We start from the raw sequence: 47,411 nt of genomic DNA, 5'->3' as shown, positions 1-47,411 counted from the left end.
CAACTCTTCTCATGCTCCTGATTGCCGTGGCGTTGGCAACATACGAGGGGCAGGGTGAGGGGAAAGGCATGCCCCCCCTCATCCTGGCCTTCTCCCCTCAGGGGAGAAGGGATCAAAAAATCGCCGTCTAAAGGCAGGGTTTCACTGCTCCCCTATTCGTGCCTTTAACGAGCAACAACAGCGAAAAAAGACATAGAGATTCAGGGACGGCAAGCTTCAAAGCTTTTAAGTCCTTTCATCTCTGTGCCTCTGTGTCTCTGTGGTTAAAACGCGCTTCTCTCCGTGTCCTCTGTGCCTCTGTGGTTAATCTACCAATCACTCGTCGTCCCGCTCCGGCGGCGGCTCCCCGCGGTCGATGCGCTCGCGCACTTCCTCGCGGTGCACCGGCACCTCGGCGGGCGCCTCGATGCCGAGCTTGACGCGGCGGGTGTCGCGCCAGCGGCCGTTGACCTTGAGCAATGACAGGCGGATGTCGTCCCCGATGAGGATGGTCTCGCCCAGTTGCCTCGCGATGATCAGCATGATCAGCCTCCTGCTCGAACGGTTTCGTTACCCGGACACAAAGCACCCGCGGGGGCACGAGGCCGAGCCGCGGGCGAGCTTCCCGCTTCCTTGCGGGCGCATCACTAAGGAGGTTTTCTTCTTATGGGTACGCCGGTGTCCTCTCACGCCGAGTGGCGGCCCTTGCGGGGCCGGCCCGCGCCGGGGCGGCGGCCGCCGCGCGGCTTGGGCGTCGCCCGCCGGCGGGCCACCACCTCGATCTCCTTCTTGAAACACTCCCGGCCCACGGCCCAGCCGTGGTTGGTGCCGTGCCGGATCTCGTCCACGATCGCCGTATCCAGCGGCGCCTCGAACAGCGCCCGGTAGGCGCCGCGCCGCTGCTCCGGGTTGGCGCCCAGCGCGCGGTAGACCGGGTGCGGCGTGAGGAGGGCGTCCGGTTCGCCCACCACGTAATGCCGGAAGCTGGAATACGGATAGCTGCCCGCCAGCCGGACGAGACCCGCGCGCACCGGGTTCATCTCGATGTAGCGCTGGCAGGTCAGCAGGTAGGCGCCGCCGTCGATCACGGTGGAGCGGAAGCGGCCTTCCCAGAGGGTGCCCGAGCGTTCGCGGCGACGGTTCACGTAGCCCACGTAGCGCCGGCCCAGTGCCTGCATCATCCGTGACAGGGCCCCCTTGCGCCGGGGCGTGACCAGCAGGTGGACATGGTTCGGCATCAGCACGTAGGCGTGCACCGCGACCCCGTGGAGGCCGGCGGACTCGCGCAACGCGGCCAGGTAGGCCTCGTAGTACTCGTGACCGAAAAAGACCTGTTTCTGGTCGTTCCCGCGCTGGATGACGTGTTGTGCGTATCCGGGAACGTCGAAACGCGGCAGACGCGGCATCGATGCCCCTCCCCTTGGCAGAGACAGGCCCCGGCGCATGTGCCGGGACGAGGCGGGACGATTCATGACGCCCCCCGGCCGACCCAGGGAGACACATGCCGGCGGACGCCGGGTGGCGGCGAGGCCAGCGGCACGGCGGGCGCCCGACGGCACCGCTGCCGGATCACTGCTACCGCTGACGGTTGTCTGGCGCCTTCCATGGCTCATGCTCCTGGGTTGGCAGCCCGCCGGCCCCGACCTGTCCGGACAACCTCGGCGGGCGGTTATCACTACCTCTAGACACTGGATACCCATGCGACAAGCCCGAATCCGTCACACCCAAACGGGATGCGACACAATTCACTGTTATCGCTTGCTTTTTTATTAGAATAAAAATCGTCACCGTCACCCGAAAATGCTTCGAATATCCGCTCATGGCGATAAATTTTTCAATTTTCTTCGAGTGGATTGATTTTCGTTAACCGAATCGCCCCAATATGAAAAAATCAAAAGTTTCCGACACTTTGTTTTTAACCATTTCCGATACTTGCACGACCGACATATCTCCGGCCCGACCACTCTCCCGTCACGCGCCGGCGCGCCAGTCATGGTGATGCTATTGCCTGACTTGTACAAGCATACAGTATATGCGATAGCATATACAATCGTCGGCCCGAGCCCAGACGGAAGGACCCCATGACGGACCAGGGAAACGACCGCGAATCGATCGGCGCCCGTTTGAAGCGGGCGCGCAAGGCACGCTCCCAGAGTCAGCGCGCCTTCGCCGAAGCCATGGACATGCCCCTGCCCTCCTACCGGGACTACGAGGGCGGCAAGCGGGTCCCGGGCGGCGAAGCGCTGCGGCGACTGGCCGGCGCCGGCATCGACACGCACTGGCTGCTCACCGGCGAAGACCTGGCGCCCCCGGCCGCCGCACCGGCCATGGCCCACGACACGCGCGGCACCTATCGAACGCGCGGTCCGGACGGGAACACGGCCGGGCCACCCGACACGCGGCGCCTGACCGAGGTGCTGACGGCCGTCGAAACCGCCCTGGAAGACATGGACCGGCAACTGCCGCCGGCACGCAAGGCCGAGTTGGCGGCGGCGCTCTACGGCCTGTACGAGGAGACCGGCAAGGCCCCGAGCCGCCGGACCCTGGAGCGGTTCATCCGCAGCGCGTCGTAGCCGGGACGGGACGGCCGGCTACCGCTGCGAGGCAATCCGCGGATGCACGCCGATTAACGCAGATTAGGCCCTACGGGCTAAGCGCAATCCATCGATGGATCGATGTGGGACTCAGCGTCAAGGACTCGACGTCATGCCAACCGCTCTGAGATCAGGCCCCTATCGCCTTTTCTTCTATTCGAACGAAAATGCGGAGCCTCCGCACATCCACATACAGCGCGACGAGGCCGTGGCCAAGTTCTGGCTCCGTCCGGTTTCACTGGCGGGAAATGTCGGTTTTGCGTCTCATGAATTGACGCGGATCAGACGCATCGTGACAAAATACGAATCGCATCTCATGAGGGCGTGGCATGAGTTCTTTGGCATCTGAAAAAGCCGTGATCGCAGTGGCGGCACACTGCACCGAAGACGAACTCGTCGTCGTCCTGGCCGACGGCCGCACGATCAGCACGCCCCTGTCCTGGTTCCCCCGCCTCCGGGAGGCCGATCCCGAGAGTCGGGGCAACTGCCAACTCATGGCGGGCGGGCGCGGCATCCACTGGCCCGACCTGGACGAGGACATCGCCGTGCTCGGGTTACTCGAGGGCATCAAGGCACATTGATTGCTGCCGCGGCTGCCGGGACGACAGTCATGTCCCTCTGCGCGCCTCCGTGCGCCTCTGTGGTTTCCTGCTCCGCCAACCAAACCTGTGAGCGAAACGTGCCGGCCTGCCCCGCTTGAAGGCGGGCCCGGCAAGGGAATCCCAGTTCGTCAGTCCCGCCAGATCAGACTCGCCATGCGCCCGCACTCGCCGCCCTGACGGCGGTAGGAATAGAAGGTGTCCGCCTCGGTGACGGTGCAGCGTCCCCCGCCGTAGACCCGCGCCACGCCGGCCCGGGCCAGTTCGCGCCGGGCCAGGGCATAGATGTCCGCCTGGTGCTTGCCGGGCGCCGCGCCGGGGGCGAAGGCGGCGGCATGGTCCGGATCGCGCGCGACGAAGGCGGCCCGCACCTCGTCGCCCACCTCGAAGGCGGCCGGGCCGATGGCCGGGCCCAGCCAGGCCATGACGGTCGCCGGCGGCACCGTCATCGCGGCCACCGTCTCGGCGAGGATGCCGCCGGCCAGGCCGCGCCAGCCGCCGTGGGCCGCGGCCACTCGCGTGCCGCCGTCGTCGCAGAGCAGGACCGGCAGGCAATCGGCGGTGAGCACGGCGCAGACCTCGCCGGGGGCGGCGGCCACGGCGGCGTCCGCCTCGGGCAGCTCTGGACCGGGCGTGGCCGGTACGACGCGGGTCCCATGCACCTGGTACAGCCAGCGCGGTTCATGGACCAGGTTGAGGCCGACCCGCAGACGCCGGCGGTTCTCGGCGACCGCCGCCGGGTCGTCGCCGGCGCGGTCACCCAGGTTGAAGCTCGCGTACTCGCCCGCGCTCACGCCTCCGGCACGCGTGCTGGTGCCGGCGTGCACGCCGGGCGGCGCGGACCATTCGGCGGGCAGGAACCCGATCGGCTCGATCCCGGACACGACGGTTCAGTCCCCCCCGTGCCGCCGCGCGTCGTCCGTCAACGCCGCCAGCAGGGCCGCCAGGTCGTCCGGCGCCGGTGCCCGCCACTCCAGCCATTCGCCGGAGACTGGGTGGGCCAGGGCCAGCCGCCGGGCGTGCAGGGCCTGGCGGCGAAAGTCCCGCAGGCTGTTCGCCAGGGAGTCATCGGCCCCGACGGGGATGGCGAGGCGTCGGCCGTAGACGGGATCGCCCACCAGCGGATGCCGGATGTGGCGCATGTGCACCCGGATCTGGTGGGTGCGCCCGGACTCCAGCTTGAGCTTGACATGGGTGTGCGCCCGGAACCGGCGCAGCACGCGGTAGTGGGTCACGGCCTCGCGCGCGCCCTCGCGCACGTCCATGCGCTTGCGGTCCACCGGATGGCGGCCGATGGGCGCGTCCACCGTGCCGCCGGCCGTGAGCACACCATAGACCACGGCCTCGTACTCGCGTTCGATCTCGCGCTCGGCCAGGGCCGCGACCAGGCGTTTGTGCGCCCGCAGGGTGCGCGCGATCACCAACAGGCCGCTGGTGTCCTTGTCCAGGCGGTGCACGATGCCCGCGCGCGGCACCGCGGCGAGGCCGGGGTCACGGTGCAGGAGCGCGTTCTGCAGGGTGCCGCCGGCGTTGCCGGCGCCGGGATGCACCACCAGCCCGGCCGGCTTGTCGATCACGAACAGGTCCGGGTCCTCGTGCACGATGTCCAGCGCGATGGGCTCCGGCGCCACGTCCGGCTCGGCCGGCTCGGGCGCCAGCCGGGCGGAGACCCGCTCACCGCCGCGCACGGTGGTGCGGGGCGCGGGCACCGCGTCGTCCACCCGGATGAGCCCGTCTCGCAGCCAGGCCTGGAGGCGGCTGCGCGAATAATCAGGCAACAAATCGGCCAGCGCCTTGTCCAAGCGTTGTCCGCGGTAGCTCTCCGGTATCGAGAAGGTCTCGACCCGGGCACCATCACCCGCATTACGTGACGCGGAAACCATCCGGTATACTCGTGAGTTGGTTCAATGCCCGAAAGACGTCAATTTAGCATGCGATTGTTCGCCATCCGCGCCGTCGCGCTCGTCGCCGGCACCCTGGTCCTCACCGCCTGCGGCGGCGGCCAGGGCAAAAACCGCCAGGAACTGCGCATCGCCCAGGACCAGCTCCTCGGCCGCGACAGCCAGGCCCTGGAGCGGGCCGAGGCCGAGACGGTCTACAACACCGCGCGGGGGTTCCTGATCTCCGGCGACCCGACGCGGGCGCTGGAGCTGTACCGCGAGGCGCAGTCACGCTTCCCGTTCACCAAGTACGCCACGCAGGCGGAGCTGGAGAGCATCACCGCGCACTTTCGGGCGTTCGAGTACGACGCCGCCATCGCCGCGGCGGACCGCTTCGTCAAGCAGCACCCGCGGCACCAGCATATCGACTACGTGTACTACCTGCGCGGGCTGAGCAACTACGAGCGCCTGCGCGGCAACAGTCTGGTCGGCGGCGACCAGCGCCAGCGCGATCCGACCCACCTGCGCCAGGCCTTCACCGATTTCAACCTGCTGATCCAGAACTTCCCGGACAGCCCGTACAACAAGGACGCGCAGCTACGGATGGTGGAGATCAAGCACCGCCTGGCGGCGCACGACCTGATCATCGCCGAATACTACCTGCGCCGCCGCGCCTGGGTGGCGGCCAGCCGCCGGGCGGAGGCCATCATCCAGCGCTACCAGGGCTCGGACTCGGTGCCGCGGGCGCTGGAGATCATGGAGCACGCCTACCGCAAGCTCGGCCTGGAAGAGCTGGCGCAGGACACCCGCAACATCCTGCAGGTCTCCTACCCCAACTACCTGCTGCACCGCGAGGAGTTCTACCGGCAGCGCGCCGGCCTGGAGCCCCGCTACGAGCTGCCGCCGATGGACGCCACGCCCGCCGACAACGCGGAGAGCGGACCGGCCGACGGCGAGCGGTCGGAGAACGAAAAAGAAGAAGAACAGGTCTCGCTGCGCGAGTCGCGCTGACGGGCGAAAAGCGGATAAGGGGACGGTATACTTAATTCACTAGCAATTAAGTATACCGTCCCCTTATCTTGCATACTGGCTACGGACCTGAATCGAAGTTGGACCGTATTCATGCCCCGTCTCGCCCGCGTCGTCCTGCCCGGCGTTCCCCATCACGTGACCCAGCGCGGCAACCGGCGCGAGCCGGTCTTCTTCCGCGACGAGGACTACACCAGGTACCTGCACTGGGTCGGTCAGTACGCGCGCAAGGCCGGCACCGAGGTGCTCGCCTACTGCCTGATGCCGAACCACGTGCATCTGATCCTGGTGCCACAGGACGAGGACGGGCTTCGAGCCTGCGTGAGCGAGGCGCACCGACGCTATACCCAACACGTGAACCAGCGAGAAGACTGGACCGGTCACCTGTGGCAGGGCCGCTTCCATTCCTTCCCGATGGAGGAATCTCACCTGCTGCAGGCAATGCGCTACGTCGAACTCAACCCGGTCCAGGGTGGACTGGTCTCCGACCCGGCGGACTGGCCCTGGTCCAGCGCGCGGGCACACCTGACCGGCCGCGACGACCCCCTGGTCGACCCGGCGTCAGCGCGGGAACTGGTCGACGACTGGGCCGGCTACCTGGCCGAACGCCTCCCCGAACGCATTGCCCTGGATCTGGAGCGGCACATGCGCACCGGCCGCCCGCTGGGCACGGAGGACTTCATCAAGGACGCCGAACGCCGCCTCGGCCGTAAGCTCCAGAGACGCAAGCCCGGCCCCAAACCAAAAGCAAGGGAGAAATAAGGGGACGGTATACTTAATTTCTAAAGAATTAAGTATACCGTCCCCTTATTTAGTCCGGCGGCTACAGGTCCCCGTACACCGCCGTGATCGGATAGCGCCGGTCGCGCCCGAAGGCGCGGCGCGTGACCTTGGGTCCGGGCGCGGCCTGGCGGCGCTTGTACTCGGCGCGGCGGATCAGGCCGGCGACCTTGCGCACCGTCTCCTCGCCGTAGCCCAGCTCGCAGATCTCGTCGATGGAACGGCCGTCCTCGACGTAGGCCTCGATGATCGGGTCCAGTTCGTCGTAGGGCGGCAGGGTATCGGTGTCGGCCTGGTCGGCGCGCAGCTCGGCCGAGGGCGGACGCTCGATCACCCGGCGCGGGATCGCCGGCGACACGGTGTTGCGGTACTCGGACAGCCGGTAGACCCAGCTCTTGTAGACGTCCTTGAGCGGCGCGAAACCACCGCACATGTCGCCGTAGAGCGTGGCGTAGCCCACCGCCATCTCGCTCTTGTTGCCGGTGGCCAGCACCAGGTGGTGGAACTTGTTGGACAGTGCCATGAGCAGCGCGCCGCGGATGCGCGACTGCAGGTTCTCCTCCGTGGCGTCGGGCTCCCGGCCGGCGAACAGGTCGCCGAGCGTGTCCAGGTAGCGTTCGAACATGGGCTCGATCGGCAGCTCGTCGTAGCGCACGCCGAGCAACTCCGCCTGGGCCGCGGCTTCCTCGTTGCTGATGGCCGCGGTATAGCGCGAGGGCATGCCCACGCCCCAGACACGGTCGGCGCCCAGGGCGTCCACCGCGACCGCCAGGGTGAGCGCGGAGTCGATGCCGCCGGAGAGCCCGACCAGGGCGCCGGCGAAACCGTTGCGGTCGACATAGTCGCGGGTGGCCTGGACCACGGCCTCGTAGGTCAGTGCCTCGTCGGCCGTGGTGTCGGCGATCTCGCCGCCGACGGGACGGCCGTTTTCGAAGCGCACCGGGAACACGCCCTCGCGGAAGGCCGGGGCACAGGCGGCCAGCCCGCCGGCGGCGTCGTGGACCATGGAACGACCGTCGAACACCAGCTCGTCCTGGCCGCCGACGCAGTTGACGTAGACGATGGGCAGTTGGTTGTCGCGGGCGCGGGCGCCGAGCACCTTTTCACGCTCGGCACGCTTGCCGAGGTGATAGGGCGAGGCATTCAGGTTGACCAGCACCCGCGCGCCGGCGTCGGCGGCCTGCCGGGCGGGGCCCGGCTCCCAGATGTCCTCGCAAATAGTCACGCCGACGCGGGTGCCAGCCACCTCGATCACGCAGGGTCGATCACCGGGCCGGTAGTGACGGCGTTCGTCGAACACGCCGTAGTTGGGCAGGCATTGCTTGCGGTAGCCGCCGATGCGCTCGCCGTCGCGGAACACGGCGGCGGCGTTGTAGATGTCCGGGCCCACGTACTCGGGGTAGCCGACCACCACGGCGATACCGTCCACGGTCTCGCGGATGCGCTCCAGGCCGATGCCCACCGCCGCCGGCAGACCGCGGCGTAGCAGGAGATCGTCGGGGGGATAGCCGAGGATCGCCATCTCGGGGAAGACGACCAGGTCGGCGCCGTGGTGGTCGCGGGCGATGCCCGCGGCCTCGATGATCTTGTCGACGTTGCCGTCGATGTCCCCGACCCAGAGGTTGAGCTGGGCCATGGCGACGGTGAGGGGCGCGTTCACGACGGACACTCGCCCTGGTGTCGCACTAGCCGAGCAATTCCTGCATGCGCGTGCCGATGTCGGCCGGGGAGCGCACGGTGGCGACGCCGGCCGACTCCAGGGCCGCGAACTTGTCGTCCGCCGTGCCCTTGCCGCCGCTGATGATGGCGCCGGCGTGGCCCATGCGCTTGCCGGGCGGCGCGGTGACGCCGGCGATATAGGCGACCACCGGCTTGTTCATCTCGGCCTTGATGTACTCGGCGGCCTCTTCCTCGGCGCTGCCGCCGATCTCGCCGACCATCACCACGCCGTCGGTGGCGTCGTCGGCCTGGAAGCGCTGCAGGCAGTCGATGAAGCCCAGTCCCTGGATGGGATCGCCGCCGATGCCCACGCAGGTGGATTGGCCGAGGCCGTTCTGGGTGGTCTGGTAGACCGCCTCGTAGGTCAGCGTGCCGGAGCGCGAGACGATGCCGATGCGGCCCGGCTGATGGATCTGGCCCGGCATGATGCCGATCTTGCACTCGCCCGGCGTGATCACGCCCGGGCAGTTGGGACCGATGAGCACGGTGTCGGTGCCGGCGAGCGCGGCCTTGACCCGGAGCATGTCCAGCACCGGGATGTGCTCGGTGATGCAGACGATGACCTTGATGCCGGCGTCCGCCGCCTCCAGCACCGCGTCCGCGGCAAAGGGGGCGGGCACATAGATCATGCTGGCGTCGGCGCCGGTCTCGGCGACCGCGTCGTGGCAGGTGTTGAACACCGGCTTGCCCAGGTGGCTCTCACCGCCCCGACCCGGCGTCACGCCGCCGACGATCTGGGTGCCGTACTCCAGGCACTGCTCGGAGTGGAAACTGCCCTGCTTGCCGGTGAAGCCCTGGACGATGACCTTGGTGTTCTTGTCGACGAGAATGCTCATCCGGATGTTCCTAAAAGATTAACCACAGAGACACAGAGGGCACAGAGTTCATGCCGGGTCCGGAAACCCGTGAACCACGCGCTTTACACCTCGCGTCAAGAGATGTTCGTTGAAGTTGATCAGCAAACCTAACCACAGTCCCGACAACCTCAGATAAGTCAGTAGCTGAGCTTCATGTATGGACTCCAGCCGACTGACCGATTTCAACTCCAAGACGACTCGTCTTTCCACGACGAAATCGACTCGATATTCGGCGCCCAGCCGATGCCCTTTATAGGTCACCGGGAACGACTTCTGTCGTTCAAAGCGCAAGTTGCTTATCGCCAGCTCTTGCGCCAGGGCTTCCTCATAAAGCGACTCCAGAAGACCCGGGCCTAAAAGCCGATGAACCTCAACAGCCGCCTTGATTGCCTGCGCCGAAATTCGATTGCAAATTGTCTCGGAATCCATCCGTAATCACGACCCCCATCCCTGGAATCGCCCCGGACGCACGGCATGTCTGCCATGCGGTCCGACTTTAAACCTTAATCACTCTGTGTCCTCTGTGCCTCTGTGGTTGGCACGAATTCACGCCCCCTTCGCCGCGGCGACGACCTTCTCGGCCGCGTCGGTCAGGTTCTCGGCGGGGATCAACTCGAAGTCCGAGTCCTGCAACATCTTGCGGCCCTGCTCGGCGTTGGTGCCTTCCAGCCGCACGACCACCGGCACGCTGACGCCGACCTCGTTCACCGCCTTGATGATGCCCTCGGCGATCAGGTCACAGCGCACGATGCCGCCGAAGATGTTCACCAGCACGGCCTTCACGTGGCCGCCGGCGAGGATCAGCTTGAAGGCTTCGGTCACGCGCTCGGCGGTCGCCGCGCCGCCCACGTCCAGGAAGTTGGCGGGATTGCCGCCGTGCAGCTTGACCAGGTCCATGGTGCCCATGGCCAGGCCGGCGCCGTTGACCATGCAGCCGATGTCGCCGTCCAGGGTGATGTAGGACAGGTCGTGCTCGGCGGCCTCGGCCTCGCGTTCGTCCTCCTGCGTGCGGTCGCGCAGGGCGGCGAGGTCCTCGTGGCGGTAGAGGGCGTTGTCGTCGAGGTTGAACTTGGCGTCCAAGGCGACCAGGTCGCCGTCCTCGGTGACGATCAGCGGATTGATCTCGACCAGGCTGGTGTCGAGTTCGGTGAAGATGCGGTAGAGACCGCCCAGCAGCTTCACGAACTGGCCGACCTGCTTCTTGTCCAGGCCCAGGAAGAAGCCGAGCCGCCGGCCCTGGTAGGGCTGCAGGCCCGCGGCCGGGTGCACGGCCACGTGCAGGATGCGCTCCGGCGTCTCCTCGGCCACCGCCTCGATATCCATGCCGCCGTCCGGCGAGGCCATGAACACGACGCGCTGCGAGGCACGGTCGATCAGCACGCTGAGGTAAAGCTCGCGGGCGATGGCCGCGGGCTTCTCGACGTAGACGCTGTTGATCGGCAGTCCGGTGTCGCCGGTCTGGTGCGTCTTGAGCGTGCCGCCCAGCAGGTCGCCGGCGGCGCTCTTGAGCTCGTCCAGGCCGTTGACCAGCTTCACGCCGCCGGCCTTGCCGCGGCCGCCGGCGTGCACCTGGGCCTTGACCACCCAGCGGTCGCCGCCGAGCGCCTCGGCCGCCGCCACGGCCTCGTCGACACTGGCCGCCACGCGGCCCTCGCCGGCGGGTACGCCGTAGCGCCCGAAAATCTCTTTCGCCTGGTATTCGTGGATATTCATGACAGTCGTTTCCGCACGTTCCTGGATGGCCGCATGCTCGGCGCGGCGCACGCATTTTGTCGAATCGCCCGGGTGGGGACAAGCGGCGGGACCGACAGGACAATCGAACGTACGGTCAGTAGAACGCTCGGTACTGCGGTCTGAGAATCGCGCCTGGAAGCCCCGGGTGCGTTACAGTTAATACCATGAATCGAAACCGCTTGCAGGCGTAACGCCATGGCGAGACTGCTGATACTCGCGGCGATCGCGTTCCTGGGATGGCTGGCCTGGAAGAAGTGGCTGGCCCCGCAAACGCGCTCGCCGCGCCAATCCGAGGACTACCGGCGCATGGTCCGTTGCCGCGAGTGCGGGGTGCACCTGCCCGCCGACGAATCGGTGCGACGCGGCGACGCGGATTACTGCTGCGAGGCGCATGCGCGCAACCAAGGCTGAACGCGCGTCGCGCGAGGCGGGCCTGCCGCGCGGCGAGGACGACTGGCGCGCCGCGCGCGCCCTGAACCTCTACCGCTGGATGGTGGCGGTGGGCCTGTGCGCGCTACTGGCGAGCGGCTTCACCGACGAGCTGTTCGATCTGCGCCTGCCCGCGCTGTTCACCCTGGCCTGCGTGGCCTATCTGGTCACCTGCCTGCCATCCGCGCTGGCGGTCTATGTGCGCCGGCCCGCCCTCTCGACCCAGGTCTACCTGCTGGCCGGCACCGATATCGGCTTCGTCACCCTGCTGGTGCTGGCCAGCGGCGGCATCGCCGACGGCCTGGGCATGCTGCTGATCGCCCCCATCGCGGGCGCCAGCCTGCTGGTGCCGCGCCGCATGGCCGCCCTGTTCGCGGCCGTGGGCAGCCTCTGCCTGCTGGGGCAGGAATTCTACGGCTCCCTGCGCTTCGCGAACGGCGACAGCGAATTCGTCCAGGCCGGCATCCTGGGCGTGCTGCTGTTCATCTCCGCCCTGGTGGCCAACGCGCTGGCCATGCGTGCCCGCCGCAGCCAGGCGCTGGCCGAGGAACGCAAGAGCGCTCTAGATGATCTGGCCGAGCTCAACGACCGCATCATCCAGCAGATGGCCATCGGCCTGGTGCTGGTCGACGAGGACCGTCGCGTGCGCCTGTGCAACCGCGCGGCGCGCAAGATGCTGGGCCTCGCGCAGGACCCCACCGGCCAGCGCCTGGCGGCCACCGCGCCGGCCCTGGCCTGGACCCTCGACGCCTGGCAGGTCTCGCCCAGCCTCTCCTCGGAACCGTTCAGCATCGGCCAGCGGGCGCTGCTGCCGCGCTTCAACCGCCTGGGGCACGGCATGGACGCCCCGGTGCTGATCTTCCTGGAGGACGCCCGGCGCATCAGCGAGCAGGCCCAGCAGATGAAGCTGGCGGCCCTGGGCCGGCTCACCGCGAGCATCGCCCACGAGATCCGCAATCCGCTGTCGGCGATCAGCCACGCGGGCCAGCTCCTGGACGAATCCGATCGCCTGGGCGAGCAGGAACGCAAGCTGCTGGGCATCCAGCACCGGCACGCCCGCCGCATCGACGACGTGGTCCAGAGCGTGCTCGGCCTGTCGCGCCGCGGCCAGGCCCTGCCCACCCTGCTGTGCCTGGCGGAGTGGCTGCCGCAGGCGGTGGCCGACTACCGGCACGGCCATCCGCAAGCGCCGCGTTTCGACCTATCGGGCGTGCCCGACGATGTCCTGGTTCAGGTCGACGCCAGCCACCTGCGCCAGGTCCTGCACAACCTCTGGGAAAACGCCGAACGCCATGCCCGGCTGCCGGACCGCGAGCTGACGGTCCGATTGACCGCCGGCCACGGCAACGACGGCGAGCCCTACCTGGATATCAGCGACAACGGGCCGGGCGTGGACGACAAGACCGCCGCGCACCTGATGGAGCCCTTCTTCACCACCGCCAGCGACGGTACCGGGCTGGGCCTCTACATCGCCGGCGAGCTATGCGAATGCAACCTTGCGCGCATCGCCCTACTGCCAAGGAACAAGACGGGGGCAGACGAGGGCGCCCGTTTCCGGATAACCTTCGCACGGCCCGAGGAATGGCACCGGGGCGCCGACGACGCCGACCGGCCCAGCCCCCACTTCGCCGCATCCGGATGAGCGATAACACGCCCGACAATCACACCCACCGCGCGCTGATCGTCGACGACGAGGCCGACATCCGCGAGCTGGTGGAGATCACCCTGACCCGCATGGGCCTGACGACCGAGGCCGTCGGCACCCTGGCCGAGGCCCGTGCCTGCCTCGACCGGCAGACCTACGATCTCTGCCTGACCGACATGCGCCTACCCGACGGCAACGGCATCGACCTGGTCCGCCACATCGACGCCGAACACCCGGGGTGTCCGGTCGCGGTGATCACCGCCTACGGCAACACCGAGGCGGCCGTGGAGAGCCTCAAGGCCGGTGCCTTCGACTTCGTCTCGAAACCGCTGGACGTCAATGTCCTGCGCCGCCTGGTCGACCAGGCCCTCAAGCTCGACCGCGACGGCCCGCGCAAGGACCCCGACCGCGCCGCGCCCAAGGCCACGCGCCTGCTCGGCGACACCGACGCCATGCGCGCCCTGCGCGCCACCATCGCCAAGCTCGCCCGCAGCCAGGCCCCCATCTACGTCAGCGGCGAATCCGGCACCGGCAAGGAGCTGGTCGCCCGCACCATCCACACCCAGGGGCCACGCGCGAACATGTCCTTCGTGCCGGTCAACTGCGGCGCCATCCCCGAGGAACTGATGGAAAGCGAGTTCTTCGGCCACGTGAAGGGCGCCTTCACCGGCGCCAGCCGCGACAAGAGCGGCCTGTTCGCGGCCGCCGACGGCGGCACCCTGTTCCTGGACGAGATCGCCGAGCTGCCGCTGCAAATGCAGGTCAAGCTCCTGCGGGCCCTGCAGGAACGCGCCGTCCGGCCCGTCGGCTCGGAACAGGAAATCCAGGTGGACACCCGCATCATCTGCGCCACCCACAAATCGCTGGCCGAGGAAGTCGCCCGCGGCCGCTTCCGCGAGGACCTGTACTACCGGCTCAACGTCATCGAGCTGCGGGTGCCGCCGCTGCGCGAGCGCGCCGCCGACATCCCCACCCTCGCCGACTACATCCTGGAAGGGCTCACCCGCAAGCTGGACCTGGAAGAGCAACCGCGTCTCACCGACGCCGCCCTGGCCGCCCTCAACGGCTACCACTTCCCCGGCAACGTCCGCGAGCTGGAGAACATCCTGGAACGCGCCGTCACCCTCTGCGAGAGCCCCGAGATCACCCCCGACTACCTGCGCCTGGAATCCCCCCTGGCCGCCGCCACCGCCGAGGCCAACGGCCAGACCCCGGCGCCGCCGCAACCGGACAACGGCGCCCCGCTGGAGAACCGCCTCGAAGAAATCGAGCGCCAGAGCATCATCGAGGCCCTGGAAACCACCCGCTACAACAAGACCAAGGCCGCCCGGCACCTAGGCATCAGCTTCCGGGCCCTGCGCTACCGGCTCAAGAAACTGGGCATCGAGTAATCACCCAGCAGACGCGGAACCGCGTTCGCTCTGCCTGCCCCCCCCCTACAGACTCGCTAGCGCATCCGCGGGCGTCAGAATCGATACGCCCTCGAAAGGATGCAAATCCAGGAGATCGCCATCTCCCGTGATGATGCAATCCGCCTCGGCGGACAGAGCCAAGGCAAGAAACTTGTTGTCATCGGCATCCCGACAGGCATCGACATCGAAAGACGGTTCAACCCACTCACCCAACTCGACGAGCCAATCGAGATAGGCATCGCGCTGGGAGGCCGTTCGGTAGGGATCGAATTTGGGCTTAGACAAGCGTATCGCTAGTTCCGCGAACGTCTCGCTGGAGAACAGCAGCGTAGCGCCTCCGGACGCCAACGTCCGAACAAGCTGCCCGGGCGTGCTCGAATCAATCAGCAGGGCACTGATCAGAACGTTGGTATCGACAACGTACCGGTCAACTCTCATCGGCCAGCAACTGGTCGAGCCGCTCCTCGGTCAATCCTTGGGCCGCCGCATAACGCGACGTATCTTCCATGCTCTTGAGCACATTCCGCCAAGCGTGATTCTTTCGCCGCTCGTAATCGGCCATGGACATCACCACCACGCTGTCGCGCCCCTGTTTCGTTACTGTAACCGGCTGCCGCTGAGCGGACTCGATAAGCTGGCCGAATCGATTCTTGGCTTCCAGGGCCGTCATCTTCCGCATCTCAAAACTCCAACTGCACGCAGGACAATGTGCCTATTATAGCTATTTTGGCCGCAACCGGCCAGCTTCGAAAGCTATTTGATCCCAAGGCCGCCCGTCACCTGGGCATCAGCTTCCGGGCCCTGCGCTACCGCCTCAAGAAGCTGGGCATCGAATGAAATCTGTTTCGATGAATTCGACACCTGACCTTTTCGATTTGCTGGTGGCTCACACGGCCACCACCTTCCCCTCCCTTGTAAGCCGGAGAGAGGATCACACTGCCACCACCTTCCCCCTCTCCCCCGAGCCGGGGGAGAGGGCCGGGGTGAGGGGGCGCGACACTTCATCACCGCCGGAAGCATCCCCCCTAGCGGCAAAGCAAGATGGCCCACCTGACGCAGACCGCTGACAACAAGCGTCACATTGTGACGCAATGCGTCACAATGTGACGCGCGACCTGAAAAATCAGCACCTTAAAAACACTGCCAAAACGGCCTTCCTCACAGGACCGCCTCCTTGGCATACCATTTGCTCCAATTCATGACCCCGGCTGAGACAAGCCGGACCGAACGGTTACCAAACGCTCAAGGAGTTTGATAATGACGATGCAGAAACAGCAAGGCTTCACGCTCATCGAGCTGATGATCGTGGTCGCCATCATCGGCATCCTGGCCGCGATCGCAATCCCGGCCTATCAGGACTACACGATTCGCGCCAAGGTCTCCGAGGTGATGGGCCTGGCCGCCAAGGACAAGACCTCCGTCTCGGAGTACTACATCTCCACCGGTGACATGCCGGCGGACACGGGCGAGGCTGGCATCAACACCAGCGCCGACCAGAGCACGTACGTGAACAGCATCGCGTACAACCAGACCTCCACCAGCGTGACCCTGACCTACACGCTCGAGAATCTGGGCGGCAGCGCCGACACCAAGACCCTCGTATTCGAGGGCGTGGGCAGCAACAATGGCGTCCAGTGGACCTGCGACAGCGGCACCCTGGAGGACAAGTACCTGCCTGCCAACTGCCGCTAATACGGGATACGATCCCCGAGAAATGCCTCCCCTCCGGGGGAGGCATTTTTTTATCAGCCGGACGATAACCACCCATGGCCAGAGCAATCTCAGATTACGGGGTGATGCTGCTGCTCGCGGGCGTGCTGGCGCTCACCTTTCTGGTATACGAGGACGGATTATCGGGCCCCTATGTGCTCGATGACGCCAACAATCTCGAACCCATCGGTGCATTCGGGGGCGTCACCGATATCACCACTTTCCGACACTTCGTCTTCGGCAACGGCTCCGGCCCCACGGGACGCCCCGTCTCGATGGCCGCCTTCCTGATCGACGCTCAGTACTGGCCGGCACCGCCACGGGATTTCAAGCAAACCAATCTGCTGCTTCACCTGCTGAACGGCCTACTCATCTTTCTGCTGTTCCTGCGGCTGTCCCGCTACCTAGCCGGATCGCAGGCGATCGCGCGTCTCGTCGCGTTGATCACCGCATCACTCTGGCTGCTGCACCCTCTCAACGTCTCCACGACGCTGTACATCGTTCAGCGCATGACCCAGCTATCCACATTGTTCGTGGTCCTTGGACTCCTGCTATACAGCGCCGGCCGCGCCCGGTTGGATGCAAATCCCAGGCGTGCGCTGACCCTGATGACGCTGGCCGTGTTCCCGGCCGGCCTTCTCGCGGCACTCAGCAAGGAAAACGGCGCCCTGATATTCCTGTTCTTTGCCGTGCTCGAACTGACGGTGTTCGCCAGGCCGCGATCGCGCGCCGGCACCCTAAGCGTTCACGCCTACGTTACCGTCCCTCTGTTGCTGATCGGCGCCTACTTCGTCTTGAACTGGCAGCAACTGACGGACGGCTACGCCGCTCGCGACTTCGACTTGGCCGAACGCCTCATGACCGAGGGCCGCGTCGTCACGGAATACCTGGGATTGATACTCGCCCCTCGCACCTGGGGCATGGGCCTGACCCACGACGACATCACGTTGTCGACGGGACTGCTTTCTCCATCGTCGACAGCGCTTTCGCTACTCTTTCTGTTAATCCTGTCGATCGCTGCCATCCTGCTGCGCAGAAAGGCGCCGCCGCTCAGCCTGGGCATACTCTGGTTCCTGGCGGGCCACGCCCTGGAATCGACGTTCCTGCCGCTCGAACTCTATTTCGAACACCGTAACTACCTACCGATGTGCGGCCCGCTGTTCGCTGTCGCCTACTATCTCGTGATCGGCATGGAACTCATGAGCGATGCCGTCGGCAAAAGCGCCCTCGCTGCGGCACCCGTATTTCTGGCGGGACTGTTCGCATTCCAGACCGCTCAGGCGAGTCATATCTGGGGTGATGTCGAACTCCTCCTGGGCACATGGGAAGTCGAACACCCCGAATCCCTCCGCGCCAAGCGCGTACTCGCGTATCACTTCGGAATCACCGGACGTCCCGACCCTGCATTGAAACTGCTGCGACAAGCCGAGAAACAGCATCCCGAGGACTTGGCGGTGCCGCTACAGATGATGACAATCAGCTGTGAATACGGCAGGGAGCCCATCCATACCGTCGACGATATTCTCGACAAGGCTGATCATTCCAAGATAACCGATGGCTTGCTGCCCAACCTGACCAGACTCGCTCACCTAGCCGCTGACCAGACGTGCGATGTAACCCTTCAGGAAGTGGACGAACTCTTCTCCGCCGTGGAGGCCATGCCGGATTTCGGCCTCAGGAAACGGGTCGCCGCCAAGATCTTGTTCCTGCACGCCGAGGTTACCACCGCCCGGAAGAGACTCGATCCGACCGTGCGCCTCCTCGAACGCGCCTTCCATTACCAAGCGACCGTATCGGTCGCATTGCGACGTGCGGTAATCCTGGCGTCCGCGGGACTTTATGAGGAGAGTCTCGCCACACTAGAGCAAGCCGTAGAAATGGATCGTCACCGGCCATTTATGACCCCATCGCGTTTACCTGAACTCCGAGCCCTGCGCGACAAAATCGAACGCCAAGCCAATAGCAGCAACACTGATCCCGACACAGCTGCGTCAAACGGAACAAGCTAGCGACCACACAGCATTCTGCCCACATGACACATAAGAAAATTCCTATTTCCTCATGACGCGCATTTAATGTATAAGGGAAATTACCGTTTCCTGATTGGCGCGGTCATCGGGCGCCTCAAGGATTGAAACGCCCTGATCGCCACGGAAACGGTGGTGCGAAAGAAAGCGGAGAATCACAGGCAACCGAAGGCTCAGGGACGGCACCTGCAAGGACAGCGCGCATCACGCGACAAGGAGGTGGAAACAGGGACGTGGTAGGCAGCCTGGCATGCTCCGCCAGAATACTGACCACATTTGGTACCGTCGGGGAGCCGCTTGGCTCCCCGTCTTCTTTGTGACACCCGAAAAATGTCTGCGTTCCACGCCAATTAAGGGGACGGTATACTTAATTTGATGAATTAAGTATACCGTCCCCTTAATTGCGCCGTGCCCGAAAGAACCGCCGCAGCAACTCGGCACTCTCCTCGGCCAGCACCCCGCCCTCGTACCGCACGCGGTGATTCAGGCTTGCCTCGTCCAGCACATTGAAAACCGACACGACCGCGCCGGTACGCGGATCCGCGGCCCCGTATACGAGACGCTCGACCCGAGCATGCACGATCGCCCCGGCGCACATCACGCAGGGCTCCAACGTCACATACAGGGTCGTGCCCGGCAGACGATAATTGCCGAGCTTGCGCCCAGCCTCACGCAACACCTCAATCTCGGCGTGGCCCGTCGCGTCGTGTGAGCCGATCGGCCGGTTCCAGCCTTCCGCGACAAGCTCACCGTCTCGGACGAGCAATGCCCCGACCGGCACCTCGCCCTCGGACTCGGCACGTGCGGCCAAGTCCAGCGCCCGGCTCATCCACTCACTATCGGACGGCGATCTGCTGGTACTCACAGGCATTCCCGGATACGAACACGCATGCAGTATAGACAAGCGAACCAAATGAAAAAGAGCCCGGCCACTTGATGTGGCCGGGCTCATGCCCCGAACGCAAAAAAACGCGACCGCCCGGAGGAGAAGAAAGAGGCGGTCGCGTAGGGGGCGCCTTCTAATGTCGCCTAGAAGGCGTAGGAGAGAGAGAGCTCCGCATAGTCGCGATCAATCCGGAGATTTCGTTGACCAGCGCCCCAATAGAAGCGGTACTGGAAATTGCCGCTGAAATTGTTGGTGAACAGAATGTTCGTGTGCAGGGTCAGGCGCTTGCGGTCTTCCACGAAATCCTGTCCCGGATAGATCGAGTTACCGTAGACGTCGTGATAGAAGGTGAAGCCCGGGGTCCACTTCCAGCCGAACGGGCCGTTGTTGTAGTCCGCCGTCAACCGCATGCGATAACCCATGGCAAAGTCATCGGCGAACTGATCTTCATCCGCCCTTTCCGGATTGATCCGGTCCGTCGGCCCCAGCTTCCGATAACAACCACCCGTGTCCGGATCGACACCATTGCGCGCGTCGTTATCACAGACTTCCCTGATATCCCCGAAGGCATCCTGAAACTTCGGCCGCAAGTTGCCGCTCGCATCGACAATGGGCTCATCCGCCTGCCAAGTGACGTCCCCCGGATCGGTGGTATCGCCATCACCATTCATATCGATACCGCCCGCCTGTGCCACGAATGGACCGTGGGTCTCGGCACTCCACTCGGACTGTCCCTGGCTATAATGGGTCAGGCTGGCACTAGAGCCTTGGAACTGGAGCTCATCGATGCCCGGCATGTCGAAAACCTTGGTCGCAGCCACCTCGCCGACGAAGATGATCTGATCGGCATTGATCGGATTACTGCTGCCCAGCACCCGGATCCCGGTCAGGCTAATCTGCCCGACCTTCAACCGTTCATACCCGCGGATATACTGACCCGATTGAACAGCTTGGCTGCAGGCCAACTCGTTCTCCCAGGCGGAACTCTCTGGATCACTGTCGAAGTTGGCGTTATCAATGTCGCAGCGATATCGCGACATCAGGTAGTCGGGTATGGATATCCGCGTTGTCGGGCTTTGACGCAGACCAGAGAGTGTTGCACCTACCGTCCCATCCAGTTGCGTCCCCTGAATCTGGTCCATGTTATCGCCATAAGGGCCGGTACCGTTATCGCTCACATTATCGAAAAAAGCGGGTTGCAGGCCGGCATAGACCACATCCACCTGGGAAACCTGAGCCGGCTGATTGGGGCTGTAAGCCACCTCGCCAGCTAGGGACCAATCACCCACATTCGTGGTGCCGCTAAACCCGAAGACTTTTATATCTTCGGGATAATCCAGAAATCCCCGTAATGAGTCAGCGCGATAGTACTTATCGTATGTCGAATCACCGTTATTGAACGGACAAAGTGGCTGACTACTTGACCCACCAATATCGCAGGCGGCAGCTAGCACACTAAAAAAGGGCAGCCGACTATGAATATTCATGCCGTACATGCTGACCTCCGTCCCGCCATTTAGCCAATCTGCATAATAGTCGAGCCGCAAACCATACTGCCCCCCATCATCGGGATAGCCATACGACTCGTCCTCAAGATAGATCGTGCGGCTTGAATTGGTCTGGGTACCGCTGAAGCCGCCGAGACGGAAATCTGAATTCTCGAAGTCGCCGAATTGCCCTGGGTTATTGCCCAGACCGGCATTAGGTGCTTCGGGAGCATTGCCCGATGCCAGGTATATGGGAGTGGGCCCTTCGCCACATCCCGCAACATCGCTCACCGAGAGAAAACTGCCGCACACGGATGGCTCGACGGGCTCCCAGTCATACTGATAGAAAGCCTCGACATTGAAATTCGTGGTCACGTTCATCGAGGCCGTAACCATACCGACCGGAATGAAGGCATCACGAACCTCGGTGCCCGGCCTATCGTACAATTCGGCGGATGGCGGATTGATGCGGGCCAGGTTATTGAAAATCATGAAGGTGCTCTCGCCCCAACGCATCCGCTGATCACCGATACCGACTCTCAACTTGCGACCGGCCACATCGAAATTGTAGGCGACGTAGGCTTCCAGAAGGCGCAACTGCTCACCCAGTCGATCCTCCTCGTCATCCTGACGCTGAGTGAAGCCCGTGTGATCGATGGTCGCAGTATCGCCAAGCGGCCTCAGGTCAGCGTCTATTAGGCCAACCGGATTCGAGCTTGCGATATCTTGATTAATGAGTCTCGCGTTATAACTGCGACCGTAATACTCCTTCATGAGCTCACGGTCCGCGAGGTGGGTATCGAAATCGTTGTTGACCGGGTCGTAATAGCCGATACCGCTGACCTTGACGGTCAAATCCCGCCAATGGGCCGTCAATTCCGAACGAACCTGAAAGTTGGCGTAGGTAATGTCGCCACGGTCGTAATTTAAATTACCATCATCGCCATTGATATTATAGGCACCAGGCGCATTGATCAGGCGCATGCTCTTGCGCGGATCACCCACCGTGGAAAAACAGTCCGTTTCCGCGCCGCCTGCGGCCGTACCCCAGGAATACCATTCCGGCAACGCGATCTCGCACAAATCGAACCGACCGGAAAAACTTTCTCCGGGCAACGGATTGGTGGGATTGCCGCTCTGGATGATGCTCAGCGCTTGCTGGCGCGCCACTGGAGGCGGCAAGATAGCGGAAAAATTCCGATACAGTTGATCGTAAATGACGGAATTAACTTCCCCCTCGACCAAAAGATTCTGATTTTCTGGATTATTCTGCTTGTCGATCAACCGGTAGTCGCGGTGTTCGGTGCGCACCTGTACGCCCGCGGTCAGACGCGTATTCCAAGTGAAACTGATATCGCCCCAATTGCCCCAGCCGAGGTCGTCGTCGCTCAGGCGAAAATCGACTGCACCGGCGATCGGGGCGTTGAGGACAAGACCGGCCGCTAGTACGGCCACAAATGGGGCGTGGACACGCCCTCCCTGGCGTTCGGTATCTTCCATGATCTCCACCTGTCTCGCGAAAAGCGGTTACTGTTCTCGCGATGCCGTTTTCGATACTCGCTCTTTCCCGAAGCTTGCTTAGCCGGCATCGCCCGGCGACCGTCAGCATTGCTACAGCCCGACGGGAACACATTCAGTCTTAAAAGATTTGTTTCTCGATTGCAAGCGTCTATTGGCCAAAAGCAGCGAAGAAAAATATAAGCGTCTGTTCAGAAAAGTATTTTCTCGGGCAAGAGGGCATGCCGCCGATACCAATCGACGACCCTGCGCGCGCAGCGGGACTACATGGGGGCACATGGCAGCACACCGTATCGACATTGACACGGCTAGCGACGGGGCGTAGTCCATGGACAGGAAACACCAGCAATAACGCAGCCACACACCGACCAATTGACAGGGATCGTCATGCGAACAATCCAGCGTTTTGTCCACCTGCCGGCGGCCAACGGTCAATTGTCATTGACGGGCGCCATCCCCAAGGCCGCGAAACTCGGCAACACCATACTCACCGTACTCATCGGCCTGACGCTTTCACACCTGATATGGCTAACTTGGCCGGTTGCGACCCTGGCACCGCCGCCAGCAGCGGGTTCCAGAGACATGGCCGCAGGCGCGCCCGCCATCGACCTAGACACGATAGCCGCCGCCGCGCTATTCGGGCACAAATCGACATCGGGCGATCCGAATGGCGAAGCGCTCAACGCGCCCGAGACAACACTGGAACTGCAGTTGACCGGCATCGTCTCGGACTCGAACGGCGGCCGGGAGCGGGCCCTGATCCGCGCCGACGACTCGCTGGCGGAGCAAGCCTTCGCGCGGGGCGACGAGGTCATGGCCGGCACCCGGCTCCACGCCATTCATCGAACCCATGTGGTGCTGGACCGCGGCGGTCGCTTCGAGAAGCTTTCCCTGCCCCTGGACAAGGCGCCTACCAACCAAACATCCGACGAGGACGAATCTTTGCCCCGCGGCGATGCCGCATTCCAGGCGGTGCGCGACGAAGTCGCCGCCGATCCCTCGGCCATCCAGCAGTACGTCAACATCCAGGGCTATTACCGCGACGATCGCCTGCAAGGCTTTCGCGTGTACCCCACCAACAAGGGCAAGCCTTATTTCGAGCGTCTGGGATTGCCGCCGGGCACGCTCATACGCTCGGTGAACGGACTGCCGCTGGACGGCTCGGTGAACTGGGACTTCGTGGGGCAGGAGCTGGCCCAGGCAGTGCACCTGGAACTGGTGGTCGGGCGGGAGCGGCAACGGCGCCTGTCGCTGAAAATCCGTTGACGGCTCACCAACCATGTGACTTGACACGCTTCGGGCGAATCCATTCAATGAAAGTGCCGGCTTTGAAACATTACCGGCAACAACCTGTATCCGGGCCAGGAAGACCCGGCCATTCCGCATGACATGGAGGTAGGCATCATGCGCTTCTATCAGACCCTGGCCGCCACGCTGTCATGGCCACTCGTATTCGTCAGCATAGCCGCCCTGGCGCAGCCCCAATTGCCGCCGCCCGGCAATTACACGCTTTACGGCACAATCTCCATCTATTCAGCTGGCATATTAGCCGCCCCCTGCGATACGGCTGCCCATGTGGATATAACTGACAGCCAGAGCGGAACTTTGAATGCACTAGGATTTTCTGGGAGCTCAATATGCGTGGACAGGAGCGTCCTCAGCACACCCAATACACTCACCAAGACAAATAATACCGTCACGCTCAAAGGACTGAGCATCAGCACCAGCATCGGCGACTGCACCGGCGACCTGGATGGCTCGTTAACCATCAGCGGAGGTGTGACACAAATCGTGTATACCCAGGCCGACTCCACGCTCAGTGGCGGCCTGTTCGGACTGGGTTGTGCGATCGAAGGGCATCTCGATTTCTGACGACGATTTAGCAGCCTTAAAAGGCCGCCCCAAACAGAAAACTTGACATTCCGAAAATGTCTGTTCTAACTTAGAGCCGCCGGTAATCGACAGGCAGCTGCCTTCGATTCATCGGCACCGAGGGCCAGGTAAGGCCCTTCAATTCGCAAGCATGACAAGGAGGTAACCATCATGCGTATCAAAACCCATCTCATCTCCGTACTGACCGGCATGGGCATGTTCGCCCTCGGCATGGGCAGCGCCGTGGCGCAGCCGCAACTGCCGCCGCCGGGCGACTACACCCTGACCGGCACCCTGACGGTGTACTCCGCTGGCATCCAGGGAGGCGAGTGTGCCTCGGAGGCTGGTGTCTCCATCACCAACAGCTCCAACGGCACACTCAACAGCCTGGACTTCTCGGGTAGTGGCGTTTGCGCCGACGCGGCCGTGACTAGCGTGCCGAACGCCCTGGTCAAGAGCGGCAACACCATCACCGCCCAGAACCTCAACGTCAGCACCAGCGTCGGCGATTGCACCGGCAATCTCGACGGCTCGCTGACCGTGAGCGGCGGTGTGACGCAGGTCGTGTACACCCAGGCCAACTCCACCCTGAGCGGTGGCCTGTTCGGGCTGGGCTGCGCGATCGAGGGTAGCCTCGACTTCTGAGGTCTAGCCGGCAATAAAAAACCGGACGGAATTGGGGGGCTTTCGCCCCCCTTTTCTTTCTTGAGCGGTTCGGACTCATTGAACCGCCGGCCCGTCCGTAATCCAGCCAGCCTCTTCCAGATCAAGCCATGCCGATGAAAGTGCGCGCCACACTAGCGTTGCTGGCGACAATGACGGCCGCGATGATGGCCACCGTCGCCTGTTACGCCGTGGGCCTGAACGGGCCCTTCATCCTGGACGATGTGGCTAATATCGCCCTGTCGCGGGTCGATTCCCTGAACCCGGACGAGTGGATTCGCGCGATCACGGGCAATTACAGCGGTAGGCTCGGACGCCCGGTCGCGGCGGCCTCTTTCGCCGTCACGACCTATTTCGCGGACCTGGACCCGTGGGCGTTCAAGGTCGGCAACCTGGTCCTGCATCTCGCCTGCGGGGGGCTCTTCTGTCTATTGGGAATGTCGATTCTCCGCGCTCTGCCGCGGGACAGGCTTCGGATCAATCGTGTCTGGATCGTCGCCGCGTTGGCGGCGGCGCTCTGGCTGCTGCACCCACTGAACGTGAGCACGACGCTATACGCCGTGCAAAGAATGGCGCAGCTATCGACATTCTTCGTGCTGATAGCGCTTTGCGCCTATGCAGGCCTGAGGCCGCGACTCGACCACAGGCCGTGCCTCACGGCGACCGCCATGATCGGCGCGGTTGCCGTGGCCGGCGTTCTCGGGGTACTGAGCAAGGAGAACGCCGCACTGCTGCCCGTCTACCTCCTGCTGCTCGAAACCGGGGTGTTCCGCTGGCACACACGGACCTCCGGCGCCCGTTATGCGCTGACGGGTGTGCAGGGCGTCCTGGTCATCGCCCCCCTGACCATGGCGGCCCTGTATGTCGCCACGCACTTCGACGGGCTGACGCAAAGCTACCAAGGGCGGCCGTTCTCCCTACAGGAGCGCCTGCTGACTGAGGCGAACGCGCTCTGGCATTACCTCCGGGTCATCCTGGTGCCGGATATCAACCAGATGTCGCTGTTCCAGGATGGTTACCCGATACAACGGACGTTTGATGCCAAAACGGCCCTGGCTATCGGCGGACATGCGGTCCTGCTGCTGAGCGCTGCGATCCTGTATCGCCGCCAACCCGTGTACTCCCTGGGCGTCGGCGTCTTCTATACCGCGCATCTGCTGGAATCCACATTCCTGCCACTGGAGCCGGTTTTCGAGCACCGTAACTATCTCGCGGCCTGGGGACCGCTGCTCATCCTGTCTTATTACGGCACCCGCGCAATACACCATCAGGCAAGCAAGCCCGCGCTACTTCGGCTGCTGTTGATATTCGGCTGCCTGTTGTCGCTGTACGCTTACATCACGCACAACCGAGCCTATATCTGGGCGGACGTGAACCGCATATACCTGCACGCCCTGCGCCATCAGCCGCATTCGGCCAGGGCACTCACGAACTATGCCAATGGCTATTTGCAAGGCGGCGACACGGCGCAGGGCCGGAGAATGCTCCTCAAGGCCATCGGGGAGTCGGAAACACGGGCGATCGGACCCGTGCTGCAACTGACGAGCACCTATTGCGGCTCCGGCGCGATCCCGCCCGATCTGTATCGTGAAACCTTGGCACGGCTGCGGCACGGCCCCGCGGACTCCTACGCCCGCAACGCCCTGTACCACGTGATCAAGCTACAGGCGATGGAGCGATGTCCCGAACTGAGCGTGGCGCAATTGATCGACATGACACGCGCCTTTCTGATCAACCCCACCAACAGCGGCGGAAACGCGCGCTATCATGCCCTGATGCACTACGCGCGCGCACTCTCGCTGGATGGCCGGCACGACGAAACCATCCGGCTGTTATGGCGGGCCAATACCATGTGCGACCGGGTGCCGAACCACGCCAAGAGCCTGGCGCTACAAGGTATTACGCTGCAGTATCTGCGCATGGGGCGGCCCCACGAGGCACACAAGGCATTACGGCGTTTGGCTCGATTGACCGCCGATCCGCGTATCCCCGCCAAGCCCAGGATGTGGCCGTACCTGAGCCGGCTGAAGGATATGTCCATGGCTGAACGCTATCAATTGGTCGATTTGTCCGAGTTCCATACGTCCTCCGAGCATGTCGACCGAGGTCAATCGCCGTCGCCCGCCGACTTATGACCATGGGACGCGACATGGAAACGATCGCCGTCATCGGCCTCGGCTACGTCGGCCTACCCCTGGCCCTGCGCTTCGCCGAGGTCGGCTGCGGCGTGATCGGCGTGGACAACGATCCAGAGAAGGTCGAGGCCCTGGCCGCGGGCCGCTCGTACATCGGCCACATCCCGGCCGACAAGCTGGCGGCCCTGCGCTCGGACCGTTTCGAAGCAACCACGGACTTGGCGCGTGTGGCAGAGGCGGACGCCATCATCCTGTGCGTGCCGACGCCACTGGACGAGCACCTGCAGCCGGACCTGAGTTATGTGGTCGGCACCGTGGAAGCGATCCTGCCGCACCTGCGGCCGGGGCAGACCGTGGCACTGGAAAGCACGACCTACCCGGGCACCACGGACGAGGAAATCGCCGGACGTATCGAAGAGCGCGGGCTCACGGTGGGCGAGGACGTGTTCGTGGTGTTCTCGCCGGAGCGCGAGGATCCGGGGCGGCTGGATTTCACCCTGCAGACCATACCCAAGGTGGTCGGCGGTGTGACGCCGGCCTGTCTTGAGCGCGGCATCGCGCTGTACGAGCGGATCGTGGACCGGGTGGTGGCGATGTCGTCGACCCGTGCCGCGGAGATGACCAAGCTGCTGGAGAACATCCATCGCGCCGTGAACATCGGCTTGGTCAACGAGATGAAGACCGTGGCGGATGCCATGGGCATCGATATCCACGAGGTGATCGACGCCGCCGCGACTAAGCCCTTCGGGTTCGTGCCGTACCGGCCCGGTCCCGGCCTCGGCGGGCACTGCATCCCCATCGATCCTTTCTATTTGACCTGGAAGGCAAGGGAGTACGGGGTGAACACCCGGTTCATCGAGTTGGCCGGGGAAATCAACAGGGCCATGCCGGCCTGGGTGGTGCACAAGATCGGCGAGGCGCTCAACGGCCATCGCAAGCCCATCGCCGGCAGCCGGATACTGATCCTGGGCATCGCCTATAAAAAGAACGTGGACGACATGCGCGAGACGCCGGCAGCGGAGATCATGACTTTGCTGGAGGAACGTGGCGCGGTGCTGTCGTACAGCGATCCGCACGTGCCGACCTTCAAGAAGATGCGGAATTATCGGTTCGCCCTGGAGAGCGTGCCGCTGGATGCCGAAACCCTCCGGGACCAGGACTGCGTGGTGCTGGTGACGGATCACGACGACTTCGACTACGAGCTGATCGAACGTCACGCACCGCTGCTGATCGACACCCGAGGCCGTTTCCGCGGCAACCGGGACGACAGGATCGTTCCTGCGTAATCATGACTCCGGATACGGCCGCCATGACGGGGACGTACCGCAGCACGGCGTTGATCTGCCTGGTCCTGATCCTCGCCGCGGCGGCCTGGCTGAGATTCGAGGCGACCGCAGAAACCCTGGTGCAGGCACCGATCCGGGCGGATGCCGGTCAGTACGTCGCCTATGCGTACAACCTGAAGCACCATGGCGTCTATTCGCGGCAAAAGCCATCCGGCGAATCGCCGCCGACACCCGATGCGGTCCGCTCGCCGGGCTACCCGCTTTTCCTGACGGCGTTCTTCGACGCCTTCAGCAAGCAGGAACTGGATCGACTCCTACTGGGGCAGGCGGCCCTGGGAACGGCCACGGTGCTGCTGTCCTATCTGTTGTTCCGCTTGTTCCTGCCCGTCGGACTGGCACTGGCCGGATCGGCGCTGACAGCACTCAGTCCGCACCTGATCAGCCTGGAAACGTACGTCCTCACCGAGACACTGTTCTGCTTCCTGCTCGTGGGCGGGTTGTACGTGCTGACGCTGGCCCAGCGACGGGCCAATGCCGTTCCCTGGCTATTATTGGCGGGCACCGTGCTGGCAACCTGCGCATTGGTGCGCCCAATCATGCAGTATTTCGTGGTCGCGCTGCCGATCTTGCTGTTCCTGCACGACCGCAAGGCACCGATATTGCGCCCCAGTCTCCTGTTCGCGGCCGGCTTCGTGGCAGTTTTCGCCTGGTGGCCTCTGCGCAATCTCGTCGTGCTGGGCATGACCTCGGACCCGCATCTGGTCATCAATTTCCTGCATCATGGGCACTATCCGGATTTCATGTACGAAGGACGGGGCGCCACGTTCGGCTCCCCATACCACTTCGACCCCGCCTCGCCCGAGTTCAGCAAGTCGGTCAAGGCGGCGCTCGTCGGCATCTGGGAACGGATCGTGAACGAGCCTGCCCGGTATTTAGCGTGGTTCCTGTTGGGCAAGCCGCTGGCGTTCTGGTCCTGGAGCATCGTCGCCGGTGCCGGCGGCATCTTCGTGTACCCGGTCCTGCAATCGCCGTTTCTGGACAACGTCGTGTTCCAGAGCGTTGTTACGCTGATGCAGCACGCCCACGGCCCGATCCTGGTTCTGGCGCTGATTGCGGCGATCATGGTCTGGGCGCCGAGCCTGAAGCGGGATATCGATCCGGCCACCTTGTTCGCGGCCAGGCTCTGCGTGTTCGTGCTGGTCTATTTCACGGGGCTGCACATGATCGGCGCCCCATTTCCGCGATATGCCGTCCCCCTGCGTCCGTTGCTGTACGGCGTCGCCTGTCTCGCGCCATTGCTCGGTTTCGTGGCCGCGCGATCGCTGTTCAAGGAGTTCTATTCCCGTGGCGCTCGATAGCTACACGATCGCGGTTTTGCTGCCCGCCAAGAACGAGGCGGCCAGCATCGGGCAGGTGGTCGCGGATTTCCGCGAGGCGCTACCCTGGGCGGATATCTATGTCTTCGACAACGGCTCGACCGACGAAACGGCCCGGCTCGCCGCCGAGGCGGGCGCGATCGTCCGGTACGAGGCAATGCCCGGCAAGGGCTATGTGTTGCGCCGCATGTTCGCGGATATCGAGGCCGATCTATACGTGGTCGCCGACGCGGACGGCACCAATCCGGCGCACGAGGTGCCGAAACTGTTGCAGCACTTGCTCAACGCGCATCTTGACATGGTCGTGGGCAGCCGCCTGGCCAGCCGGGGAGGCGGCCAGTTCCGTCCGGGGCATGTCGTGGGCAACCGTTTCATCACCACCCTCGTGAACATGTTCTTCAACCGACAATTCCAGGACGTCATGTCCGGGTATCGCGTGATGACGCGGCGGTTCGTGAAGAGCGCGCCCGGCTGGGCGCGGGGCTTCGAGGTGGAGACCATGCTCATGGTGCACGCCGCCGAGGTGGGCGCGGCGGTGGGCGAGGTATCAACCGAGTACCTGCCCCGCGCGCCGGGCACACGTAGCAAGCTGAACACCTATCGCGACGGCCTGCGCATCGCGGCCGTCGTGATCTATCTCATCAAGCAGGCGCGTCCGTTTTTGTTCTTCAATCTCATCGCCGGCCTGTTCTTCCTCGCCGGCATGCTGTGCGGCCTGCCGGTGCTCCACGAGTTCTACGAGACCAGCTTCATCACGCATGTGCCATTGGCGATACTGGCCAGCGGATTGATGATTCTGGCAGGCATGGCCGGCGTTTCCGGCCTGATCCTGGACTCGGTCTCCCAGGCCCGGCGAGAGATCAAGCGGACGCTTTTCATCAACGTGCGGTAGGCAATCTGTCACAATGCGCCTGGGCCATGACCCAGGGAATGGGCCGCGATTGTCAGGGACGACTTTTGAGGGCACAGGATGTCAGACACCATACCCGATACCGAATTCTCCATCGTGCTGCCGGCCAAGAACGAGTCCTTGGCGCTCAAGACCTTGTTGCCGGCGCTGCGCGAGCGTTACCCGAACGCCGAGGTGATCGTCGTCGACGACGGCAGCGACGACGATACCGCCGACGTTTGCCGCAACGCCGGCGCGATCGTCGTCTCGCATCCCTATTCCAAGGGCAACGGCGCGGCGATCAAGTCCGGTGTTCGGCGCGCTTCCCGGCCGTACGTGGTCTGCATGGATGGGGACGGCCAGCACGATCCAGCGGATATCGACAAGCTCGCGGCGCGCATCGCCCAGGGCTACGACCTGGTGGTGGGCGCGCGCGGCACCGGCTCCCAGGCCAGCCGCAGCCGCTGGTTCGGCAACCAGGTCTATAACGTGCTGGCGAGCTGGGCGGTGGGCCAGCGGGTGGAAGACCTGACCTCGGGCTTCCGGATGTTCCGGGCGAAGTTGTTCCGGGAGTTCCTGCACCTGCTGCCGAACGGCTTCTCGTACCCGACGACCTCGACTATGGCTTTTTTCCGCGCCGGCTACACGGTGGGTTTCGTGCCGATCGAGGTCGCCAAACGCCAGAAGGGCTCCAAGAGCCATATCCGCCTGTTCCGGGACGGGGCGCGCTTTTTGCTGATCATCTTCCGGGTCGGGACCCTGTACTCGCCCCTGAAGGTGTTCCTGCCGATCAGTCTGTTCTTCTTCGCGTCCGCCGTGGCGTATTACCTGTTCACGTTCATGACCACGGGCCGTTTCACCAATTTCGGCGCCCTGCTGGCCGTAACGTCGGTGCTGGTATTCCTGATCGGGCTGGTGTCCGAGCAGATCACGCAAATGTTGTACGCCAGCAACCGCAGCGAGGAGTAGGCCATGATCACGCGCTCTATTTGCTTCCGCTTCGATGTGGATACGCCGCGTTGCCTGGTACGGGGCATGCCGGCGCTGCTTGATCTGGCCAAGGAACTGGACGTTCGTTTTACGTTCTACGTGAATACCGGCCGTGCGGTCCTGCGCCGATTGCACATCAAAACGCGCGGCGGGAAAGTTTCCGCCAAAAAGCTATCCGCCCTGCGAAAGCTGGGCCCCTGGAGCTATATCTACACCGCCGTGCGCAATCCGCGCCTGGCCGAGCTCGACCGGACGGGTATCGTGGCGCGCGCCGTGGCCGAGGGTCATGACGTGGGCCTCCATGGCGGACGCAATCACGCGGAGTGGCAGCGTCACGCCGATACCTGGCCCGAAGCCAAGACGCGGGCCGAGCTCGATTTCGGCATCGATGCCCTCAGGCGCCTGGGCGTGCCCGACATAGCGAGTTTCGCCTCTCCGGGCTGGAACACGCCTCCGGGGCTGGCGGGGATTCTGCCGGATTACGGCATCCGGATTCTCGCCGACTCGCACGGGACCGACACCGACACCGACACGATGAAGCGAACCTCGCCGGACGAGGCGCTACAAGTGCCGACCGCATTCGCCGGCGAGCCGGGCGGCATCGGCTATCTGGAGTGGCTGACGGCCCGTGGGATGGACCGGGACCAGGCGCTGTCGCATTTCGCGGCGCAACTCGACGCGACGTTCCGCCATTTCGCGGTGCTTTACGACCACCCCTGCTTCGCCGGGCTTGAAGGCCTGCCCCTGCTGCGAGAAATGCTCGTACATTGCCGTCGCGCGGGCGTCGCCAATATCACCATTTCGGAACTCGGCCAAGCGTACGAACGAGACGGCCCAAATTTCCGCCTGCCGGCGCCGCCTTCCAGCGCCGATCTCGGGACAGCGCTCGCGACCACCGATGCGGCCTACTGAGGCAAGGGCGGAACGTAGCCGAATTTCTCGATAAGCAGCCGGTCACGGTTGGCGACGAGTGCTGTCGTTTCCTCGTCGTAATAGTCGGCCACGGCGAAGCTGCGCCGGGATGTGTTCGATTTGCTTGACCGGAACACGAGCTCTCGCTCGTCGGGCGTCAAGGGCCTGATTCTCTCTATCGCCTCGCACAAGCCCTCTTCCAGCGCCTCCTGGCGGATAAAATAGTCGATATAGCAACGCTCGCGGTCGAATCCCTCCAGGTCGCGATAGTCCGATATGAATCCTGGCCGGCCCAGTTGCTCCGGCTTGCGACAGCAAAGGTCCAGATACCGTGCCGTCATGAATCCTATCCGTCCCGACAGAGCCGGATCGCCGGCTCCCTCGGCCAGGAAGGGGCGATTGCGGGGCTCGTGGATCAGCTTCAGCCAGCGGCGGAACGACGCCACATTGTCGCTGCGATCATAAACGCCGCGCCAAGTGCCTATGTCCTTGGCCCATGCGAGATACGGAAGTTTGAAGAGTCTGATCGGGTCCTTCCGGATGTCGGCCAGTGCCTGCACCGGATCGCGCCTCGCCAGACGTCGCATGAGTGCGCCATTACCCTGCACACCATAGGACCAAAGGGACACGTACCAATCCCAGGGATTGCGGATCGAGGAGATGAAGAACTTGCCCGAGCGCAACTGCATCTGCGTGGCGGCGTTGTGCTTACCGATCGATCGGCCGTCGAACAGACGCGAGAGCACCGCGGCGATGTGGGTGCACCCCGTTTTCTGCATCTGGATATAAATCAGGCGTTCGCTCTCGAACATCGCTATCCCTGTCCCTGCCGATGAGAGCCGTCGGTTACTCGCCGTACCCGATGGCCTCGTTGACACGCTGCAACTCGACCGCCTCGGTATCGCTCATCCGCTCCATCCGCTCCGACACCTCGGCCGAAGTCTGCTTTTTGCGATCGCCAGGTCTCGCGTTGACCGTGGGCATGCCGTGCGACAGGCGTTCCCAGTAATCCGACCAGGGCACACCCATGACATCCGTCAGGCGGCGCAGGACAGGTTCAGGCTCGGACACCAGATCTTCCAGCCTTATACGCAACAGGCGATTCTCGAAGCCGGGCGCATCGAAATACGTCAGGATCGACTGTTGCAATCGCGTCCATTGAAAGGCGACCACATCTGCAAGCTGACGATCCCGATAGGCCTCCCATCCGGAAGGCAGGGCGAAGTTCCAGTCCTGGAACGGATAATCCGGGATTTGGAGTCCTCCCGGCAGGTTGTAGGTGAAAAACCGATCCGGGTTCAGCCAACCGTCGATCATGGACGGGACGGTCTTGCGACCGTCGCGCACGATATGGATATAGCAGGCATCGGGGAAAACCCGGTCCATCAGGTTCAGGAACAGGGCCGAGTGCACGGACTTGTCGACGAGACGATCCGCGTCGTCCTCGCGCTTGGGCGCCAAGCGACGGATCAAGTGAGACACCCCCGCCAAGCCAAAATACCCGAGCCGTAGCACCGGCGCGAGCATCGGCGAGCGCTGATAGCGAAGCACGTCGAACCCCGAGGCCCGGCGCCATGCCTTGGACGATAGTGCATAACGCTGGAATTGCCCGCGTATGCCTTCGACGGCTGCATCATCAATCCGCTCGTCCGGACAACCCTCGCAGCGCCAGTCTTGCAAGGCGGGATGACAATACTTGCGCCAGATGAAACCGGATTCCTTCGCGACGGAACTGAAACCGTCGTGCTCACGGACGATCTTTTGCAATAGTGAGGTGCCCGAGCGCGGAGCGCCCAGAATCATCACCGGTTTCCTAAACATGTCGCCTCATTCCCTCGATGTCTCGTTCCCCGCGGTACTACCGGGGGGTCGTCCTTTCATATCCATTGCATGCAGCAACAAGGCGGTTGGCCCCACCACGATCAGATTGGATATACGGTTCAGAACCGCGGCGAGGAATCCGGATGCCGCGGAAATGCCAATCGCCGCGGCCAAGCCGGCAGCCAGTGCTTCCGTTATGCCCAGACCGGCGGGCGCTATCCCGATCAGGGAGGCAATCACGTTTGACAATGTCAGAACCGTCGCTTGCGGCAACGCTACCGACATCCCAACCGCTTCGAAGCAAAGCCAGAGACGAATCGCCCCCACTACCACCATGCCCGTTTGTACCGCCACCAGACCGACAAGCCAGCGGCTTGCGGCGGCGCCATGACTCAGCAAGAGGCCCGCGAACACACCGAGCGCCAGAAGCCCCGAGGACACGCAAACGATGGCCGCCGGGCGAAATTCCAGGTAAGCCAGGGCGAGACCGGCCAGGGTCAAGGTGACGCCCAGCCAGCAGCCGGCGATGAAAATCGTGGCAAGAGTCGTCTGTCCATACGTGTTGGCGTGACTCTTGAGAGCCGCGATCCGCACCAGACTGCCGCCGGGCAGAGGGAGCATGTTCGCCGCTGCGCTGAGCACCGTGACCAGGACGGCTCGGGGCAAACCCACAGTCACACCGATCAGGCGGGCCGTCAGCCAGAACTGCGCCGAATTGGCGAGCAGCGTGATGGGCACCAACGGAAACACCAGCAACCAGGCGCGATAATCCAGAACAGTCAGAAGGTCCGGGTGCGCTCTCAACGCAAGGGCCAATCCGGCGCAAAAGGCGCCCAACGCCGTCAATACGCCGACCCGACGCACCAGCGGGTTCTCCAACACGGAACCACGCTTGGATGCGGCCTGTAGAAGCCGATTGACTGCCGTTAAGGCATTCATATGTCCCCGTCGCACCCGCCGGTCTTCTGGATATGGTCCACGATCCGCCGGCTGGGATGGATCTCCGAGGACAGGATGTCCTCGCCGGTGCCCTCGCGCCAGACCTTCTTGAGGAAACCGTCCACCACGTCATTCTCGAACCCGCACAGCACGGCCCGCTCGCCGATACCCTCTTGGCGCTCGGTGGCGTTGCGCAGGATCAGGGTCGGCTTCTGCATGTAATAGAGCTCTTCCTGATTGCTGCCGCCGTCCGTGAGCACGAATGCCGAGCCCTCCAGCAACCGGATGAACGCCATGTAGGGCATGCGCTCGCGAAAATGGATACGGGGGTTGCTCTCCAGACGCTCGAACAGGCCGTTGGCGCGCAGGCGTTTTTCGGTCGCCGGATGCAACACGAAGACAACGTCGAACGACTCGGCGATGCGCTCCAGGGCCTCGGCGATCCATTCGATGCGCTGGCGCACGAAGATGTTCTCGAAACGATGCACCGAAGCCACGCAGTAGCGCTCGTATGGCGGAGCGTCGCCGGGCCGCTCGTCGGCGACCGCGGCCCGCAGGGCGTCCAGGAGTGTGTTGTGGCCGGTGTCCACCGCTTCCAGATCGTAGCCGGCCATGTTGCCGACCGCCCATTCGCCCGGACAGTACGCGATATCGGCCAGCCGGAAGACCCCTATCCGGGTCAGTTCTTCCGGGAACGGAGACCGGATTCCACGTGCGCCACGCGGCAGCCGGTCAGCTTGCCCGCCAGGGCCCCGATCAGCGTGGAGAACGTATCCCCGTGCACGACCACGATCGCGCGCCGGCCGCGCTCGTCCCGAAACAGGGCGCGGCGGCGCCTTAGGAGACGGAACAGTATCTTCGGCATCCAGAAGAACATCCGGACGATGCCGCTGATCTCGGGCCCGGAGTAGATGTACTCCGGCCGGGTCGCGATGCTGAAATCGGCGAGCAGCGCCTCCATGGTGACGCTGTGCTGCCCGGTGAACACCAGTCGATACGGTTGCACCCGGTCCTCCAGTTCCCGCAGGACCGGTGCCATCTTGATCAACTGTGCCCGAGTGCCGATCACGATTGTTATCGGACGTGACGTGACGATCATCCCTATCCCCCAGTTCCGCATTCCCTTGCCGAACCCAGTCAGAACCACCGGTTTTCGTGATCGAGCGAAAAGATCGGTATTGCTCGCATCATTGCATGAAGGGTCGCTCGGAGGAAAGCATCGGGTCAGCATTATGCGACGATGGCCGATAATCCGGGAGAGAAGGCGTGTCCCGGCGGCCGGCACACTTTGCGCGCCCGCCCTTTCCCGCTAGGATCAAGGCTTTGTAACCACAGACGCACAGGGATCATGGTCTCCACGCGGAGCAACGAAGTCCGCCGCAGCGCGCTCAACGGCCTCGCCCGCCGGCTGGTCGCCGACGGTCTGTTGACCGAGAAGAAGGCGCTGGAGATCCAGGAGAGCGCGCGGCGCCAGCGCGAGGCCTTCGTCACGCAGCTCGTGACCTCCGAGGCGGTGCCCGCCCGCAAGCTGGCGGAGGCCGCCTCCCGCGAGTTCGGGGTACCGCTGATCGACCTGCGCTCGGTGGACCTGGAGAACGCCCCCATCAAGGAGGTGCCCGAGGCCCTGATCCGCAAGAACCACGCGCTGCCGCTCTACAAGCGCGCGCGGCGCCTGTACGTGGCTGTCTCCGACCCCACCAACACCCAGGCGCTGGAAGAGATCAAGTTCAACACCGGGATGGTCGTCGAACCCATCCTGGTGGAAGAGGACAAGCTGGCCAAGGCGATCGAGGACAGCCTGTCCGCCGTCGACAGCGGCATGTCCGGACTCGAGGACGTCGACCTCGAATCCCTGGACATCACCGGCGGCGAGGAAGAGCAGGAAGTCGACGTCACCAAAATGGACACGGACGACGCGCCGGTGGTGCGGTTCGTGAACAAGGTGATGCTGGACGCGATCAACAAGGGCGCCTCGGACATCCACTTCGAGCCCTACGAGAAGAAATACCGCGTGCGCCTACGCCAGGACGGCGTACTGCGCGAGGTGGCGGCGCCGCCGGCGGGCCTGGGCATGCGGCTGTCCGCGCGCCTTAAGGTGCTGGCACGGCTGGACCTGGCCGAGCGGCGCATCCCGCAGGACGGCCGCATCAAGCTGAACCTGTCCAAGAACAAGGCGATCGATTTCCGCGTGTCGACCTGCCCGACGCTGTTCGGCGAGAAGATCGTGCTGCGCATCCTGGACCCGACCAGCGCCCAGATGGGCATCGACGCCCTGGGCTACGAGCCGGATCAGAAGCAGGTATTCCACGACACCATCCACAAGCCCTACGGCATGGTGCTGGTCACCGGCCCCACCGGCAGCGGCAAGACAGTGTCGCTGTACACGGCCCTGAACATCCTCAACACCGACGACCGCAATATCTCCACGGCCGAGGACCCGGCCGAGATCAACCTGCCCGGCATCAACCAGGTGAACGTGCACCCCAAGGTGGGCCTGACCTTCGCCACCTGCCTGCGCGCCTTCCTGCGGCAGGACCCGGACGTGATCATGGTGGGCGAGATCCGCGACCTGGAAACCGCCGAGATCGCGATCAAGGCGGCCCAGACCGGTCACATGGTGCTATCCACCCTGCACACCAACGACGCACCGCAGACCCTCACCCGCCTGGTGAACATGGGCGTGCCCGCCTACAACATCGCCTCGTCGGTAACCCTGATCATCGCCCAGCGTCTGGCCCGCCGGCTGTGTACGACGTGCAAGCGCAAGGCCGACGTGCCGCGCGAGGAGCTGATCAAGGAGGGTTTCCGCGAGGACGAACTGGACGATCTGCGCATCTACGAGGCCAATCCCGAAGGCTGCGACGCCTGCACCGGCGGCCACAAGGGCCGGGTCGGCATCTACCAGGTGATGCCGGTCACCGAGGCCATCGGCCAGATCATCATGGAGGGCGGCAACGCCCTCGACATCGAAAACCAGGCCGAGTCCGAAGGCGTGATCGACCTGCGCCGGGCCGGCCTGAACAAGGTGCGCGACGGCATCCTCAGCCTGGCCGAGGTGAATCGCGTCACGGTGGATTGAGGCGTTTCTCGTCTTTTCCCTTTCCCAAAGGGGGACTGAGGGGGATTTTCCAGCGAAAGAGAAATCCCCTCTACCGCTCCGCGGTGCCACTACTTTGCAACACTCCCTGGATAGTGATCTCTATCAGGACCGTAAAAAGGCTTCCACGTCACGGCCACCATAAAACACGCCCAGAATGATCACCGCCGCCTCGTCGACGGTGAACGCAATGGTGACGCGGCGGCGATAACCGAGCAGACGCAGACCGCGGCGTATATCGTCACGCCGAGTACCGCGATACGGGAAAGACCCAAGACCCTCGCAATACGTCATCAGGGAGCTGATGAAAGATTCCGCCCTAATGGGGCCGGCATCTTCCGCTATGTATACGTACAACGACTCAAGATGCGACATCGCATGGACGGAATAGTCCACTCGCAGAGAAGCCATCCATCATCCTTGACCCTTGATTGTCCTTGCATGCAGATCGGCAATCCTTGCACGCGCTTCCTTGCTGTCGGCGAGACTCGAGGGATCGGTCCGAGCTTCATCGTAAGCTCTGGCCACCTCGGTTCCGAGCCACGCTTCAAGGGCCCGCTCTCTCGCCAACAAAGCCCTTAGACCGTCCCGAATCACTTCGCTTTCCGTTGCGTACTCGCCACTGGCAACTCTCGACCGAACGAGTTCCGCCATCTCATTCGGCAGAGTAATGCTCAATTGCTTCGTTGAACGCATCACGAGCCCGTATGATTGAATACTACTCAATCATACTAATGGCCAAATCGGCCGTCCATCGATGACTCAGACCGTGGCGAGATATATGGCGTCAGGTGGTTGCCGCCCGGTTCTCAAGCAGCATCGCGGCGCCCAGACCGCCACCGGCACAGGTGGCGATCATGCCGTAGCGCTCGCCGGTCTCCTCCAGGCGGCGGACCGCGGTGGCGAGCAGGCGGCCGCCGGTGGCGGCGAAGGGATTGCCCAGGGCGAGCGAGCCGCCGTGGACGTTGAGCTTGTCCAGGGGGATGCCGCCGGGGGCACGGCCCAGGCCGTAGCCGGCCGCGTAGTCATCGCTGGCCAGGCCGGCCTGGTTGGCCAGGATCTGGGCGGCGAAGGCCTCGTGGATCTCGTAGACGCCGATGTCGTCGTGGCTCAGTCCGTGGCGCGCCAGCACGCGCGGAATGGCGATGGCCGGCCCCATCAGCATCTCGGTGCGCATATCGGTCACGCCGGTCATCTCGTAGTCGCGGACGACGGCGCGCGCCCGCAATCCCCGTTCGCGGGCGGTACCGGCGCTGGTCAACAGCAGGGCCGCGGCGCCGTCGGTCAGGCCCGAGGCATTGCCGGCGGTGATGATGCCGTCGTCCTTGTCGAAGACGGGCTTTAGCCGGGCCAGCTTGGCCTCGTCGGTGTCGCCGCGCACGGCATCATCTTGCTCGACGCGGCCGCCGGGGGCGTCGACCGGCACCACGTCGTCCCCGAACCAGTCTCGGTCCCAGGCCTCGGCGGCGCGGCGGTGGCTGCGTACCGCGTAGGCATCGGCGTCGGCGCGCCGGATGCCGAAGCGGCGGACCATGGCTTCGCAGGCCTCGCCCATGGTCTGCCCGGTGGTCAGGTCGCGGCCGCTGGGCAGCACCGGAACCATATCCGAGGGCCGCAGGCCGGCAAGGATGCGCAGCCGCTCCATGCCCGAGCGTGCCAGCGCCAGTTTTACCGCCCGCTTGCGCACGTTGCGGGAAAGGCGGATGGGCAGGTCGGAGAAGTTCTCGGTGCCCCCGCCGACCGCGATGTCCAGGCGGCCCAGCGCGATCTGGTCGCACAGGCCCGCGATGCAGGCCTCGGGCGAGACGCCGGCCATGGACACGGTCCCGGCGGGGATCGTGCTGGGGTAGCCGGCGGCCAGCATCGCCTCGCGGGTGACGTTGGTGGTCTCCACGTCCTGGACCACGCAGCCCAGGGCGACGCTTTCGACCTCGCGGGCCTCGATCCCGGCGCGCGCCAGCACGGCGCGCAGCGGGATCGCCCCCAGCTCGTGGTTCGGCAGGTCGGCATAGGCGCCGCCGGAGTTCAGGAAGGGGGTGCGTACCGCGGCGGCGATGACCGGCAGGCGACTCTCGGGGATATCGGCGTAACCGTGATTCACGCGGGCTCCTTCTCGTGCAGGTGGCCGGCCATGTGCAGGGTGCCGTCCGGCGATGCCAGACGCAGGGCGCGGCCGCCGTCCGCGTCGGCCTCGCGCGCCAGGGTCACGGCCAGCTCGGCCGAGGGCAGTGGCACCGGTTTGACGTAGCGCACGTCGAACACGGCGATGTCGACGCCGGCGTTGCGCAGGGTCTCGTAGGTACGCGACAACAGGCCGAAACCGTGCAGGATGCAGCCGTTGTAGCGGGTGCGCCGAGCGACCAGTTCCAGGGTATGCAGCGGATTGAAATCGCCCGTGAGCAACGCGAACGCACGGCCGTCGCCGGCCGCGGCCGACCAGGTGCCGACAGTCTCGAAGGTGCGTGCCGGCTCCCGCGGCGCGGCCGACCTGGGTCGTTTCGGGTTGCGGTGGGGCACGGCGGTCAGCACATCCACCGACTGCGCGCCGGGCGCGCCGTCGGTGCCGATCTCCAGATGGGTCGCGATGCGGATACGGCGGCCGTCGTCGACGATCTCGCCCAGCCGGCCGGTCACGTCCAGGACCTCGTCCGTCGGCAGCGGGCGCCGGACGACCATCCGGCAACCCTGGTTGACGATGGACAGCACGTTGTAGGGCACGCGGCCGGTCAGGTCCGCGATCAGACCCAACGCCCAGTAGGAGAACAGGTGCGGCGGCAGCTCGTCCCGATAGCGGTCGGCTGGCGCGCCGGTCCACTCGGCATAGGCCTCGATCAGCGCCGGCGGCACGGGCTCGAGCCGCCGATGCAGCGGCGCGCTGTCCGGCGTCCGGCCGCCGACGGCGCGCGGCAGGGCCGAGCGCAGGCCGTTGCCGAACATCCCGACGATGTTGGGTGCCTGGTAGCGCAGGAACGACAGCGGGACGGTCACGGTCCGGCCCTCCTCAAAAAAAGACATTTGTCACCAAGCGGCGGATTATGCCCCATGCCTCGGTGGCGACTGCAAGCCCGCCGCGCTGCGCGATTCTCGCCCCGCCGCATGTGCGTTATGCTCGCCATGCGGCCCGGCGCCTACCTACAGTCCGCGGCGGGGCCGCCGATAAGGCACGTATCACAGGGGACGGTAACCGGCATCATGGCGGAATCCTTGACCGAAAAGCAGACCTTTCTCTGGGAAGGCACGGATCGCCGCGGCACCCGGGTCAAGGGAAAGACCGAGGCCCTCAACGAGAGCATGATGAAGGCCATGCTGCGCAAGCAGGGGATCAACCCCATCCGCGTGCGCAAGCAGACCACCCTGTTCGGCATCGGCGGCAAGAAAAAGAAGAAGATCAAGTCCGCGGACATCGCCATCCTCTCGCGCCAGATGGCGACCATGATGAGCGCCGGCGTACCGCTGGTGCAGTCGCTGGACATCATCGCCAACGGCTCCGAGAACCCCAGCCTCAGCGAGCTGGTCCGCAACATCCGCAACGACATCGAGGGCGGCGGCACCCTGGCCGAGGCCCTGGGCAAGCATCCGGACTACTTCGACGACCTGTTCGTGAACCTGGTCGATGCCGGCGAGAAATCCGGCGCGCTCGAGACCCTGCTCGACAAGATCGCCACCTACAAGGAAAAGACAGAGGCGATCAAGGCCAAGGTCCGCAAGGCGCTGTTCTATCCCTCGGCGGTGATCGTGGTGGCGATCATCGTCATGGGCATCCTGCTCTATTTCGTGGTGCCGCAGTTCCAATCCCTGTTCCAGGGCTTCGGCGCCGACCTGCCCGGCTTCACCCTACTGGTGATCGGTCTGTCGAAGTTCGTGCAGGCCTGGTGGTGGGCGATCCTGGGCACCATCGGCGCCGCCGCGTTCGGGTTGGCACGTCTGCACAAGCGATCGCGTAAGTTCCGCCGCCTGATCGACCGCCTCACGCTCAAGCTGCCGGTGGTCGGCGACATCCTCTACAAGGCCGCGGTGGCCCGCTTCGCGCGCACGCTGTCCACCATGTTCGCCGCCGGCGTGCCGCTGGTGGAGGCGATGGAGTCCGTGGCCAAGGCGGCCGGCAACATCGTCTTCGAGGAAGCCATCTTCCAGATGCAGGAGCAGGTCTCCACCGGCCAGCAGCTCCAACTGGCCATGTCCAACACCGGCCTGTTCCCGTCCATGGCCATCCAGATGGTGGCCATCGGCGAGGAATCCGGCGCCCTGGACTCGATGTGCGCCAAGGTGGCGGATTTCTACGAGGCCGAGGTCGACAACCAGGTGGATTCCCTGTCGAGCCTGCTGGAACCCCTGATCATGGCGGTTATCGGCGTGCTCGTGGGCGGCCTGGTGGTGGCCATGTATCTGCCGATCTTCAAGCTCGGGTCGGTCGTCTAGCATTGAGCAGACGTCCCGTCGCCGCACACGCACGGCGACGGCCGGGCCGGAACACGATCAACGAAAAGGATAAGGGAGCCGAATCGTGCTTGAGCTGCTCGCCGCCGAGCCCGCCCTGTATCTGGGCTCGATCTTCGTCCTGGGCCTGCTCGTCGGCAGCTTCCTGAACGTGGTGATCCTGCGTCTGCCCGCGATGCTGGAAGCCGAGTGGCGCACCAGCGCGGCCGAGATCCTGGGGCAGGACACCGGCGCGCCGGACGAGGCACCCGGCCTGGTGGCCTCCCGCTCGGCATGCCCGGCCTGCGGCGCCCGTATCCGGGCCTGGCACAACGTGCCCCTGATCAGCTTCCTGCTGCTGCGCGGTCGCTGCGCGGACTGCGGGGCCCGCATCGCCTGGCAGTACCCCCTGGTGGAACTGGCCGCGGCCCTGCTCGGCGTCGCGGTGGCCTGGCGTTTCGGGGTCGGCGTGCCGACGGCGCTGGCGCTGGCCTACACCTGGACCCTGCTGGCGCTCACCGGAATCGACTGGCGCACCCAGTATCTGCCGGACAACCTCACCCTGCCCCTGCTCTGGCTGGGCCTGATCGCCAGCCTGGGCGGGTATTTCGCCACGCCGGCCGACGCCATCATCGGCGCGGTGGCCGGCTACCTGCTGCTGTGGTCGGTCTATCACGGCTTCCGGCTCATCACGGGCAAGGAGGGCATGGGCTACGGCGACTTCAAGCTGCTGGCGGCCGTCGGCGCCTGGCTGGGCTGGCAGGCCCTGCCGCAGGTGATCCTGCTGGCCTCCGCGGTGGGGGCGATCGTGGGCATCGCCCTGACCTTCTCCGGCCGCATGGGCCGGGAGGTGCCGATGCCGTTCGGGCCGTTCCTGGCCGCCGCCGGGTGGCTGGCGCTGGTGGCAGGCGATACAATTGCCCGCGCCTACTTCCAGATCGCCGGCCTCAACTGACAATGAGTTCCAATCTGATAGTCGGCCTCACCGGCGGAATCGCCAGCGGCAAGTCGGTGGTGGCCAGTTCCTTCGAGCGCCTGGGCGTGGACGTGATCGACGCCGACCAGGTCGCCCGCGACATCGTCGAGCCCGGCGAGCCCGCCCTGGAGGAAATCCGGCAGCGCTTCGGCGACGACGTGATCGACGAGGACGGCCGGCTGCGGCGGCGCGAACTGCGCGAGATCATCTTCGACGACGAGCAGGCCCGTCACGACCTGGAAGCCATCATGCATCCCCGCATCCGCGAGCGCCTCGCGGAACTCAGCCGCAACGCCAAGAGCGAATACTGCATCCTGGTGGTGCCACTGCTGATCAAGAGCGGCATGCGTGACTTGGTCAACCGCATCCTGGTGGTGGACGCGCCCGAAAGCGTCCAGGTCGAGCGCCTGACCTCGCGCGACAACATCGACGAGACCCTGGCCCGCAAGATGATCGCGGCCCAGGACACCCGCAAGATGCGACTGGCGGCCGCCGACGACGTTCTCATCAACACCGGCCCCTACAAGGACATCGCCGACCTGGCGGCGGCGCTGCACGCGGGTTACTCGCGGCTGGCGCGGGGCGAGGTGGACCATCTGCCGTCGATGCACCTGCCGGGCTGAGACACCCAATTAAGGCAATTAAGGGGACGGTATACTTAATTAGGCGTTAATTAAGTATACCGTCCCCTTAATTGATTCTACCCCCAAGAGGCGCCTCCGCCATGTCCTGTTGCGATAGCGCGCCATCCGGGTAGTACAATCATTGCTTTTGGCGGGGAGTACCGCTTCGCGTGGACCAGTCGCCGCATACCTGTTACGAGCAACCGCTGAACGAACGCACCCGGACCTTCCTGCGTCTGGAGCATCTGTTCGCGCAGATGGTCCATCACGAGGCCGACGCCAGTAAATGGGGACGACGCGCCGCGGTGGCCGCCCTACTCGACATCCTGACCGTTCTCTCCCGCCACGACCTGCGCACCGAAGTCGGCAAGGAACTCGCCGAGCAGCACAACACTCTCAGCCGGCTGCAGAACCATTCGGGCGTGGACCACGAACGCCTGGACCGGATCCTGTCCGATCTGGCGGCCCTCGGCCGCGAGATCCAGAACATCCCGCCGCAGTTCGCCTCCTACACCATCCGCGACAACGAGCTGCTCAACAGCATCAACAACCGCAGCGCCATACCCGGCGGTACCTGCGGCTTCGACCTGCCCGGTTACCAGTACTGGCTGAGCCGGCCGGCGGAGCATCAGGCCGAGCAACTCGACGTCTGGGGCCGGCAGTTGAAACCCTTCCGCCAGGCCATCTCGCTGATCCTGCGGCTGGTACGCGACAGCGCCGACGCGCGCGAATACACCGCGGAAGGCGGTGTACTGGTCCACAACACCGACAGCGACGCCCAGCTCATCCGGGTGTTCGTGCCGGCGGCGGAGGCGGTCTACCCCGAGATCAGCGCCGGCCGGCACCGCTCAACGGTGCGCTTCATGGAGCAATCCGGCAGCGAGCTACGGGCGCGCCAGACCGAGCGCGACATCGTTTTCCGCATGGCCTGCTGCCACCTCTAACCCCGAACGACCGGAATCATGGCCCGAGGACAGATCCCCTGCCCCCATTGCGGCGAACCGGCCTCGGCCGGCAAGGACAACCCCTGGCGGCCCTTCTGCTGCCGCCGCTGCAAGCTGATAGACCTGGGCGAATGGCTCAGCGAGGAACACCACATCCCTGGCGAACCGGATCCGGAGAGTGGGACCGGCGAGCCCTGGGACGGACCCACCGAAAGCCGGCACTGAATTAAGGGGACGGTATACTTAATTCTATAAATTAAGTATACCGTCCCCTTAATTACCCTATCGGCCCGGCCACAGGCTCCGGATACCGGCAACGCCCTGCGCGCCCGCTTCCCAGGCGGCATCGCATTCCTCGGGCCCGACGCCGCCCAGGGCGTAGACCGGCAGGGCCAGACCCTCGCGCGCCCGCGCGAAACCTTCCCAACCCAGCGGCGCCGCATCGGGATGGCTGGGCGTGGCCGCGACCGGCGACAGGGTGGCGAAATCGGCGCCCAGACCGATGGCGCGTTCCAGGTCGGCGCGACCGTGACAGGACGCCCCGACCCAGAAGCCGGCCGGCAGGGGACGCCGCGCCAGCGAACGCAGCGCGCGTGCCGTCAGGTGCAAGCCGGCCGCGCCAACGCGTTTGACCATGACGGCGTCCCGGTCCAGCAACAACGCCGCATCATGCCCGGCGGCCAGCGACTGCAGCTCGCGCGCCAGGACCTCGTAGGCATCATCGTCCAGATCCCAGGCCCGCAGGCGCAGTAGGCGCAGGCCACCGGCCAAGGCCCGCTCCGCCGCGGCCATGAAGCCGGCCGTGTCATCGTCCGGCGCGGGGGTGATCAGGTACCGGGGAGGTAATCGCAGGGCCGCGACGACCGGGGTGTTCGCCGACAGCAAGTCGTATTCGTCGAGCCGCTCGGGCCGGCTCCAGGCGAGTTCCTGGCCCTCGCGGCCGTACGCTACGCCGCCCCAGGACTCGACCAGATGGATATCCAGAAGCACCCGGCGATCGCTGTAATCGTGGGCGAAACGGATCAGCGGCCGGGTCTCGCGCACGTGTACGCCGAGTTCCTCGTCCAGCTCCCGCGCCAACGCCTCCGCCACGGCCTCGCCGGGCTCGCGCTTGCCGCCGGGGAATTCCCACTTGCCCGCCCCCGGCTTACCGGGCCGCCGCTTGGCGATCAGCACCCGGCCGTCGGCGGCGCGCAGCACACCGACGGCGATATAGAGGAACGGTTTCTCCCGGCTCGCTTCGTCGTTGGCGATGGTCACGGTTTTCCTTGCACTACAAAATTAAGGGGACGGTATACTTAATTTCTTGGAATTAAGTATACCGTCCCCTTAATTCAGGTCCGGTACTCGGCGTTGATCTTGACGTACTCGTAGGACAGGTCCGAGGTCCAGATGCGGGCGCGGGCGGAACCGCGGCCGAGGTCGATGCGGATGGCGAACTCGGAGCGGGCCATCACGGCGGCGCCGTCGGCCTCGCGGTATTCGCCGGCCGGCTCGCCGCCGCGGACGATGGCGACGTCGTCGAGAGCGATGTCGACCCCGGCGATATCCAGGTCGTCCAGTCCGGCGCGACCGACGGCGGCCAGGATGCGACCCCAGTTGGGGTCGCCGGCGAAGGCGGCGGTCTTGACCAGCGGCGAGTGCGCCACGGTAAACCCGACCGCGCGGGCCTCGGCCTCGTCGCGGGCACCGGCGACCTCGATGGTGATGAAGCGGGTCGCGCCCTCGGCGTCGCGCACGATCGCCTGGGCCAGCTCGGTGCAAAGATCGGTCAGCGCGGCGGTGAACCGCGCCCAGCCGGCATCGTCAGGTCCCAGGGCGCGGCCCTGTCCCGTGGCCACGGCCAGGCAGGCATCGTTGGTCGAGGTGTCGCCGTCGACGGTGATGCTGTTGAACGAATCGCGTACGGCCGCCGACAGCGCTGCCTGCAGATCGGATCGCTCGATCGCGGCGTCGGTGGCGACGAAGGCCAGCATGGTCGCCATGTCCGGACGGATCATGCCGGAGCCCTTGGCGATGCCGGTGAGCGTGACCTCGCCGTCGTCCAGCCCGACCCGACGCGAGGCGGCCTTGGACACGGTGTCGGTGGTCATGATGGCGTGCGCGGCGTCCAGCCAACCGTCGTCGCGCAGATCGGCCACGGCGCGGGGCACGGCGGCGCCCAGGCGATCCATGGGTAACGGCTGC

The 47,411-nt window shown here is 64.6% G+C and carries 47 protein-coding genes and 1 pseudogene (1 of these 48 cut by a window edge); 26 read left to right on the top strand and 22 right to left on the bottom strand.

Features of this window, described 5'->3' with window-relative positions; all coding sequences use genetic code 11:
• Positions 1-315: 315 nt before the first annotated feature.
• Together PC39_RS02365 and PC39_RS02360 are read right to left on the bottom strand one after the other, a co-directional pair.
• Positions 316-522, bottom strand: a complete 207-nt coding sequence (locus tag PC39_RS02365; protein WP_353251755.1) for a carbon storage regulator — start codon at positions 520-522, stop codon at positions 316-318.
• Positions 523-665: 143 nt separating this feature from the next.
• Positions 666-1,385 (bottom strand): transposase, encoded by a 720-nt coding sequence (locus tag PC39_RS02360; RefSeq protein ID WP_353251754.1) that lies wholly within the window; start codon positions 1,383-1,385, stop codon positions 666-668.
• Positions 1,386-2,060: 675 nt separating this feature from the next.
• Here PC39_RS02360 and PC39_RS02355 point away from each other — a divergent pair.
• The 3 genes from PC39_RS02355 to PC39_RS02345 all read left to right on the top strand — a co-directional run bounded on the left by PC39_RS02355 (position 2,061) and on the right by PC39_RS02345 (position 3,154).
• Positions 2,061-2,552 carry a helix-turn-helix domain-containing protein gene (locus PC39_RS02355; RefSeq protein WP_353251753.1) on the top strand — a complete coding sequence of 164 codons (492 nt, stop codon included), beginning with the start codon at positions 2,061-2,063 and terminating at the stop codon, positions 2,550-2,552.
• A 94-nt stretch (positions 2,553-2,646) separates the two neighbouring features.
• Positions 2,647-2,922 carry a DUF4160 domain-containing protein gene (locus PC39_RS02350; protein WP_502950834.1) on the top strand — a complete coding sequence of 92 codons (276 nt, stop codon included), beginning with the start codon at positions 2,647-2,649 and terminating at the stop codon, positions 2,920-2,922.
• Positions 2,903-3,154: a DUF2442 domain-containing protein gene (locus PC39_RS02345; RefSeq protein WP_353251751.1), complete on the top strand. Its 252-nt coding sequence runs from the start codon at positions 2,903-2,905 to the stop codon at positions 3,152-3,154. Before PC39_RS02350 ends, PC39_RS02345 begins: the two co-directional genes overlap by 20 nt.
• 149 nt (positions 3,155-3,303) lie before the next feature.
• On the opposite strand, the gene pgeF is transcribed toward PC39_RS02345, so the two are convergent.
• Complete coding sequence (gene pgeF, locus PC39_RS02340) at positions 3,304-4,047, bottom strand: peptidoglycan editing factor PgeF (RefSeq protein WP_353251767.1); 744 nt, start codon at positions 4,045-4,047, stop codon at positions 3,304-3,306.
• 15 nt (positions 4,048-4,062) lie between these two features.
• Complete coding sequence (gene rluD / locus PC39_RS02335) at positions 4,063-5,055, bottom strand: 23S rRNA pseudouridine(1911/1915/1917) synthase RluD (protein ID WP_353251750.1); 993 nt, start codon at positions 5,053-5,055, stop codon at positions 4,063-4,065.
• Between the two features lie 48 nt (positions 5,056-5,103).
• On the opposite strand from rluD, the gene PC39_RS02330 reads away from it, so the two are divergent.
• A complete protein-coding gene (locus tag PC39_RS02330; RefSeq protein WP_353251749.1) occupies positions 5,104-6,063 on the top strand; it encodes an outer membrane protein assembly factor BamD in 960 nt (319 codons plus the stop codon).
• Between the two features lie 111 nt (positions 6,064-6,174).
• On the top strand, positions 6,175-6,843 hold the full coding sequence (locus PC39_RS02325) for a transposase (protein ID WP_353251748.1): 669 nt from the start codon (positions 6,175-6,177) through the stop codon (positions 6,841-6,843).
• 61 nt (positions 6,844-6,904) lie between these two features.
• Here the strand turns inward: PC39_RS02325 and PC39_RS02320 are convergent, their stop codons facing one another.
• The 4 genes from PC39_RS02320 to sucC form a co-directional block, all read right to left on the bottom strand.
• On the bottom strand, positions 6,905-8,521 hold the full coding sequence (locus tag PC39_RS02320) for an NAD+ synthase (RefSeq protein ID WP_353251747.1): 1,617 nt from the start codon (positions 8,519-8,521) through the stop codon (positions 6,905-6,907).
• A gap of 25 nt (positions 8,522-8,546) precedes the next feature.
• Positions 8,547-9,416 carry a succinate--CoA ligase subunit alpha gene (gene sucD / locus PC39_RS02315; RefSeq protein WP_353251746.1) on the bottom strand — a complete coding sequence of 290 codons (870 nt, stop codon included), beginning with the start codon at positions 9,414-9,416 and terminating at the stop codon, positions 8,547-8,549.
• Between the two features lie 48 nt (positions 9,417-9,464).
• Positions 9,465-9,866, bottom strand: a complete 402-nt coding sequence (locus PC39_RS02310; protein WP_353251745.1) for a GxxExxY protein — start codon at positions 9,864-9,866, stop codon at positions 9,465-9,467.
• Between the two features lie 117 nt (positions 9,867-9,983).
• A complete protein-coding gene (gene sucC / locus PC39_RS02305; RefSeq protein ID WP_353251744.1) occupies positions 9,984-11,150 on the bottom strand; it encodes an ADP-forming succinate--CoA ligase subunit beta in 1,167 nt (388 codons plus the stop codon).
• A gap of 216 nt (positions 11,151-11,366) precedes the next feature.
• Here sucC and PC39_RS02300 point away from each other — a divergent pair, with 216 nt between their 5' ends.
• The 3 genes from PC39_RS02300 to PC39_RS02290 are packed head-to-tail and all read left to right on the top strand — an operon-like array spanning position 11,367 to position 14,636.
• Complete coding sequence (locus PC39_RS02300) at positions 11,367-11,582, top strand: PP0621 family protein (RefSeq protein ID WP_353251743.1); 216 nt, start codon at positions 11,367-11,369, stop codon at positions 11,580-11,582.
• Positions 11,563-13,242 carry a sensor histidine kinase gene (locus PC39_RS02295; RefSeq protein ID WP_353251742.1) on the top strand — a complete coding sequence of 560 codons (1,680 nt, stop codon included), beginning with the start codon at positions 11,563-11,565 and terminating at the stop codon, positions 13,240-13,242. The genes PC39_RS02300 and PC39_RS02295 overlap by 20 nt, the downstream gene beginning before the upstream one ends.
• Positions 13,239-14,636 (top strand): sigma-54-dependent transcriptional regulator, encoded by a 1,398-nt coding sequence (locus PC39_RS02290; protein ID WP_353251741.1) that lies wholly within the window; start codon positions 13,239-13,241, stop codon positions 14,634-14,636. Before PC39_RS02295 ends, PC39_RS02290 begins: the two co-directional genes overlap by 4 nt.
• A gap of 45 nt (positions 14,637-14,681) precedes the next feature.
• Here PC39_RS02290 and PC39_RS02285 read toward each other — a convergent pair whose 3' ends face one another.
• Positions 14,682-15,095, bottom strand: coding sequence for a putative toxin-antitoxin system toxin component, PIN family (locus tag PC39_RS02285; protein ID WP_353251740.1), 414 nt, complete (start codon positions 15,093-15,095; stop codon positions 14,682-14,684).
• On the bottom strand, positions 15,085-15,327 hold the full coding sequence (locus PC39_RS02280; RefSeq protein ID WP_353251739.1) for a type II toxin-antitoxin system Phd/YefM family antitoxin: 243 nt from the start codon (positions 15,325-15,327) through the stop codon (positions 15,085-15,087). The genes PC39_RS02285 and PC39_RS02280 overlap by 11 nt, the downstream gene beginning before the upstream one ends.
• 56 nt (positions 15,328-15,383) lie before the next feature.
• Between PC39_RS02280 and PC39_RS02275 the strand changes: the two genes are divergently transcribed.
• The 3 genes from PC39_RS02275 (at position 15,384) to PC39_RS02265 (ending at position 18,376) form a co-directional block, all read left to right on the top strand.
• Positions 15,384-15,494 carry a helix-turn-helix domain-containing protein gene (locus PC39_RS02275; RefSeq protein ID WP_353251738.1) on the top strand — a complete coding sequence of 37 codons (111 nt, stop codon included), beginning with the start codon at positions 15,384-15,386 and terminating at the stop codon, positions 15,492-15,494.
• A 420-nt stretch (positions 15,495-15,914) separates the two neighbouring features.
• Complete coding sequence (locus tag PC39_RS02270; RefSeq protein ID WP_353251737.1) at positions 15,915-16,349, top strand: pilin; 435 nt, start codon at positions 15,915-15,917, stop codon at positions 16,347-16,349.
• Positions 16,350-16,423: 74 nt separating this feature from the next.
• Positions 16,424-18,376, top strand: coding sequence for a hypothetical protein (locus PC39_RS02265; RefSeq protein WP_353251736.1), 1,953 nt, complete (start codon positions 16,424-16,426; stop codon positions 18,374-18,376).
• A gap of 415 nt (positions 18,377-18,791) precedes the next feature.
• Here the strand turns inward: PC39_RS02265 and tadA are convergent, their stop codons facing one another.
• Both tadA and PC39_RS02255 read right to left on the bottom strand, forming a co-directional pair.
• Positions 18,792-19,265, bottom strand: coding sequence for a tRNA adenosine(34) deaminase TadA (tadA, locus tag PC39_RS02260; RefSeq protein WP_353251735.1), 474 nt, complete (start codon positions 19,263-19,265; stop codon positions 18,792-18,794).
• A gap of 158 nt (positions 19,266-19,423) precedes the next feature.
• On the bottom strand, positions 19,424-22,267 hold the full coding sequence (locus PC39_RS02255) for a DUF1302 domain-containing protein (RefSeq protein WP_353251734.1): 2,844 nt from the start codon (positions 22,265-22,267) through the stop codon (positions 19,424-19,426).
• Between the two features lie 405 nt (positions 22,268-22,672).
• Here PC39_RS02255 and PC39_RS02250 point away from each other — a divergent pair, with 405 nt between their 5' ends.
• The 9 genes from PC39_RS02250 (at position 22,673) to PC39_RS02210 (ending at position 32,408) form a co-directional block, all read left to right on the top strand.
• A complete protein-coding gene (locus PC39_RS02250) occupies positions 22,673-23,551 on the top strand; it encodes a type II secretion system protein N (protein WP_353251733.1) in 879 nt (292 codons plus the stop codon).
• A gap of 138 nt (positions 23,552-23,689) precedes the next feature.
• Positions 23,690-24,157 (top strand): PraA/PraB family alkane oxidation protein activator, encoded by a 468-nt coding sequence (locus tag PC39_RS02245; protein ID WP_353251732.1) that lies wholly within the window; start codon positions 23,690-23,692, stop codon positions 24,155-24,157.
• Between the two features lie 171 nt (positions 24,158-24,328).
• Positions 24,329-24,802, top strand: a complete 474-nt coding sequence (locus PC39_RS02240; protein WP_353251731.1) for a PraA/PraB family alkane oxidation protein activator — start codon at positions 24,329-24,331, stop codon at positions 24,800-24,802.
• Between the two features lie 128 nt (positions 24,803-24,930).
• Positions 24,931-26,955, top strand: a complete 2,025-nt coding sequence (locus tag PC39_RS02235; RefSeq protein WP_353251730.1) for a tetratricopeptide repeat protein — start codon at positions 24,931-24,933, stop codon at positions 26,953-26,955.
• A gap of 14 nt (positions 26,956-26,969) precedes the next feature.
• Complete coding sequence (locus PC39_RS02230; protein ID WP_353251729.1) at positions 26,970-28,241, top strand: nucleotide sugar dehydrogenase; 1,272 nt, start codon at positions 26,970-26,972, stop codon at positions 28,239-28,241.
• 23 nt (positions 28,242-28,264) lie between these two features.
• Entirely contained in the window at positions 28,265-29,599 is a 1,335-nt protein-coding gene (locus tag PC39_RS02225; RefSeq protein WP_353251728.1) for an ArnT family glycosyltransferase, read from the top strand.
• Positions 29,586-30,509, top strand: a complete 924-nt coding sequence (locus PC39_RS02220) for a glycosyltransferase family 2 protein (protein WP_353251727.1) — start codon at positions 29,586-29,588, stop codon at positions 30,507-30,509. Before PC39_RS02225 ends, PC39_RS02220 begins: the two co-directional genes overlap by 14 nt.
• Before the next feature lie 78 nt (positions 30,510-30,587).
• Complete coding sequence (locus tag PC39_RS02215) at positions 30,588-31,475, top strand: glycosyltransferase family 2 protein (protein ID WP_353251726.1); 888 nt, start codon at positions 30,588-30,590, stop codon at positions 31,473-31,475.
• 3 nt (positions 31,476-31,478) lie between these two features.
• Complete coding sequence (locus tag PC39_RS02210) at positions 31,479-32,408, top strand: polysaccharide deacetylase family protein (protein WP_353251725.1); 930 nt, start codon at positions 31,479-31,481, stop codon at positions 32,406-32,408.
• Here the strand turns inward: PC39_RS02210 and PC39_RS02205 are convergent.
• The 4 genes and pseudogenes from PC39_RS02205 to PC39_RS02190 form a co-directional block, all read right to left on the bottom strand.
• Positions 32,402-33,220, bottom strand: coding sequence for a hypothetical protein (locus tag PC39_RS02205; protein WP_353251724.1), 819 nt, complete (start codon positions 33,218-33,220; stop codon positions 32,402-32,404). The genes PC39_RS02210 and PC39_RS02205 overlap by 7 nt on opposite strands.
• 34 nt (positions 33,221-33,254) lie before the next feature.
• A complete protein-coding gene (locus PC39_RS02200; protein WP_353251723.1) occupies positions 33,255-34,211 on the bottom strand; it encodes a sulfotransferase family protein in 957 nt (318 codons plus the stop codon).
• 24 nt (positions 34,212-34,235) lie between these two features.
• Entirely contained in the window at positions 34,236-35,168 is a 933-nt protein-coding gene (locus PC39_RS02195; protein WP_353251722.1) for a lysylphosphatidylglycerol synthase domain-containing protein, read from the bottom strand.
• Positions 35,165-36,129 (bottom strand): annotated as a pseudogene (locus PC39_RS02190) (UDP-N-acetylglucosamine 2-epimerase). The gene PC39_RS02195 and the pseudogene PC39_RS02190 overlap by 4 nt, the downstream one beginning before the upstream one ends.
• Before the next feature lie 387 nt (positions 36,130-36,516).
• On the opposite strand from PC39_RS02190, the gene pilB reads away from it, so the two are divergent.
• Positions 36,517-38,247: a type IV-A pilus assembly ATPase PilB gene (gene pilB / locus PC39_RS02185; RefSeq protein WP_353251721.1), complete on the top strand. Its 1,731-nt coding sequence runs from the start codon at positions 36,517-36,519 to the stop codon at positions 38,245-38,247.
• Between the two features lie 123 nt (positions 38,248-38,370).
• Here pilB and PC39_RS02180 read toward each other — a convergent pair whose 3' ends face one another.
• From PC39_RS02180 to PC39_RS02165, 4 genes are all read right to left on the bottom strand, one after another.
• Positions 38,371-38,676, bottom strand: a complete 306-nt coding sequence (locus tag PC39_RS02180; RefSeq protein WP_353251720.1) for a type II toxin-antitoxin system RelE/ParE family toxin — start codon at positions 38,674-38,676, stop codon at positions 38,371-38,373.
• A 3-nt stretch (positions 38,677-38,679) separates the two neighbouring features.
• Positions 38,680-38,961, bottom strand: coding sequence for a type II toxin-antitoxin system ParD family antitoxin (locus PC39_RS02175; RefSeq protein ID WP_353251719.1), 282 nt, complete (start codon positions 38,959-38,961; stop codon positions 38,680-38,682).
• 91 nt (positions 38,962-39,052) lie between these two features.
• A complete protein-coding gene (locus tag PC39_RS02170) occupies positions 39,053-40,366 on the bottom strand; it encodes a thiolase family protein (RefSeq protein ID WP_353251718.1) in 1,314 nt (437 codons plus the stop codon).
• The gene (locus PC39_RS02165) at positions 40,363-41,253 is read right to left on the bottom strand and encodes a MaoC/PaaZ C-terminal domain-containing protein (protein ID WP_353251717.1); all 891 of its coding nucleotides are present in this window, start codon (positions 41,251-41,253) and stop codon (positions 40,363-40,365) included. Before PC39_RS02165 ends, PC39_RS02170 begins: the two co-directional genes overlap by 4 nt.
• A gap of 204 nt (positions 41,254-41,457) precedes the next feature.
• Between PC39_RS02165 and PC39_RS02160 the strand changes: the two genes are divergently transcribed.
• From PC39_RS02160 to PC39_RS02140, 5 genes are all read left to right on the top strand, one after another.
• Complete coding sequence (locus tag PC39_RS02160; protein WP_353251716.1) at positions 41,458-42,684, top strand: type II secretion system F family protein; 1,227 nt, start codon at positions 41,458-41,460, stop codon at positions 42,682-42,684.
• An 85-nt stretch (positions 42,685-42,769) separates the two neighbouring features.
• Positions 42,770-43,636, top strand: a complete 867-nt coding sequence (locus PC39_RS02155; RefSeq protein ID WP_353251715.1) for a prepilin peptidase — start codon at positions 42,770-42,772, stop codon at positions 43,634-43,636.
• Between the two features lie 2 nt (positions 43,637-43,638).
• On the top strand, positions 43,639-44,280 hold the full coding sequence (gene coaE / locus PC39_RS02150) for a dephospho-CoA kinase (protein WP_353251714.1): 642 nt from the start codon (positions 43,639-43,641) through the stop codon (positions 44,278-44,280).
• A 170-nt stretch (positions 44,281-44,450) separates the two neighbouring features.
• Positions 44,451-45,224, top strand: a complete 774-nt coding sequence (gene zapD, locus PC39_RS02145; RefSeq protein WP_353251713.1) for a cell division protein ZapD — start codon at positions 44,451-44,453, stop codon at positions 45,222-45,224.
• Positions 45,225-45,242: 18 nt separating this feature from the next.
• Complete coding sequence (locus tag PC39_RS02140) at positions 45,243-45,449, top strand: DNA gyrase inhibitor YacG (protein ID WP_353251712.1); 207 nt, start codon at positions 45,243-45,245, stop codon at positions 45,447-45,449.
• 57 nt (positions 45,450-45,506) lie between these two features.
• Here PC39_RS02140 and PC39_RS02135 read toward each other — a convergent pair whose 3' ends face one another.
• Complete coding sequence (locus PC39_RS02135; RefSeq protein WP_353251711.1) at positions 45,507-46,484, bottom strand: Nudix family hydrolase; 978 nt, start codon at positions 46,482-46,484, stop codon at positions 45,507-45,509.
• 74 nt (positions 46,485-46,558) lie between these two features.
• Positions 46,559-47,411, bottom strand: the 3' portion of a protein-coding gene (gene argJ, locus PC39_RS02130; protein WP_353251710.1) for a bifunctional glutamate N-acetyltransferase/amino-acid acetyltransferase ArgJ. It continues 359 nt past the right edge of the window; 853 of the gene's 1,212 nt are visible here — the last part of the coding sequence; the start codon falls outside the window, past its right edge; it ends in the stop codon at positions 46,559-46,561.

It is taken from the genome of Salinisphaera sp. PC39 (assembly GCF_040361335.1).
In the GTDB taxonomy this organism is placed as follows: domain Bacteria; phylum Pseudomonadota; class Gammaproteobacteria; order Nevskiales; family Salinisphaeraceae; genus APNM01.
The sequence above is the reverse complement of the archived record's forward strand: the minus strand, read 5'-3'. Positions and strand labels throughout refer to the sequence as shown.

What these genes read in the sequence shown, in the direction of transcription:
- PC39_RS02365 (WP_353251755.1), bottom strand. Translation starts at nt 522, where the DNA reads ATGCTGATCATCGCGAGGCAACTGGGCGAGACCATCCTCATCGGGGAC.
- PC39_RS02360 (WP_353251754.1), bottom strand. Translation starts at nt 1,385, where the DNA reads ATGCCGCGTCTGCCGCGTTTCGACGTTCCCGGATACGCACAACACGTC.
- PC39_RS02355 (WP_353251753.1), top strand. Translation starts at nt 2,061, where the DNA reads ATGACGGACCAGGGAAACGACCGCGAATCGATCGGCGCCCGTTTGAAG.
- PC39_RS02350 (WP_502950834.1), top strand. Translation starts at nt 2,647, where the DNA reads ATGGATCGATGTGGGACTCAGCGTCAAGGACTCGACGTCATGCCAACC.
- PC39_RS02345 (WP_353251751.1), top strand. Translation starts at nt 2,903, where the DNA reads ATGAGTTCTTTGGCATCTGAAAAAGCCGTGATCGCAGTGGCGGCACAC.
- rluD (WP_353251750.1), bottom strand. Translation starts at nt 5,055, where the DNA reads ATGGTTTCCGCGTCACGTAATGCGGGTGATGGTGCCCGGGTCGAGACC.
- PC39_RS02330 (WP_353251749.1), top strand. Translation starts at nt 5,104, where the DNA reads ATGCGATTGTTCGCCATCCGCGCCGTCGCGCTCGTCGCCGGCACCCTG.
- PC39_RS02325 (WP_353251748.1), top strand. Translation starts at nt 6,175, where the DNA reads ATGCCCCGTCTCGCCCGCGTCGTCCTGCCCGGCGTTCCCCATCACGTG.
- sucD (WP_353251746.1), bottom strand. Translation starts at nt 9,416, where the DNA reads ATGAGCATTCTCGTCGACAAGAACACCAAGGTCATCGTCCAGGGCTTC.
- PC39_RS02310 (WP_353251745.1), bottom strand. Translation starts at nt 9,866, where the DNA reads ATGGATTCCGAGACAATTTGCAATCGAATTTCGGCGCAGGCAATCAAG.
- sucC (WP_353251744.1), bottom strand. Translation starts at nt 11,150, where the DNA reads ATGAATATCCACGAATACCAGGCGAAAGAGATTTTCGGGCGCTACGGC.
- PC39_RS02300 (WP_353251743.1), top strand. Translation starts at nt 11,367, where the DNA reads ATGGCGAGACTGCTGATACTCGCGGCGATCGCGTTCCTGGGATGGCTG.
- PC39_RS02295 (WP_353251742.1), top strand. Translation starts at nt 11,563, where the DNA reads ATGCGCGCAACCAAGGCTGAACGCGCGTCGCGCGAGGCGGGCCTGCCG.
- PC39_RS02290 (WP_353251741.1), top strand. Translation starts at nt 13,239, where the DNA reads ATGAGCGATAACACGCCCGACAATCACACCCACCGCGCGCTGATCGTC.
- PC39_RS02285 (WP_353251740.1), bottom strand. Translation starts at nt 15,095, where the DNA reads ATGAGAGTTGACCGGTACGTTGTCGATACCAACGTTCTGATCAGTGCC.
- PC39_RS02280 (WP_353251739.1), bottom strand. Translation starts at nt 15,327, where the DNA reads ATGACGGCCCTGGAAGCCAAGAATCGATTCGGCCAGCTTATCGAGTCC.
- PC39_RS02270 (WP_353251737.1), top strand. Translation starts at nt 15,915, where the DNA reads ATGACGATGCAGAAACAGCAAGGCTTCACGCTCATCGAGCTGATGATC.
- PC39_RS02265 (WP_353251736.1), top strand. Translation starts at nt 16,424, where the DNA reads ATGGCCAGAGCAATCTCAGATTACGGGGTGATGCTGCTGCTCGCGGGC.
- tadA (WP_353251735.1), bottom strand. Translation starts at nt 19,265, where the DNA reads ATGCCTGTGAGTACCAGCAGATCGCCGTCCGATAGTGAGTGGATGAGC.
- PC39_RS02255 (WP_353251734.1), bottom strand. Translation starts at nt 22,267, where the DNA reads ATGGAAGATACCGAACGCCAGGGAGGGCGTGTCCACGCCCCATTTGTG.
- PC39_RS02250 (WP_353251733.1), top strand. Translation starts at nt 22,673, where the DNA reads ATGCGAACAATCCAGCGTTTTGTCCACCTGCCGGCGGCCAACGGTCAA.
- PC39_RS02245 (WP_353251732.1), top strand. Translation starts at nt 23,690, where the DNA reads ATGCGCTTCTATCAGACCCTGGCCGCCACGCTGTCATGGCCACTCGTA.
- PC39_RS02240 (WP_353251731.1), top strand. Translation starts at nt 24,329, where the DNA reads ATGCGTATCAAAACCCATCTCATCTCCGTACTGACCGGCATGGGCATG.
- PC39_RS02235 (WP_353251730.1), top strand. Translation starts at nt 24,931, where the DNA reads ATGCCGATGAAAGTGCGCGCCACACTAGCGTTGCTGGCGACAATGACG.
- PC39_RS02230 (WP_353251729.1), top strand. Translation starts at nt 26,970, where the DNA reads ATGGAAACGATCGCCGTCATCGGCCTCGGCTACGTCGGCCTACCCCTG.
- PC39_RS02225 (WP_353251728.1), top strand. Translation starts at nt 28,265, where the DNA reads ATGACGGGGACGTACCGCAGCACGGCGTTGATCTGCCTGGTCCTGATC.
- PC39_RS02215 (WP_353251726.1), top strand. Translation starts at nt 30,588, where the DNA reads ATGTCAGACACCATACCCGATACCGAATTCTCCATCGTGCTGCCGGCC.
- PC39_RS02210 (WP_353251725.1), top strand. Translation starts at nt 31,479, where the DNA reads ATGATCACGCGCTCTATTTGCTTCCGCTTCGATGTGGATACGCCGCGT.
- PC39_RS02205 (WP_353251724.1), bottom strand. Translation starts at nt 33,220, where the DNA reads ATGTTCGAGAGCGAACGCCTGATTTATATCCAGATGCAGAAAACGGGG.
- PC39_RS02200 (WP_353251723.1), bottom strand. Translation starts at nt 34,211, where the DNA reads ATGATTCTGGGCGCTCCGCGCTCGGGCACCTCACTATTGCAAAAGATC.
- PC39_RS02195 (WP_353251722.1), bottom strand. Translation starts at nt 35,168, where the DNA reads ATGAATGCCTTAACGGCAGTCAATCGGCTTCTACAGGCCGCATCCAAG.
- pilB (WP_353251721.1), top strand. Translation starts at nt 36,517, where the DNA reads ATGGTCTCCACGCGGAGCAACGAAGTCCGCCGCAGCGCGCTCAACGGC.
- PC39_RS02180 (WP_353251720.1), bottom strand. Translation starts at nt 38,676, where the DNA reads ATGGCTTCTCTGCGAGTGGACTATTCCGTCCATGCGATGTCGCATCTT.
- PC39_RS02175 (WP_353251719.1), bottom strand. Translation starts at nt 38,961, where the DNA reads ATGCGTTCAACGAAGCAATTGAGCATTACTCTGCCGAATGAGATGGCG.
- PC39_RS02160 (WP_353251716.1), top strand. Translation starts at nt 41,458, where the DNA reads ATGGCGGAATCCTTGACCGAAAAGCAGACCTTTCTCTGGGAAGGCACG.
- coaE (WP_353251714.1), top strand. Translation starts at nt 43,639, where the DNA reads ATGAGTTCCAATCTGATAGTCGGCCTCACCGGCGGAATCGCCAGCGGC.
- PC39_RS02140 (WP_353251712.1), top strand. Translation starts at nt 45,243, where the DNA reads ATGGCCCGAGGACAGATCCCCTGCCCCCATTGCGGCGAACCGGCCTCG.